At 44.0% G+C, this 57,671-nt stretch carries 33 protein-coding genes and 1 pseudogene (1 of these 34 running past the window's edge); 18 read left to right on the forward strand and 16 right to left on the reverse strand.

All coding sequences use genetic code 11. The annotated features are described in order from the left end of the window. Window positions 1-7 precede the first annotated feature (7 nt). From PJIAN_RS00005 to PJIAN_RS00025, 4 genes are all read right to left on the reverse strand, one after another. Window positions 8-490 (reverse strand): CYTH domain-containing protein, encoded by a 483-nt coding sequence (locus PJIAN_RS00005; RefSeq protein WP_068700987.1) that lies wholly within the window; start codon window positions 488-490, stop codon window positions 8-10. A 313-nt stretch (window positions 491-803) separates the two neighbouring features. Then, on the reverse strand, window positions 804-8,348 hold the full coding sequence (locus PJIAN_RS00010) for a DUF8202 domain-containing protein (protein WP_153802434.1): 7,545 nt from the start codon (window positions 8,346-8,348) through the stop codon (window positions 804-806). Window positions 8,349-8,950: 602 nt separating this feature from the next. Continuing rightward, window positions 8,951-13,030 (reverse strand): T9SS type A sorting domain-containing protein, encoded by a 4,080-nt coding sequence (locus PJIAN_RS00020; protein ID WP_068700990.1) that lies wholly within the window; start codon window positions 13,028-13,030, stop codon window positions 8,951-8,953. A gap of 220 nt (window positions 13,031-13,250) precedes the next feature. Further along, window positions 13,251-18,059: a right-handed parallel beta-helix repeat-containing protein gene (locus tag PJIAN_RS00025; protein ID WP_068700991.1), complete on the reverse strand. Its 4,809-nt coding sequence runs from the start codon at window positions 18,057-18,059 to the stop codon at window positions 13,251-13,253. Between the two features lie 702 nt (window positions 18,060-18,761). Here PJIAN_RS00025 and PJIAN_RS00030 point away from each other — a divergent pair. The 3 genes from PJIAN_RS00030 to rnr all read left to right on the forward strand — a co-directional run bounded on the left by PJIAN_RS00030 (window position 18,762) and on the right by rnr (window position 23,248). Continuing rightward, window positions 18,762-19,025 (forward strand): type B 50S ribosomal protein L31, encoded by a 264-nt coding sequence (locus tag PJIAN_RS00030; RefSeq protein WP_068700992.1) that lies wholly within the window; start codon window positions 18,762-18,764, stop codon window positions 19,023-19,025. Window positions 19,026-19,195: 170 nt separating this feature from the next. Then, a complete protein-coding gene (locus PJIAN_RS00035; RefSeq protein WP_084252185.1) occupies window positions 19,196-20,713 on the forward strand; it encodes a 4Fe-4S binding protein in 1,518 nt (505 codons plus the stop codon). Between the two features lie 288 nt (window positions 20,714-21,001). Then, complete coding sequence (gene rnr / locus PJIAN_RS00040) at window positions 21,002-23,248, forward strand: ribonuclease R (RefSeq protein ID WP_084252186.1); 2,247 nt, start codon at window positions 21,002-21,004, stop codon at window positions 23,246-23,248. Window positions 23,249-23,333: 85 nt separating this feature from the next. On the opposite strand, the gene PJIAN_RS00045 is transcribed toward rnr, so the two are convergent. Beyond that, on the reverse strand, window positions 23,334-24,197 hold the full coding sequence (locus PJIAN_RS00045) for a histidinol-phosphatase (protein ID WP_084252187.1): 864 nt from the start codon (window positions 24,195-24,197) through the stop codon (window positions 23,334-23,336). A gap of 338 nt (window positions 24,198-24,535) precedes the next feature. Between PJIAN_RS00045 and PJIAN_RS00050 the strand changes: the two are divergent. From PJIAN_RS00050 to rpe, 6 genes and pseudogenes are all read left to right on the forward strand, one after another. Next, a pseudogene (locus tag PJIAN_RS00050) lies at window positions 24,536-25,702 on the forward strand (THUMP domain-containing class I SAM-dependent RNA methyltransferase); the annotation flags it as partial. Window positions 25,703-25,784: 82 nt separating this feature from the next. Beyond that, the gene (locus tag PJIAN_RS00055) at window positions 25,785-27,581 is read left to right on the forward strand and encodes an AMP-dependent synthetase/ligase (RefSeq protein WP_068700996.1); all 1,797 of its coding nucleotides are present in this window, start codon (window positions 25,785-25,787) and stop codon (window positions 27,579-27,581) included. Between the two features lie 82 nt (window positions 27,582-27,663). Further along, window positions 27,664-28,758 carry a Nif3-like dinuclear metal center hexameric protein gene (locus tag PJIAN_RS00060; RefSeq protein WP_068700997.1) on the forward strand — a complete coding sequence of 365 codons (1,095 nt, stop codon included), beginning with the start codon at window positions 27,664-27,666 and terminating at the stop codon, window positions 28,756-28,758. 94 nt (window positions 28,759-28,852) lie between these two features. Continuing rightward, a complete protein-coding gene (locus PJIAN_RS00065) occupies window positions 28,853-29,623 on the forward strand; it encodes a zinc ribbon domain-containing protein (RefSeq protein ID WP_068700998.1) in 771 nt (256 codons plus the stop codon). A 99-nt stretch (window positions 29,624-29,722) separates the two neighbouring features. After that, entirely contained in the window at window positions 29,723-30,478 is a 756-nt protein-coding gene (locus PJIAN_RS00070) for a nitroreductase family protein (protein ID WP_068700999.1), read from the forward strand. A 165-nt stretch (window positions 30,479-30,643) separates the two neighbouring features. Continuing rightward, a complete protein-coding gene (gene rpe, locus PJIAN_RS00075; protein ID WP_068701000.1) occupies window positions 30,644-31,294 on the forward strand; it encodes a ribulose-phosphate 3-epimerase in 651 nt (216 codons plus the stop codon). A gap of 86 nt (window positions 31,295-31,380) precedes the next feature. On the opposite strand, the gene PJIAN_RS00080 is transcribed toward rpe, so the two are convergent. From PJIAN_RS00080 to PJIAN_RS00125, 10 genes are all read right to left on the reverse strand, one after another. Further along, entirely contained in the window at window positions 31,381-31,941 is a 561-nt protein-coding gene (locus PJIAN_RS00080; protein ID WP_068701001.1) for a ferredoxin domain-containing protein, read from the reverse strand. A gap of 16 nt (window positions 31,942-31,957) precedes the next feature. Beyond that, window positions 31,958-33,982, reverse strand: a complete 2,025-nt coding sequence (locus PJIAN_RS00085; RefSeq protein ID WP_068702625.1) for an alpha amylase C-terminal domain-containing protein — start codon at window positions 33,980-33,982, stop codon at window positions 31,958-31,960. 54 nt (window positions 33,983-34,036) lie between these two features. Next, the gene (locus tag PJIAN_RS00090) at window positions 34,037-34,483 is read right to left on the reverse strand and encodes a NanQ anomerase/TabA/YiaL family protein (RefSeq protein ID WP_068701002.1); all 447 of its coding nucleotides are present in this window, start codon (window positions 34,481-34,483) and stop codon (window positions 34,037-34,039) included. Between the two features lie 280 nt (window positions 34,484-34,763). Continuing rightward, window positions 34,764-35,444: a DUF2461 domain-containing protein gene (locus tag PJIAN_RS00095; RefSeq protein ID WP_068701003.1), complete on the reverse strand. Its 681-nt coding sequence runs from the start codon at window positions 35,442-35,444 to the stop codon at window positions 34,764-34,766. A 102-nt stretch (window positions 35,445-35,546) separates the two neighbouring features. Then, on the reverse strand, window positions 35,547-37,682 hold the full coding sequence (locus PJIAN_RS00100) for a TonB-dependent receptor (protein WP_068701004.1): 2,136 nt from the start codon (window positions 37,680-37,682) through the stop codon (window positions 35,547-35,549). Window positions 37,683-37,788: 106 nt separating this feature from the next. Then, complete coding sequence (locus PJIAN_RS00105) at window positions 37,789-39,045, reverse strand: sensor histidine kinase (protein WP_068701005.1); 1,257 nt, start codon at window positions 39,043-39,045, stop codon at window positions 37,789-37,791. Continuing rightward, the gene (locus PJIAN_RS00110; RefSeq protein WP_068701006.1) at window positions 39,042-39,725 is read right to left on the reverse strand and encodes a response regulator transcription factor; all 684 of its coding nucleotides are present in this window, start codon (window positions 39,723-39,725) and stop codon (window positions 39,042-39,044) included. Before PJIAN_RS00110 ends, PJIAN_RS00105 begins: the two co-directional genes overlap by 4 nt. A 118-nt stretch (window positions 39,726-39,843) precedes the next feature. Beyond that, a complete protein-coding gene (locus tag PJIAN_RS00115) occupies window positions 39,844-41,859 on the reverse strand; it encodes a TonB-dependent receptor (RefSeq protein ID WP_068701007.1) in 2,016 nt (671 codons plus the stop codon). Window positions 41,860-41,912: 53 nt separating this feature from the next. Further along, window positions 41,913-42,848 (reverse strand): polysaccharide deacetylase family protein, encoded by a 936-nt coding sequence (locus PJIAN_RS00120; protein WP_068701008.1) that lies wholly within the window; start codon window positions 42,846-42,848, stop codon window positions 41,913-41,915. Window positions 42,849-42,895: 47 nt separating this feature from the next. Then, entirely contained in the window at window positions 42,896-44,128 is a 1,233-nt protein-coding gene (locus PJIAN_RS00125) for a nucleoside recognition domain-containing protein (RefSeq protein WP_068701009.1), read from the reverse strand. 269 nt (window positions 44,129-44,397) lie between these two features. Here PJIAN_RS00125 and PJIAN_RS00130 point away from each other — a divergent pair, with 269 nt between their 5' ends. Continuing rightward, window positions 44,398-45,432, forward strand: a complete 1,035-nt coding sequence (locus PJIAN_RS00130; protein WP_068701010.1) for a dihydroorotate dehydrogenase-like protein — start codon at window positions 44,398-44,400, stop codon at window positions 45,430-45,432. A 98-nt stretch (window positions 45,433-45,530) separates the two neighbouring features. Here the strand turns inward: PJIAN_RS00130 and PJIAN_RS00135 are convergent, their stop codons facing one another. Continuing rightward, window positions 45,531-46,400 (reverse strand): DMT family transporter, encoded by an 870-nt coding sequence (locus PJIAN_RS00135; protein ID WP_068701011.1) that lies wholly within the window; start codon window positions 46,398-46,400, stop codon window positions 45,531-45,533. A 179-nt stretch (window positions 46,401-46,579) separates the two neighbouring features. On the opposite strand from PJIAN_RS00135, the gene PJIAN_RS00140 reads away from it, so the two are divergent. The 8 genes from PJIAN_RS00140 to glgP all read left to right on the forward strand — a co-directional run. Continuing rightward, window positions 46,580-47,737, forward strand: coding sequence for a glycoside hydrolase family 88/105 protein (locus PJIAN_RS00140; protein ID WP_068702627.1), 1,158 nt, complete (start codon window positions 46,580-46,582; stop codon window positions 47,735-47,737). A gap of 74 nt (window positions 47,738-47,811) precedes the next feature. After that, entirely contained in the window at window positions 47,812-48,291 is a 480-nt protein-coding gene (locus PJIAN_RS00145; RefSeq protein WP_084252267.1) for a lipocalin family protein, read from the forward strand. Window positions 48,292-48,390: 99 nt separating this feature from the next. Further along, entirely contained in the window at window positions 48,391-48,663 is a 273-nt protein-coding gene (rpsO, locus tag PJIAN_RS00150; RefSeq protein ID WP_068701013.1) for a 30S ribosomal protein S15, read from the forward strand. Window positions 48,664-48,871: 208 nt separating this feature from the next. Then, window positions 48,872-51,886, forward strand: a complete 3,015-nt coding sequence (locus PJIAN_RS00155; protein WP_068701014.1) for a tetratricopeptide repeat protein — start codon at window positions 48,872-48,874, stop codon at window positions 51,884-51,886. Window positions 51,887-51,920: 34 nt separating this feature from the next. Next, window positions 51,921-53,618, forward strand: a complete 1,698-nt coding sequence (locus PJIAN_RS00160; protein ID WP_068701015.1) for a TonB-dependent receptor — start codon at window positions 51,921-51,923, stop codon at window positions 53,616-53,618. A gap of 282 nt (window positions 53,619-53,900) precedes the next feature. Continuing rightward, the gene (locus PJIAN_RS00165; RefSeq protein ID WP_068701016.1) at window positions 53,901-54,617 is read left to right on the forward strand and encodes a tRNA1(Val) (adenine(37)-N6)-methyltransferase; all 717 of its coding nucleotides are present in this window, start codon (window positions 53,901-53,903) and stop codon (window positions 54,615-54,617) included. Window positions 54,618-54,762: 145 nt separating this feature from the next. Further along, window positions 54,763-56,394 (forward strand): glycosyltransferase, encoded by a 1,632-nt coding sequence (locus PJIAN_RS00170; RefSeq protein WP_068701017.1) that lies wholly within the window; start codon window positions 54,763-54,765, stop codon window positions 56,392-56,394. A gap of 287 nt (window positions 56,395-56,681) precedes the next feature. Then, on the forward strand, window positions 56,682-57,671 hold the start of the coding sequence (glgP, locus tag PJIAN_RS00175) for an alpha-glucan family phosphorylase (RefSeq protein WP_068701018.1). The gene runs 1,575 nt beyond the window's last position; the window shows 990 of its 2,565 coding nt (coding positions 1-990); its start codon is at window positions 56,682-56,684; its stop codon lies off the right edge, out of view.

The following is a 57,671-nucleotide window of genomic DNA, read 5'->3' on the forward strand; positions in this document are numbered from 1 at the left end:
AAATGTTTCAAAGGTTGCTCAATTTCCATTTTGCATAGGGATTTTTGGACAGATAAGAGTTGTAAAAACGCACATCTCCCGTCACTTCCCTACCCAACCATGATGGTTTTTCGAACAAAGTCTCCTCTGTTGGGAGCTCAATCTCGGCAATTATGAGCCCTGAATTGTACCCCATGAACTCATCGACCTCAAAAAAAAGGGAAGAATTCGGGATGACATGTCGTTTTTTTTCAATAATTCCGGGTTCGCAAAGCGACATTAGCTCCCGTGCTTCTTCAACCGGAATCTCTTTTTCCCATTCGTAGCGGCTCACCCCCGATTGGTTGTTCTTTCCTTTTATTGTTATGAACGATTTGTCATCTTTAATTCGGATACGAACTGTTCTTTCGGGAACAGATGAAAGATAGCCCTGCATTATATAGGTAGTGCTGGTTATAAAGGGATGGAAATCTCCATTGACTAAAAACTTCCGTTCAATTTCGAGAGGCATAGTATAGTTGTTTTAATGTAGGATGGCAAAGATATAAAAAAGCTGTTAGAGCATTGGACAATTGCTCTTACTAAGTTATACTATATAATAAGGAGTGACCGAAACAAATTCTCTGTCGCATAAAGAGAGGAAAGATGAAATATGTTGTCCCGTTTAGTGTATTAGTTGAACCGATATTGATTAAGCATTTTCCAATGGAGAGCAATTTTGCCAGAGTTGATATAGACACGAGTAATGCCATAAAAGAAGAAGAGCGGCATGTACTTTATCCAAATACATGCCGCTCTCGAACCTGACAAAATAAAATTCCGATTTATGGATTGATTACTTTCTTCGTAACTGCGCCCTTATTGGTTACAATCTTCACCAGATACACTCCGGGGATAGATGGCAAATCGATTGACGTTTCATAGCCGTTTAGCTCTTTTTGCTTGCAGAGCTGCCCGGTTGGAGTGTAAACAAGAAGTTGTTTCATTACATCAAGACCGTATACAGCAATGTTAGTCTGGCTTTGAATAAATGTAATTCTGCTGTCAGTATTTTCACCAAGCGAGCCTGTCTTCTTTCTGAACACTAAAGCAAAATTGGGAACCGATGTTGCATCTGCGACTGAAAATGTATATGAAGACAAATTCAAATTAGTTAATGATCCGGAGTCATCTTTTATATAAACGACCAAAGTGGAGTCTTTCTCCGGCAATGTAATCGTATAATCGCCTTTGTCGGGGACACTAATCTGCAGAGGAATTTCTATCGAATTGCCTGTAAAAGGAAGCATATTAATACCGAGCCCCAGAGAACTGCCTTCAGCAAAGGTATTCATTACTATATTCGATCCGTTTGACGATGCTGACCAGTTTGGTGAGTCTTCAATTTCAACCTGAGCTGCATGCGCATTTGGATGGAACAACACATATGTATTCCCCGATTTATTATTCCCGGAGGCATGCAGATGAAACAACATTGGCTTGGCTATGTCGGATGTTACCTGCTCAACATCTGAAAAACTTTTTACCTTTAGAGGATTCGGACTGGATGCCAGTTGTTTAAATTGAATATTTCCAATATTGGCTCCGTTTTTAATAAAACATCCGGCAAAAGGAGCAAGTCCCCTGGTGTAAAAGCTAACCAGAGGTATTATGTCATAAGTATCGATGTCTGTATCATAAGTATAGACCCCTCCTCCATATGCGTTCACTGACGGATCCGTAGTACCGCTGCTATTTAATGGCCAATAATTACTGGTACTATACTCAATGGTAGCAATTTGAGGGAATGGATTGGATATAAAGTTCCAGCCCCAATCAAACCATGACGTATTCGCGTTTGTATCATATTCCAAAGTTCTGCTAAACACATCTCCTTTTGGAAATGTAACTGGTCCGCCAGAAGGGAAGATTACGATATTGCCATAATAAGGATCGCCTTCCACAATTTTATTGTTCAGTTGAAGCGCATACCCTGTTCCGCGGTGCATTGTACTGTTGGTCGTGTTCAATCGTGTTGTCCATGCACTTTTATTAGCTCCATAATCCGCTCTGGTTTTTTCAGTGTAGGGTTCTATCCTTGCAGTGTTTTCAATTATGGCACCATCTATATTATTGACATTAACATCATAGGGGACGCCAAAGAATGTCCAGGCCTGACTACCGTCGGTTCTTAGCTTCTTGAACTTGCGGATATAAAGTGCTTTGTTTGCTGTCAAAGAGCTTGAAGCTGCACAGGTTATTATTGGCGATGTTGTGTTATCGTCATATATAGTAAGGATCGATGGAGTAATTGTCCCTGAAATATTAAGTGTTGTGCCGGGATTAAGAAGAACTTCCGCATTATTCAAATCTGAGAGCGTGGATGTTACCGGTCCATTGGGATATTTTGTGATGGTAGTGGTGGAGCTTACCAGACTAACCGTATATCCATCCCATTTCTGAAAAGCGCCTATATCGATAGATGTGCCATTTTTTCGGATATTTCCATTTGCATCCACTGTCGTTGTATTAGAACTTGCCAATCCTTTCCCCAGACATGGAGAAATCAGCAGGAGAGAATAGTCTCCGTTTGCTGGATCCTTGAAATTGGGAGAACGGTGATACAGCTCAAAGTTATGAGTCGTTACTGTATTCGCATTCCAGATATTGCTTGTATAGCCACTGGCATAATTAGAACCGGCGGCACTGTAAGTTATATTTGGAAGAGTACCGGTTACGTTGTCCGAATTTTTCCACAGAACAGTATTGGTTACTGTTGCAGAAGCCGAACCTGAATTGATTCCAACGCCGGCATTATTGGCAATGGTGGCATTGATTAGGTTTGCATAATCAGCCATTGCAACTCCGACACCTCCATTATCCGCCACTAATACGTTATACGCAGAAGCATTTTTTGATGAAGATGTGCCTGTTAATAAATTCAATCCTCCACCTGAGTTAGATCTGATTTTGCAATTTTGAATTGTTGCATTGGAAGGAATAGTTGCCGCATAAGCTCCGGAAGGTGCATTTTTTATGTAAAATCCGTCCCAGACAGTTGCATTTGTAAATGAAGCAGATTCTGGAGCCAACACCTGACTGTAGCTTCCATTCAGAATCGATGCACTACCGGTTAATCTCGAGGTTGTTGTTCCACTGGGATTACTGGTGGTACCATCATCAACAAATCCTCCCAATACACTGACTCCATTGCGCATTAAAAAACTCACAGACGCACTATTGTAAGTATATGTGTAGTTTGCATCGTTGCTATAGGAGCCTGCCGCTACATAAACCGGAAGTTTTGTTGTTAATTTATTAGAAGTCTCAATTGCCTTTTGGATAGTTGACATTGCATTGGACCAAGATGTACCAGTTTGGTTACCCTTACCTCCAACGCGAACATAAACTGCAGTACTATACACAGGATGTCCAATCGAAAAATAACAGGTTCCGTTTGGAAATGTGATACCTGATGTTGCATATAAGCTTCCTGATTGCAACGTAAGCAGATATTCAGTGGTTGTACTACTACTAAACGAGCCATCGGTACTGACTAATAATGTATACATACCTGAATCGCTTGTTGGAAATGATGATGAATTCAGGTCAATCTGAAAATTAAGAGGAACTGTAACGCTGGTATTCTGAACTTTCCATGTTCGGGTTACTGTAGAATAAGCACCCTTAGTTGTCCAACTTGAAATAGATCCATTATCGTCCCCCCAAATCATGTATTGTCCATTAGCCAAAACCTGAGGTTTCGCCGAGTTAGCATCTGTAAAGTTTCCTGAAGTTGTCATGACAATTCTGGATGCTGTTCCCAATGGCAAATTTGAACTTGCAGATATTTGTTGATTAAGGCCATAACCGCCCGTGCTTGTATTTTCGCTACCAAGTCCTGCAATATTGTTTTTATGATCAGATACAGAATATATTGTTGTCCCGCTACCGTTTGTATAATCATGTGCTATAGTAATACCATATTTAAGTGCCAAATAGGATTCAAAATTCTGCAGATTTGTTATTGGCAATACACTATTGGTTCCGTAAACCTCACTTATTCCACCCTCAAATTGTGCACTAGTCACTGCATTATAATGGTTACCTATACCTATTTTTTGTGGTGCATTTAAAATAGTATTATCTGAGGCTCCCGATACCGATGCTGAACCATCCACATACAAATAGATATTCCCTGTAATTGACTTTTGTCGGGTTACACTTACAATATGAGGAAGATTATTATTGTATGCACTTGTTGCAATTGGACTTGTCTGATCTGTATTAACACCCTTGAAGAAAGGTTTTCCATTATCTGTACTCAAATAATAATCATTATTCACACTACTCGTTTCGCAACCAATAAGAGTTGGATCAGCCCAGGCACTTCCTGTTTTATTTTGAGTAGAATTATAAACAACCACAAAGGTCATATCGTTAGTAATATTATTTTTTGCAGATAAAAAATATCCATTTCCTCCACTTGGGAAGTTAATTCCCGGATTGAAATTCCATCCTTGAACCTTATATAGAGGAGCTGTATTTTTTGCAGACGCATCATTCGATCCCTCCGACTGATCGACCCAGGTGTCCACAGGAGAGCCATCTGTTGTGGTGCCAGTTCCCGCATCAGCTTTCAGCCATATAGAAGATCCTTTTGCCTGTGCTATTACAAAATAAGCAGTAGTACCACTTCCCGTATATGTAGCATTAGATACGCTATAAGTATCAGGTACTCCTCCCATAGTGGAATATGAGCCATTTGAAGAAGAGGCTGCGGCAAGAGTATTTAAAGGCGTAATAGCTAATGGGCGGCTAACAGAAATACTGCTACCAGAAACACTGCTGCCTGTTGTCATTGACCAATATTCGGTGGAACTTATATTTACGACAGTACTACCATCAGCACTACCTCCACTACTCATTGAATATGCTTGTATCTGAGCGGTTGTCGTGGCAGTTGGAACTAATGAAAAAGGCAAATAGGCAGAACTACTTCCGATAGGGAAATTATAAGTCGAACCCGAAGTAACAGACCATTTAACAGGCCCATTAATATACGATGATACTGAACCTCCGGCAATTGCAGTAGTAGCTGTATTGGTGATAGTTAAGAGATTGCTTGTGGTGGTAGTTAAAACTCCGCTGGTCAAGGTAAGTGTATTATTTACAGTAGCAGCTCCCTGCAGCACTTTGGCACTGCCAGAGATTGTCATGCTTTGATAATTGGGTGATGCAAACACCTGCTGGGTACCAGCTCCTGTATATCCGTAATTGACTACGCTATTATTGCCATCTGTTGTAAGAGCACCTATGCTGTTGTTTTGTCCATTTAGATTAAGTGTATGCGGACTCAGATTAGCACTGGTCATAGTAATAGTTCCGCTACCTGATAAATTACCAGCAACCGTAACTATTTGTCCATTACCGGAAATATTACCATATTCCAGTCTTCCATTATTAATCAGTTGACCGCCGATAGTCATGGTATTTAACCCGCTCCAGGCTAAACGCAAACTTGAACCGGCATTAATTGCTAAATCTCCATTTATGACCAAATTGCCTGTCGCAACACAAGCCTGTCCCGAAGTACATGCTATCATTAAATTACCATAATCCGGAGACGAAGAGACCCCCCGGTATCCTCCATAAAATATGACCGTACTTGTCGGGTCTAAGGATATGTGAGCCTTAGTGAAATTTGTTGGAAAATCGGTTGTATTCCATTGGCCGCTACGACCAATAGTGAGGGTTGTTCCCGGATCCATGGTCATAGTACCTGTAGCGTTACCTGTTATTTGATATTGATCGTAATTTAACGTTGTACCGGATGTCAGGATGGAAAGATTTCCCGACACTGTCAAGTTACTGCTCAGAGTAACACCGGCAGGATTGGTTACCGTCAGGTTATTGGCATTGGTAAGTAAAGTCCCGGTAACTTGCGCCGATGTGCCGTTAAAAATATAATTAGCTGATGCGTTTAGATTCTTGGTTGTAGTGGAAGATGGAAGAGTCCCATTTACCCCATTCGTGTTTGCCGTAATTAAAGTTCCACCTGAATTTAGATTAAACTGGGTGGCTCCGGATGTACTTCCGGTATCAGTAATAGTAAAAGTTCCGGCATCAAGAGTGCCGTTGACTGTAATCTGTCCGTAAAAACCGGAAGAATTAGAACCATTTAAAGTTATGTTTGAAAGTAACTGAACATTACTCCCTGCATTAATCGTGTATGTTGTCCAGACTGCAGCATCAGAGGTCGGCATGTTCAACGTTTGATTGGTTCCGTTAAATATAAAGTTCCCATTAGGCGCTCCACTTCCGCTCGTCGTAATTGAATTTGAACCAGCCGTATTACTAAAATTACCACGAACAGAAACGTTTGAAGTGCCGGAAGTGCTTCTGTTAAAATCAAGAATACCTCCTGTTTGATTCCAATTTTTGGCAATATTAAGATTAATCGTATTTCCAACATTTGCTGATTCCGAAAAAGTACCGCCGCTTAATTTAAAATCTCCTGATATATTAATACTCTGATTGTCATTAGTGCCATTTTCTTCAATTGTTAATGAGCCATTTGTTTGTGTATAGTTTCCTCCAATATTCAGAACTTGGCCGTTTAAATTGAATAAACTGATCGAACCGCTATTTGTATTTGTTAATGTTAGGTTTTCTCCAATAGCAAACGTAGCACCACCCGCAACGCTCGTGTATATATCTCCTGATACTGTCTGAGCAGGACAATTCCATTCTACACTTCCTCCAATATTGGAAGGCAGTTTGACTATAGTGCTTGTAATTCCTGTAACCTTGAGCAATGAACCACTCTGCCAAGTCGCGGTAGGAATTGCTCCTCCGTTACGGGCATGTTCGTAAATTGAGCCACTATTAAATGAGATTGTACCTGTACCTTTTGTTAGTAATGCTGTATTGCTTACAGAAATGACACCATCAACAGTTACACTAACTGGGGTTAGAGAGCTTGTTCCATTTAATAACAAGGTTACACCGGAAGATACAGTAAGGGCATTTGCAGTAATAGCAGACCCGGCTGTTAGTGTTTTAGTATTACTACCTGATAATGTAAGATTATAGTAACTTACAGCTGCCATTGTTTGAGCAGCTCCGTTATAAACAACAGTTCCTGTATTGGAATTGAAAGTCCCGCTGTTCGTAAAATCCCCTCCTATTGAAAGCGTACCGGCATTGCAAATAAACGTACCAAAGCTATTCAAATTTCTTGCAACAGAAAGAGTATTGGAACCATTGATGGTAACAGAAGAGGATGGTGAAATTGCTAAATTATTACATACTGCACTTGTTCCAATTACAGGTTTATTAGTAACATTTGGAATAAAAGCATCATCTGAAGCCGTTGGTACGGTGCCTTTTGACCAGTTTGATGTAGTATTCCAGACCGTACTAGTTGCTCCTGTCCAATTATTCGCAGTGCTTAAAACACCTGTTGCTGGAACGAAATAGGCCGTATTTATGTAGATTGCAGGAGAACCGGTGCCACCATAAATCGATGATGGCTGTAAAGAGCCATTCAAATACAAGGCATTAGCCGTATGTATTAAACCGGCACCCAAATTAGCTGAAGCTCCGCTGTTTATCGATATATTATTGTTGATTACAGTTGAAGCGACGAAGGTTTTTGTTCCACTACCAGATAAAGTTAAATTGTAATAAGCATAAGCTCCTATAGCTTGGGCGTTTCCGTTGTAGTTTACAGTTCCACTTGAAAGAGCGGTGTATCCTCCAGCTACGGATGATATTGTACCGCCGCTAATAGTTCCTGTGCCAGCCATATTCAAAAAACCTGCATCAAAAAAAACTATTTGGTTTCTGTTAGATGAACCGTTCATGGTAATGTTGCCACTAATTGTCGCTGTTCCTGTTGATATACTTATATAAGAGTCTCTATTATCTCCCCCAGTATCTGCCATAGTCACAGAGCCCGCATTTAATGTTCCAGACCCAACAGCAATGTATTTGTTATTGCCAGACCCAGAACCTGCATTAATTGTAATAGAACCACTAACATCCAATTTACACGTTCCACTAATAGTCAAATAACTAGATTTATTACCGCTGGCGATTGACAATGATTTACAAGCTGCATTAACGTCAACATTGACATTGATCCCGTTATTAACCACAACATCCTCCGATGAAGTTGGAACAGCAGCTCCACCCCATGTGGCAGTGTTACTCCAGTTGCCGCTAACAGAAGCAGTTCTTGTTACTCCCTGCATAAACGAGACGACAAACAGCAGCATTACGGCTACTACAAACGCTCTTTTAGAAAATTTCAGTTTCCAGATGCAAGTAAAATTTCTTGTCGTTTTGATGTGTCCTTTCGTTATCGGTATGGTTATTCTCTTCATAGGAAAGTATTTTTCTCGCAAGGATTAAAGACTTTATGTTTTGAAATTTTTATGGTTGATCCGAAAACTGTACAATTCGGATATAAAACCCCATAAAACACAAAGTTATGAATAAAAGTAATTTATAGCTAATAATCTTTGATCTGTTAACTAAATTTTAATATATTCACATTTACATCAAAACACCTAAAAATGAGGTTGATATAAAAAATCACAAGCTTATATTTGTATGAAGTAACAATCTGTTGTTAAATAATAAGTAAGCATTCCATGCTGATGCTATTACAGTAAGGAGCCAGAAAGTGTTTTTAGTATTATTTACAGAGTTGAATAGATTGATATTTGGTTAAAAAGAATCGTAATTATTTATATTTTGGGACTGAAAAGCAAAAACCAGACATACAGACACATAATTTTAAACAAGTCACACATTCATTTAAAACATTCCAAATACACAATATGCCGGGTCGGGCTTATTTTCATCAGAAAAAGTCATCTTTACAGAAAGAAATTAGTGATAATGAACCGGAAGATTAATAAAGGCCGTCTATTCAAAACTGAAATAGACGGCCTTATAAAGTTGCGCATGCAATGCCTTTGACTTATTGGCAAACTATCTTTTTGTTTATTGCTCCTTGGTCTGTAATAACTTTCAAGATATAAGAACCGGCAGTCGGCAGATTGAACTGAAGCAAAGTTCCTCCATTGGAAAACGTTTGGATAAGTTGTCCCTGCATAGTGAAAACATAAACCCTATTGAGGTTCTGATTGCTTGAGATCATAACAGTTTCTTTATTCTGAGAGACAAGGACATCTGAATTTGACAAAGAACCGCTTTGACTTGCAGCAGCCTTGCTACGATCGAACAACAACGTGTAATTGAAAGTAGTTTCTTTGTCTGTTGTAATTGTATATGTTGCATTGTTAAGACTATGCTCCACTCCATTAGATTCGATGATCTTTACTAAGGTAGAGTCATCACCTTCCGGCAATGACAAAATGTAAGACCCGCCTTCCGGTAGTTTTACAGACATCGGCACTTCCATCCGAGTCCCAATAAATGGCATGGCGTTCACAGCTAAAGCGACGGGACTCCCGCTCGCGTTGGTTGTAATACCCAATGCGTTGGCATTGACATCTTCTAACGACGGGGTATCTTCATTATCAACTCCCTCCGGGTGGGTTCCGTTGGCGAAAATCACATAGGCAGTGTTTCGTCCGCTTTGGTTTGCTATTTGCAATCTGAATGTACTTGGCTTGACATCCGGCTGTTTGAACTGACTCACACGCATCGGAGAACTCAGTGACGACGTTTGCATTTGGCATTGCGTATTAACACTTGCTTTAATGAAAGCCGTGCTAAACGCAGAGAGTCCCCGTGCATTGAAATCGCTGAGCAAAATTACGTCATACATATTATATTCAGGCAAATACATATAAACAGGCGTATAATCGCTGTTTGATGGCCAGTTGCCGGGATTGTCCGCAAAAGTAGCCGTTTGATAAAATGGATTAGCAACAAAATTCCAACCTTCTTCGCCCCAGCCATGAGTCAAAACTGTTCTGGTTACCGGAATCGAAACAAGATTAGGTGCGTCAGTTATTACAGTTCCTTTTTGAGCAGGCACGATAAGCGTGTTGCAAACTACATTGTTTGGAACTTTTGAATTTACGGCCGCCATATAACCACGTCCGGAAACAAAGTAACTCAGAGATGTCTTATTCCAGTCTGTTCCCAGATAAGGTTTCCACGCATCTTTTGTCATTCCGGTAAGAGCGCGTGTAGCTTCTTCGTATTGCTCAATTCTGACACTGTTTTCTATTTTCATGCCATCCAGCTTATCGAGTTTGAACGACGTGAATGGAATACCGAACGGATTCCACATCAAAGTAGTCCCATTTGAACAATATTTTGTTAATGAGCGGACATATAAAATACTGTCAGCAGTCATTGTACCTTTTACAACAGGAGCTTTTATGTTGTTGTCCTGTAGCATTAACACTTTAGGCGTAGGGGCTGAGCCAGACGCATCAAGCATGGCTGAAGGCGTTACCAACACTTCTGATCCCGTCAGAGATGAGATGGTTGGGGTGATTAACGACGATCTGAAATAGGCAAATGAATTATTGCCCGTCACAACGATACCGTCGCTAGGCTGTTTTTGATATGCCCCCAGGTCAATAGTGGTGGTACTGCCGTAATAGTAACGATCTTTCCCCCTAACGTCTATTCCTATAGTATTTTGCGTAATATCTCCCATATCCAGACAAGGAGAAATAAGCAACAATTCATAGTTACATTTTCCCGGCTCCTTAAAATTGGGAGATCTGTGATACAGGTTTATGTTGCCATTACTGTTTCCAAATGTAATCCATTTGCCGCCCAAATCAGGCGCTCCGGATAATGCTGAATATTTGACTACTATTTTGGCCGTGTCGCCGGAAGCATAGAAATTGCTACTGTTCCCCCAAAGGATCGAATTCGTCACTATTGGTTTCAGAGTACCGCCGACTGCAATTGCCGGACCGCTGTTGTATACGATAGTAGCGTTAACCAACTTGGCAGTATCTGCCATAGCTACGGCAGCATTGGCTGCATTGTTATTGTTTGCCACCAGAATGTTTACCGCTTTTGACCGGTTTAATAAATTCAATGCAGCGTTATTATTCTTGAACACAGCATTTAACAACCATCCTTTCCCCGGAATTATTGCTGCATATCCGGAGGTTGAGCTGCCTGTCATATAAAAACCATCCCAGGTAGTGATTTTTTTATAATCGACAGAATCGGATGCCAAAACAGAACGGGTAGCACTTCCGTTCAGGACTGAATAACCGCTGGCAAAGCGCGTGTCCATACCCGCATAGCCGTTGTTTAGCGTGCTGTCTTCTTTAAAGCTTCCGTAAACGTCAACACCTCCACACATCCTGAAGTTTTCGCCGGTAGCATATGGATACGATGCATTGTAATTATAATTGCCGGCAGCAACACATACCAGAAATTTAGGCGTTTGCATTTTTGCTTTCTCAACAGCATATTGCACAGTCTTGAATGCTTTTGCCCATGTCTTGCCATCGTGGTACAGTCCGGTTCCATCGGTTCCATCATCTACTCCGCTATAGGATCTGACGAAATAGGCTTTTGTCTGATTTATATGAACAAAGAAAGGTTTAATCCGCCCTGCTCCATCGGTAGCCTGATAATTATAATTGCCGTTTAGGATAGGAATCATAGTTTCGACTCCACTGGAAGAATTAAAAGCCAAAGCGCCTTTGTCTCCGCTTCTTGGGTTACCATCCCAGGTTAAAGATGTGCTTATCGCAGGGGATGTTGTTAGGGGCGCCGTGATTGCATTCGCCACATTAACACTTTTATCCGGATCGGTGAAAAACTCGGGCGTGGCGGATAATGACGACCAGGCTTTCTGCTCTGCGGTCGGTGTCAGCGTGGGCACTGTGACGGCAGGCGAGCTGACTGCATATCCACTGCTCCCTGCCTTAAAGTTGGTCAGTTCGGGATAATAACCATTCGTAAAGGTCCAGACCCCGGTTCCGTAATCAGTATTGTCCAGATACCCGGATACAACAGAAGCGGTAGTAATTTCGCTGGTAGACAACCCGTAAAGGCTGTATTTTTGATTATCCTGTCCCGCTCCACGGCCTATACCTACGGTAGTTCCGGTTCCCTGTATATCAAAATAGCAATGGCTAAATGTGGGGTTCCCATTTGTAGAGCCGACAAAACCTCCGTTTTTAGTAAATCCGTATACACTTCCGGTTGCAAAGCAATTTATAACATTCGATTTATTGCTTACATTACCAACAAATGCGCCTCCATATCCGCCTGTTGTTGTATTATAATTATAGAATAAAACAGGTCCTGTAGCATAGCAGTTGATGATATCACCTGTAAATGACGGACTATCTCCGTCCATTGAGCCTATAAAGCCTCCGCAATATCCGGTGGACGTAACATACCCGGTTGAGTAACAATTGATGAATGTTGTAGCAGAAGAGCTGGTTTTGTAGATACTGCCCACAAATCCACCGGCCACGCTGGCAGCTCCCGGACTTAAAACGTTACAGGAAGAAAAACTGTTCTTCACCACCCCATCCTGCGAATAACCAATTAAACCACCCGCATAATTCACATTGGCCGTGACACTACCATTAACCGCTGAACAATTGGTAATGGAGATGTTGTCTCCCGTGCAACCAACCAGACTTCCCACATAAGATGCCCCTAAAACAGCGACACCGGATAAATAAGTGTTCGAGATGGACGCTTTATTTCCGATATAGCCGAATAAGCCGGCATAACTACTGCCAGAATTATTGATATTGAGGTTATAAATAGTGCGTGACTGACCATTAAAAGTGCCGGAAAAAGGACGGGTATTATTACCGATTGGCGTCCAGCTAAAGTTGCCAAGATTTAAGTCGTCTGCCAGAATAAAGGTAAAGCCGGCAAACGTAGTTCCTACATTTACCTGATCGGCGAGCCATGCAAGTTCTCTACATCGGGTAATCGTATAAGTACTTCCACTTAAGGCGGGAGCCGGTCCTCTTTGACTACCATTCCAGGTATCAAGAGCAAGGCAGTCAATATTGCAAAGAAAGATAGATAAAACTAACAATAAGCCTTGCAATTTATATTTTGTAGAAAAAGTAAAATTTCCCATAAATATTCAATTTAGAAAGTTGAATTACGTATTCTTTTGACGAGATTTAGAATACAATTAACTCAACAAAGATATAATGTGATTACCCTAAATATGTTACAAATAAGCTATTTAACATTTAAAAGAGCAAAAGAGCTACCCGGGTTAAACAATTCATAATTTCATTTTAACCCGGCCGACCCTTTTGCTAATTGAAAAAATTACTGTTTAATTTTTGCGTTTAATGCTTTACCACAATCCGGGAAAAAGTTCCTTTTTCTGTCGTCACTTTTACAAGATATGCTCCCGGGAATGGCAACTGAAACTGGAAATTGGTACCGCAATTTGCCATGGCACGAACTAATTGTTGGTTCATACGGAATAAATACACTCTGATAAGAGGATCTTTACTGGTAATAATCACTTTCCCATTGCTCTCGTAAATGTGTATTCCCCATTTTTCCAACAAATCTTCTTTGTCGTGGCTTTCGTCCTTTTTCTCAAAAATCAATTTGTAGCCAAACGAACCCGTAGAATCTATATTAACAGTATAATTTCCTTTGGAAATGTTGTGTGAGACATCTGCCGGATCAACAAGGTAAACCGTCTTAAACTTACTGCTTTCCTGCAAAGAGAACGTGTAGCTGCCTTGCTGTGAAATCGAGACACTTAAAGGAACTTCCATCGACGTACCTTTAAATGGCAACGTATTTACAGAGAGCGCAAGATCACTGCCTGCCGCATAAGTACTCATTTGAATACTATTTCCCGACAGACCACCCATTGTAGGCGCATCTTCGATGGCCGTAGCTTCTGTACGAGCGCTGTCATTGAAAATCACATATGCATTGTATTTCAAACCATTGCCTTCAAGATGGATTCTGAACACTTCTGGCTTCGTTTCGTTTGTTGTTGAAAATGGGAACGCTTTTGTCCGTAAAGGGGCAGTTCCATTACCGCTTGTACTGATTTCCGCAGTTGAAGCTGATGTTGCCGTGCTGTATGTTTGAATGAAAAATGTTCCATAAGCAGATAATCCATTATCTGTATAATACGAAGATACGGTAGGGATTACATCGTATGCATCCTGATCGGCAATGTAGAGCCAAATCGAGCCGGATGTATAGGGATTTGCATCCCACAATGGCACGGAACCGAATTTTGCCGTACGTGCAAATGGATTTGCAATCAGGTTCCATCCTTTGTCATACCAGGGACGTGATGTTTCGGTATAGCTGACAGGAGCCGTTAATGTTGATGCGGCATCCGAGATCGTTGTCCCTTTCTGTGCCGGAACAATAAGGGTAGTACTTACAGGTTTATCCGGCACTTTGGCATTTAGTGACGCGGCATATCCTCTTCCGGGAACGAACCATTTCAGACTTGGATCTGTCAGGTTGGTTCCCATATAGGGTTTCCATGCCGATTTGTTTGCTCCGTTAATAGCACGTATGGATTCGGTATATTGGTCGGCACGCACACTGTTTTCGACTTTTAATCCGTCAATACTGTCTAAACGAGCCGATGTAAATGGGAAGCCCATAAAAGTCCAGTAAGCAACCCCGTTCGACCTGTATTTTGTCAGTTTACGGAGATACAAAGTGGAGTCGGCTTTAATGCTTCCATTATAAATAATTGGAGCCGTGGTATTGTCGTCCTGAATAAAAAGTACTTTGGGCTTAACTGTTGTAGATCCTCCCAAATTAATGAACGAAACAGGTTTTACCAACACTTCCTGTCCCGTCAGATTGGAAAGGGTTGGCGTGCCGGAAGCTCTGAAATAAGAGAACGTATTGGTACCGCTATTTGCATAAACACCATCACCAGATTGCTTCTGGATGGCACCCATGTCAATTTTTCCACTGTAACTTCTGGGTTGCCCATATACGTCAATCGGCAGACTGTTGGCCGAAAGCAATCCTGCATCAAGACAGGGAGAAATGAGTTGGAGTTCATAATTACCCTTCCGTTTTTTGAAATTGGGAGACCTGTGAAACAAATTTATATTGCCTGTTCCATTTGCGAATGATATCCATTTGTTCAGCGGAATATCATTGGAGGCTGATGCTGTGGACAGAGCCGTATATGTAGCCGTTATTTTTGCTGTATCGGCAAGCGCATCGAAGTTTGCCTTATTTCCCCATATAATCGAATTAGTGAGCGTTGCAGAACCCGCCCCACCCGGAATAGCGATAGCATAGCCTCCATTGTTGGCTACTGTTGTGTTGGTAACTGCCGCATTTGTTCCTCTCAGAGTAACTGCTACACCTGCATTGTCGGTAATCAAAGCATTGGAAACAGAGGATTCAGCCCCTGCCGATAATGCATCTCCCATGTTGGAAATGATTTGGCAATTACGAAGCGTTGCGCTGTCAGGCAAGGAAACGGCGCTGCTACCTGCAAGTGTTCCACTTATGGTAAACCCGTCAATGATTGCCCCAGCCCATGTTGCACTACCGGTGCCGTTTACATACGTTTCTGTAGCTGCCGGATTGTAACTCACAATTGAGGTGGCAATTGGGCTTGACAGTCTTACCTTGTTTGTTATAAGATCCGTGCGTAGTGTGGGTTTGGTGAAAATTTCGTTGTAATTACCGGCAAATTCTGAGGCTTGCGCACCTGTAAATCCTCCTATAAGAGACAGATTAGTCCTTAATATAAAAGTTGCGGTTGCATCGGAGACATTAACTCCTGCCGCGTTTTTAGTTGGAATAAATCCGGCGCTGCTTTTTGCAACCCAAACCTGAGGGAAGTCATATTGATCATATTGGTCCAGTGCAAATTGCAAAGAAGCGTAAGGATATGTCCAGTTTCTGCCTCTGCACTTCTCATCCAGTTTATTACCTGCTGCATCATTTACGTAAAAAATTCGGGGCGTTACTTCATAGCAACCAATATCGGGAACTCCCGAGCCTGAATTTTTCCTGTACAAATCCCGGAGATCTGAAGCGGGAGGCGTTGGTGCCCCGCCAGGGTATCCTGATGGCACAACGGCAGTTCCCTTGTTGTACAAAGTTGAAAAATTTCCCTGCAATCTATAATCTGCACCAGGGTCTGATGTGCCTGGATTTACAAAATAGGGTGCATTTGCAGAACCACTATTGGTCGCCCCGAACAAAAACGAACCTGTACCTAATGCTCCGGCAGCAGTGTTAGCATTTTTCGGTGACACATAACCGGATTTGAATGTATTGTACGATTCTTTGAACGGAGGGTAAATTGAGCTGCTTGCTGCACTTGTAAGTCCATCCCACAGTGCGTTGTTGTAAACATAACACCTTATGGTTGTATAGTCACCGTTATCATCGGCAGCAGCTGACGCATATTTAATACGCAGGCCAGGGCCATCGGCTGATGAATTATTGGCAATGGCATTGTTGATGATATAACTTGGAGAGTAAGTACCTGTATTCATCTTGACCAAAGAAAGATTGATAGCACCACCTTTCTCGGCCATGTTGTCGTAAATCAAACAGTTGATTACTTTGGCATTCCCCCGAATCATTCGTATAGCTCCTCCCGAACAGTTACCGGAACCATCATAATATGCCTTATTGTGACGGACAATACAATTCAAAAGATTTCCGCCTCCAAGCATGAGAGCTCCGGCACCGTCATCCTTCGGACCACCGGCAATATTGTTTTCAATTATACAATGACTGACTGTGCTATTATTGAGCATAAACACCCCGGCACCACAACATTCATCATATTGGGTCGCAGTCGCCGAGGGGCGGATCATGTTTGCTCCGCTTATGGTAAAACCATCCCATGTTGTTGAATTTGCAAATCCAGTCAGAAGAGCAGCGTCATAATTAACGGCTCCACTGTTCCAGACTAATGAGTAAAGAGGTCCCAAAACCCGTTGTTTGTCTCCGCCATGAAGAACGGTAACATAATTAGGATCGTTTGATAGCAGAAGCCGGTCCTGAAATCCCGCACTATTATTGTCGGCAGTTCTGTATTCACGGAATCCGCCATACACATCAACGCCATCCCTCATCAGGAAATTATTTGACCATTCATACCACAAATACCCTGTAGAAGGTGTGTATGTCTGGTAACCGTCGGTCAGATCGTAAGCGGGATCATGGTAATAATCACCGGCCGCAACACAGACCATGCCCTTCGGCGTTTGGGCATTGGCAGTTTCAACGGCCTTTTGCACTGTTGCAAATGCCTGAGACCAGGAAAGCCCTGTATTGCTATTATTTCCGTTATATGCACGTACATAGTAAATTGGTCTTGTCTGAACAGCGACCGTAGTATAAGACTTGCATCCGGAGATATCTTGTACATAAACAGTATAAGTACCTATAGGCAGCCCGCTAAAAGTATTTCCCGACTGGTAAGTTATACCATCCAGACTATATGTATAGGATGTTCCGCCGGAAGCAGTAGCTGTGATAGCTCCTGTATTTCCTCCGGAATAGGTCGCTGTTGCAGATGCCGATACGGTTATCCAGGTCAGTGTGATTTGTCCATTAGCGCCCGAACCGCCTGCTTTGGAAGCGCCATTCGCATATTCGCCACCACCGCCACCGCCACCGGGAGAAACGCCTGCACCACCGACGGCATTTGAACCACCGGCTCCACCTGCTCCTCCGTTAGCCCCGATACCACCAGCACCTCCGGTTGAAGCACCTTTTATACCATCCCCACCTTTTGTATTTACTGTTCCTCCGGTAGCAGACCCGCCTGTTCCAAGGGATCCTGCATTTCCTTTACCACCGATTCCTCCATATGCAATCAGTCCAAAAGCAGATGAGTTGCCGCCATTCGTTCCATTCCATGTCGTAGAAGTAGTACCTCCTGCACCTCCAGCACCAACAACTATTGACTGTGTTCCGGAATAGCCGGTTATTACTCCGGAACAATAACCGCCTCCACCACCACCAGATCCCCCAGATCCATTTGATGTTGAGCCTCCACCACCGCCACCTGCTCCCCAAACTTCCACTTTGAGAGATGTAACTCCCGATGGCACAGTAAAACTACCACTGGTTGTGAATGTTTGTGAGGTTTGTGCAAAAGCAGTTGAACATAACATTAAAAAGAAAAAACAAACGCCCAAACACACAGACGCATATCTTCTTGTGCGGGTCATCTTATTCAGAGAACCCCTACCAAAAAAGTCAGGTTTTGTTTCTGTCTTTGAAACATTATCGGAGCTTACTTTTTGTGGAAAACGTAGTTTAGAACTTTGTTTACCGAAGATCTGGGACATGTTTTTTTGGTGCATAAGTATAGTGTTATATTCACGGATTATCAATATCATTATGGCGCTCCTGTTTTGCTTCAGAAAGAAGAGCGCTAAAATTGCAAACAGAATAAAAACTTGGTGAATTCTTCTCAGATCTGGTTGGTGAATAAGCCCATAAACTAAACAGGCAGGAATCTGCTTGAGCTATTCTGAAGAAAATGATGTAGCTGCTTTAAAGCGAAGCTCCACTTTAAATAGATTTTGCAAATGTATGTGATTCTTAATATGCAGACAAATTTAATAATATTAATACAACACACTGTATAGTTAATATAGATTAATATTTGCCGCAATTTACACACAAACTCAATAATTGTCAAAATCAAACCCAAAGAGATGGCGCTATAAGACGCCTTGTCGGAGGTATTCTGAAAAATTCGACAACTCATTTCGTCATCAACAAGATAAATTTATTTCTCAATTCCAAAATGAATCACTATCTTTGCGGGCTCAAAAGTAAAACTCAACTAAATTAATTATAACACAACAATGAAAGCAGGAATTCATCCGGAAAGCTATCGACCCGTAGCGTTCAGAGATATGTCGAATGGCGATACATTTATCACCCGCTCGACTATTGCTACGAAAGAAACCGTTGAAATTGACGGGGTAACTTATCCTTTGGTAAAGCTCGAAATCTCTAGTTCTTCACACCCGTTCTATACCGGCAAACAAAAGCTGGTGGACACAGCTGGTCGTGTGGACAAGTTTATGAACCGTTACCAAAAGCACTTGGAAAACAAGAAGAAATAAGTTCGTCACTTTCATATTTAAACCTTACAAAGCCGTTTCAATCCAATTTGGGTTGGTACGGCTTTTTTGTTGGCTGCCTTATACTTCTATTAATCGAAAAAAGGCTTTCACTTTGCGCTAATTTGCTAACTTTGCATCACATCTTAGTACTCTAAAAAACAATTATAGATATGAAGTGGTTGAAATGGACTCGTGTTATTCTGGCTATAGTTTTGACGATGCCGGTTTTTCTGTTATTCATCGATTTTTTTCACCTTTTGCCATACAATGCAGCAAAATTGGTGCACCTTCAGTTGGTGCCGGCGCTGTTGGGCGGATTTTGGGGCGCTGCAATTTTTGTAGTTCTGCTGACTCTGATTTTCGGACGCTTGTACTGCTCGGTTATCTGTCCGGCCGGGGTGTTGCAGGACCTGTTTAACCGACTAACGTCAAGAGGGGTGAAAAAGAACCGCGCAAAACGTTATTTCAAATACACGAAACCGAACAACTGGTTACGTTATTCCATCCTGGCACTTACCATACTTGCGTTTGTGGTTGGCAGCTCATTCCTTGTTATACTGCTCGATCCATATAGCAACGTGGGACGTATGATGGCTGATCTCGTGCGTCCGGCTTTGATTCCGCTCAATAACCTGATGGTGCCTGCGACCGCATCCGACAATAGCTTTTTTCACCACATCAATTCTCTTGGATTTGCATTGATTCCGGTCGCTATCGCATCGCTCTTTCTGATTACAATTGCCGTAATGTCGCTTTTGAGAGGGCGTTTATACTGCAACACCATCTGTCCCGTGGGAACCTTCCTTGGCCTATTTTCCCGTTTCGCTCCATTCAAAGTTACGGTAGACCATTCTGCATGTAATCACTGTGGAGTTTGCGCCCGGTCCTGCAAATCTCAATGTATCGATTCCAAAAACAGCGAAATTGATCATTCGCGCTGTGTTGATTGTTTCAATTGTCTTTCAACCTGTTCACAGAGCGCTCTTAGCTACAGATTCCAGCTACCCGCAAAAAAAACGGATATCGTTGTAGAAACCGCAAAAAACAGCTCCCGCCGAAACTTCCTGATTGCCGGAGCAACAGCTGTAGCCACCGCTCCCGTTGCCATTGCTCAAAACAAACTGGGCGTGAAGAAGATCGAACCGATTATGCCTCCGGGTGCAGGAACGCGCGATAACTTCAACACAAAATGTACCGCTTGTCACTTATGTGTGTCGGAGTGTCCCACACAGGTATTGCATCCTACAGCATTCGATTACGGTATCATGGGAATGATGCAACCGAAAATGGCTTTCGAAAAAGGTTTCTGCCAGCCCGATTGCACGCATTGCTCCAACGTTTGTCCCTCGGGCGCTCTTGTTCCATTAACCCGCGAGCAAAAACATATAACTCAGGTGGGCATTGCGCATTTCACCCAGACCAATTGTATCGTTTACAAAGAACATACCGATTGCGGCGCCTGTTCCGAACATTGCCCGACACAGGCGGTAAGCATGGTTGCCTATGTAGACGGACTGCGAATCCCGCATGTAGAATCGGCAATATGTGTAGGATGCGGCGGTTGCGAATATATTTGTCCGGCGACACCGAAAGCGATAGTGGTTCATGCCAACATCGACCAGAAAATAGCGAAGCCCATCCCCAAAGGGGAAGCCAAAGAACAAAAGGTAGAAAGTTTCGGCTTTTGACCTTTCCTGTGCATATAACGGTTTAGCCCAGTGCAAAACCGGCGTTCCAAAAGGATACAAACAAGTGATCGTAAAGAATGAAGTGACCCCAAAAGTTTTTTGCATGACTTTTGGGGTCACTTCATATTTTTTCTTGACCACCATTTTATGAGCCGCCGCACGCATGGATTTCTACATATTATAACGTACCTTTGAGTTATAAATTAATCACTACAGAAGCTTCTGAATTGTCACACAAACACGACTCAGTCCTGATTACTCAGGCATGGGATCATAACACATATAAGAATGAAGGATACAACTCCTAAACCCGAAGGCCGGATGCGAAAAGCAGACCTCAAACGCTCCGTCACCAATTTATTTAATCAGGAACCCAACCGTTCATTCAATTACAAACAGGTTTCTCATATACTTGGACTGACCAAGACTCCCCTGAAACAGATGGCCACCGAAATTCTGAGTGAACTTTCGGACAACGGCACCCTCATTGAAATTGAAAGAGGAAAATTCCGACTCAATATCAGAGGCGGAAATATCACCGGAACAATCGACCGTACATCACGTAAAACCTATCTGATACCTGACGACGGGGGTGCTCCTATTTTCATTTCGGAACGGAACCTCAACCGTGCAATGGACAAGGACTATGTGAAGGCATTTCTCTATGCCGGACGTAAAGGTCGTCAGCCCGAAGCCGAAGTGCTCGAAGTAATAAAACGCGCAAAAGAAAACTTCGTTGGAGTACTGGACATTACAGGATCATACGCATTTCTGGTGGTAGATAAAAAGTATTTATCCAACGATATTTTCATTCCGGCCGACAATCTAAAAGGAGGAAAAAACGGACAAAAAGCGTTGGTAAAATTGGTACGCTGGGACGAACGGGATAAGAATCCGGTAGGTGAAGTAATCGATATTCTCGGCGATCAGGGCGACAACAACACCGAAATGCACGCTATTCTGGCTGAATTTGGATTACCTTACAAATATCCCGAAAAAGTAGAAGCAGAGGCCGAAAAAATCGATGCCGGAATTACGGCAGAAGAGATTGCCAAACGTATCGATTGCCGCAACATCGTTACCTTCACCATCGACCCGCGCGATGCAAAGGACTTTGACGACGCCCTCTCCTTGCGCAAACTCGATAATGGATTCTGGGAAGTGGGAATACACATCGCCGACGTGACACATTATGTGAAACCGAAAACCATTATCAACGAAGAGGCCGAAAACCGTGCAACTTCCATCTATTTAGTCGATCGCACGATACCGATGTTGCCCGAAAAGCTCTCGAACGGTCTCTGTTCATTGCGACCCAACGAGGAAAAACTCACCTACTCTGTATTGGTGCAGATGGACGACGAGGCTAACATTCACGATTACAAAATCGGACGTACCGTTATCGAATCCGACCGACGCTTTACCTACGAAGAAGCTCAGCAGATTATAGAAACCGGGGAGGGTGATTACAAAGAAGAGATGTTGCAACTCGACAAGTTGGCAAAAATATTGCGAGAACGTCGCTTCAAATCCGGAGCCATCGCTTTCGACCGCGTAGAAGTGCGCTTCGAGATTGACGAAAAAGGCAAACCTACCAGCGTATTTTTCAAGGAGGCTAAAGATTCAAATAAGCTGGTGGAAGAGTTCATGCTGCTGGCCAACAAAACGGTGGCTACACACATTGGAAAACCCGGCAAAGGGCGCAAGGGTAAAACTTTCGTTTACCGTATCCACGATGAGCCGAACCCTGAAAAATTGCAGAATTTTGCCCAATTTATCCACCGTTTTGGCTACAAACTGAAGACTTCGGGCAAAAAGAGTGAAGTATCGTCGGCTGTCAACCACTTGCTGGACGAGGTTCAGGGCAAAAAAGAGCAAAATTTGATAGAAACCCTGGCAGTGCGTTCGATGGCAAAGGCCGTTTACAGCACCGAAAATATCGGTCACTACGGACTGGCGTTCGATTACTACACCCACTTCACATCGCCTATCCGCCGTTATCCCGACATGATGGTGCACCGCCTGTTGACCCGTTATGCCGAAGACAAACCGAGCGTAAGTGCTTCGGAATGGGAAGGGCGCTGCCAACACAGCAGCGATATGGAGCAACTGGCCGCTAATGCCGAACGCGCTTCCATCAAATACAAGCAGGTGGAATTTATGAGCGAACGACTCGGACAGGTATTCGACGGAGTGATCTCCGGCGTGAGCGAATGGGGCATCTACGTGGAACTGAACGAGAACAAGTGCGAGGGAATGATCCCAATTCGCGATCTGGACGACGATTACTATATTTTCGATGAAAAGAACTATTGCCTCGAAGGACATCGTTTCCGTAAAAAATTCCAGTTGGGCGACGCCATTACCGTTCAGGTAGCCCGTGCTAACCTCGACAAGAAGCAGCTCGACTTTGCACTGGTACGCGAAGGTGAAGAAAAACCGACCGTATCTCCATCTTACCCTTCTCAACGCAAAGAAAGCAAAAGCAAGGGCAAAAGTGGAGGAGCAAAAAAAGGAGGACGAAGGAGAAGGTAAAAGATTAAATATTCAACCATTAAGGCATTAAGAATATAAAGATAAATCTGAATATTCTTAATGCCTTAATGGTAATGTATTTAGTTTATACAAATGCAAATTGTCGCTTCCGCTCCCACTCTACCGGTTGCCACGAGCCATCGATCAGTTGATGAACAGTGGTGATGCCGGCGGCTTTCAGAGCATGGTAGGCAGGAGCAAAACCGTCGAGGAGATTGGTGGGATAATGACAATCGGAATTGACAGTCACCGGAATGCCAAGTTCATTGAGAAGAAGAAAGAACTGCACATCGGGGTAAGCAAACCCTTTTACCACCAATGATTTAGTATTGATTTCCACAATCATCTCCTTCTCTTTTATCAGCGTCAGCAAATCGCCCACCAAATTAAGATAGCGTGAGTCTCGAATAGAGAACTCCGGGCACCTCGAAGCGTTGAGGGCAATTTTATCCATGTGTCCTACAATCTGGAAGCCACCTTTTTCCACCATTGCTCGGCTTGCCTCAAAGAAACGATCGACTAACGCCCACACCTCACCATCATATCCGGTTTGCAGCCCGTGGTTGAACTTATCGAAACTGCCATCAATCGACATAAACGAGCCGTCGGGCAACCGATCGAGGTAATGCACCGAACCGATCAGATAATCCAGATCATCGACCGGGTAAAAGACGTCCTGTACTTCGAACACCCCATGAATGTAATCCATTTCCAGACCAAGACAGAGTTCGATTTGTCCGGCATATTTTTCCTTTAATCGCCGGAATTCAGCTTTGTATTCGGGCAAATCATCGGCACGCATGTTCCAGAACGTATCAAATGGTAGCGGAGCGTGCGACGAAAAGCCGTACCGTTTTAATCCTTTGGCAATGGCAAAATGCACGAACTCTTCCATCGAGCTGCGACCGTCGCAAAAATTGCAATGACTGTGATAATTGGACAGAAACATGAAGGAGATTTACGATTTCATTATTTACGATTTACAATTGAAATCTGCCGGGTTATAAGTCCGTATTATTCTTCACCTGCGTCAATTGCACGCAAAAAATAACGCAAATTCGTTGTTGCAAAATTAGCATTTTTACCGCATAGTGCCGAGAATCGGATTGCCCTCTCTCTTCGTAAAGAATTTTAATTCAGTCTGCTGATTTTAGGAATACTGCAAGACTTCTTGCAACCATATTGAACTACAGGACAACAAATACAGGCAAAAATAGCTACCTTTGCTCTTTAATGTGCAAGCTCTGATCTTGCATCGCAAAATGACTAAATCGTAAATAAAACAACGTGTTACCAAAAGAATTCGACATCATCGCAAAAACCTTCCAGGGACTGGAAGAAGTTCTGGCAAAAGAACTAACCGAACTTGGAGCTAATAATATTGAGCTGCAACGCCGTGCCGTAAAATGTACCGGCGACATCAAACTCCTTTATCAGGCAAATTTCCGTTTACGTACCGCATCGCGGATTTTAGTACCAATAGCCACCTTCAAAGCAAACAATCCTGACGAGGTTTACGAACAGGTAAAGCGACTCAACTGGTCGCAATACATGGATGTGAATACTTCATTCGTTATTGATTCCACGGTCTATTCAGACGATTTTCGTCACTCAAAGTTCGTATCCTACCGGGTCAAAGATGCTATCGCCGACTATTTTATGGAACGCTTCAAAAAAAGGCCTTCCGTACAGCTCACGAATCCTGACTTATACATCAACATTCATATAGCGCAAAATAACTGTACGCTTTCACTGGACAGTTCGGGAGAGTCGCTACACAAGCGCGGCTACCGGAGTGACCAAACCGAAGCGCCACTCAACGAAGCATTGGCCGCCGGAATGATTCTACTTTCGGGCTGGCAGGGAGAAACCGACTTCATCGACCCCATGTGCGGATCAGGAACTTTGCTTATCGAAGCCGCTCTTATTGCGCTGAACATTGCCCCCGGCATCTACCGAAACAGCTTTGCATTCGAAAAATGGAAAAACTTCGACGAAGAGCTTTTTGATAACATTTACAACGACGACAGTGCTGAACGGCCTTTTACCCACACTATTTATGGCTCTGACATGTCGATGCGCGCTATCCGCATTGCCGAAGCAAACGTAAAAAGCGCCGGTTTGTCTAAATATATCAAGCTTGAAGTAAAACCAATGCAAGACATCGAAGAGCCGAAAGAACCGTCATTGGTCCTTTTCAACCCGCCTTACGGAGAACGTTTGGTAACAGAAGACCTGATTGGTTTGTACGAAATGATCGGTCGCATCTTAAAACATAAATTCTCAGGCAACAAAGCATGGATTATTAGCTCCAACCTCGAATGTTTGGCTAAAATCGGATTGAAACCTTCCCAAAAGATCAATCTACTGAACGGAGCACTGCCCTGCGAATTCCGATATTACGAATTATTTTCCGGGAAGCGGGATAAATTCCTGCAAGACAGCACCGCCCGGTAACTGAACATTATTTCTGACCTGAAATCCGATTCCGAAAACCACTTTTTAATTGAAAAAATCACACTAACTACAATTAATCATGTCTATTCCCCATTTTTCCAATATCATATTCCGGCAGGCAGAAAAATATCAGGATCGCAACGTCTTCTTCACACGCAACGACGAAAATAAAACCTGGAATCCGATTACGTGGAAGTACTTTGCCGATCAGGTAACAAAAGCTACCCGTTCGCTGATTACTCTAAATACAAAACGAGGAGACCGAATAGGTATCTACACGCAAAATATGGCGGAGAGTTTCTATGTAGACTTTGCCAATTTTGGAATAGGAGCCATTTCCGTCCCGATGTTCGCTACATCATCTGTTTCTCAGATTGCATATATCATCAACGATGCCGGAATAGAGACCCTCTTTGTGGGAGAACAAACTCAATACGACAATGCTCTGAAAGCGGCAGACAATTGCCCGGGACTGGAACGAATCATTGTTTTCGACCCGAACGTAAATCTCCATAACAACGGATTAGCATTCTATTACAAAGATTTTATTGACCTCGGTAGTGCCAGACATGATAAAGAAATTGCCGAACGTCAGGCGCAAGCCTCTCCCGACGATATCGCCATTATCATGTACACTTCGGGTACCACCGGAGAACCCAAAGGCGTTATTCTCAATCACTCCAATTTTCTGGAAGCCATGCGCATTCACGATCTGGCGCTCCCCACTTTCAGCGAAAACGATCGTTCCATCGCATTCCTTCCTCTTTCTCACATCTTTGAAAGAGCGTGGTGCTACTATTGCCTCTACCGGGGAGCAGTCATCTACATCAACCTGCGACCACAGGAAATTCAAACCGCAATCCGCGAAGTGCGCCCCACAGTTATGTGCAGTGTCCCTCGTTTCTGGGAAAAAGTTTACATCGGTGTCAAAGAACAAATCAACTCTTTTAAGCCTTATATGAAAGGCATTGTCACATGGGCGCTGGCTTTGGGCGAAATCTACAACCTGAATTATCTGCGTCAGGAGAAAAAACCTCCATTGTTCCTGAAATTGAAATACAAACTGGTCGACAAGCTAATCTTCTCTAAAGTAAAGAAAACGGTTGGGATAGAAAACGCCAACTTCTTCCCGACTGCCGGAGCCGCACTCGAAGATGGCATCAATATCTTCCTGCGTAGTATGGGAATTCCCATTATAATCGGCTACGGACTAACAGAAAGTACCGCTACTGTATGTTGTTTCCGCCCCACCCGTTATGTCATCGGTTCCGCCGGGAAAATTATGGATGGACTGGAAGCCCGCATTGGCGAGGACAATGAAATACAATTGAAAGGTAAAACCATCACACAGGGCTACTACAAGAAACCTGAAGCCACGGAGGCTGCTTTCATCGACGGATGGTTCAGAACAGGTGATGCCGGAAAAATTGACAGTGAAGGCAACATTACGTTGGTGGAACGCATTAAAGATCTCTTCAAAACATCGAACGGAAAATACATTGCACCACAGCAAATTGAAATGAAGCTGGGGACAAGCAAATACGTCGATCAGGCAGCCGTGATAGGCGACCAACGCAACTATGTAACAGCTATCATAGTCCCGGCATTGCCTGAAGTTGAAAAACTGGCAGCGGAACGAAACATCCGCTATAACCTGATTGATGAATTACTGACACACCCAGATATTATTGCTTTCTACCAAAGTCTCATTGATTCGCTGCAACAAGAAATGGCATCGTATGAGAAAGTCAAAAAGTTCACGCTTATCAAAAAAGGGTTCACCATCGAATCGGGAGAAATGACCTCCACTCTGAAATTGCGCAGGGCCGTTATCATGCAAAACTACCGGAAGCTGATTGACGAAATGTACAAATAGAGAACCAAGAGCAAAGAATAAAGACCTGTATTTATTGAAACAGTCCAATTGTTAATTGTTAATCACTAACTATTAATCACTTATGATCGTTCAGGAAATTTGCACTGCTTTAGAAGATTTTGCTCCGCTGGCGTTACAGGAAAGCTACGACAATGCAGGTTTGCAGGTCGGAAAGCGCAGCGATACCATCAATGGAATTTTAATCTGCATCGACATTACTGAAGATGTAATAGATGAAGCCATCAGACACTGCTGCAACCTGATTATATCTCATCACCCACTCATCTTCAAAGGTCTAAAAAGGTTAACCGGTGACGACTATGTGCAACGCTGTGTAATCAAGGCCATTCAAAACAACATCGCCATCTATTCTGCCCACACAAATCTTGACAGTGTAGCAGAAGGGGTTAACGGACGCATTGCGCAAAAGATCGGACTGACCGACTACCGGATACTGGCTCCGGAAGAAGGAAAACTATTGAAGCTCATAACATTCGTTCCTTTTGCCGAAGCAGACAGAGTACGCGAGTCTCTTTTTGCTGCCGGAGCAGGACAAATCGGCAATTACGATTCATGCAGCTACAACAGCGAAGGTTTCGGAACGTTCAGAGCTGGTGAAAAGTGTAACCCTTTTGTAGGCAAAATCAACAAGCTTCACCACGAACCGGAAATTCGCCTCGAAGTGATCGTCCCGGCTCACCTCAGATTCGACGTTCAACAGGCGCTGATTTCAACTCATCCGTACGAAGAACCAGCTTTCGACTGGATTCCGCTGGCCAACGAATGGCAACAAACCGGAATGGGAATGATTGGTGAACTACCACAACCCGAAGACGAAACCGATTTTTTGAAACGACTGAAAACCACATTCAATGCCGGCACTATCCGGCATACACGCTTACGGGGGAAACAGGTGAAAAAAGTTGCTGTTTGCGGAGGCTCCGGAGCTTCATTACTAAGCACCGCCATTCGGGCAAAAGCAGATATTTTTGTCTCTGCCGACTTTAAGTACCACGATTTCTTCGGAGCCGAAAATCGTATTGTCGTGGCCGACATAGGTCATTATGAATCAGAGCAATTCACAAAAGAGATATTTTTTGAACAAATACAAAAAAAATTGCCTACATTTGCAGTCCGTTTCGCAGAGTGCGATACAAATCCTGTAAACTATTTGTAAGTAAGCACTTTCGGATTCCAAGCGAGTTCCGAACAGCAAGAAAATCAAGAAAAAACGGCACAATAAAACGTAAAATTGTAAATTCAACACCGTTATGGCTACAGAAGCAAAAAGCGAAAAAGAAATTTCAGTCGAAGAAAAATTGAAAGCTCTGTATGAATTGCAAACAGTTGCAACAGAAATCGACAAAATCAAGACTTTGCGTGGTGAATTACCCCTTGAAGTTCAGGATTTGGAAGACGAGATTGCAGGTTTGCAGACCCGTATAGACAACTACACCACTGAAGTTCAGGAACTTCAAAAACAAGCAGCTGCGCACAAAGCCGAAATAACCGAAGCCAAAGCGAAAATTGAAAAATATACAGAACAACAGGACAATGTTCGCAACAACCGCGAATATGATTTTCTGTCAAAAGAAATTGAATTCCAGACTTTGGAAATCGAATTGAGCGAAAAACGCATTCGCGACGCACAGGCAAATATCACTTTCAAAAACGAAGAAATTGCAAAAGCTACTGAACTTCTGAACGAAAGAAATATCGACCTTTCCCAGAAAAAGAGCGAACTCGACGAAATTGTTTCTGAAACCAAACAGGAAGAAGAAAAATTGCGCGAACGTGCAAAAGAAATCGAAGGAATGATCGAACCCCGTTTGCTGACAGCTTTCAAGCGTATTCGCAAGAACGTTCGCAACGGACTTTCTGTAGTTACCATTCAGCGTGATGCTTGTGGTGGTTGTTTCAATAAAATCCCTCCTCAACGACAAATGGAAATTCGCCTTCGCAAAAAAGTTATCGTATGCGAGTATTGCGGACGAATCTTAGTGGATCCTGAAATAGACACACCTTCAGAACCAATGGAATAAACGAATTTTATTCAACTTCAACATAACGCAAGCCTTGCATCCGTATATCTTTTTCAGATATCGATGTGAGGCTTTTGTTTTATTATTAATGTAACAACAATGCAAACAATAGAAGAAATATTTTTGAACAGAACCTCGGTAAGACGTTACGAACGCAAACCGATTGAATCCGAAAAACTGGAGTTCATCTACAAAGCCATTCAGAATACGCCAACCAGCTACAACGGCCAGCAATTTTCAGTTATCTCCATCACTGATCAGGACCTGAAAGTACAGCTTTACGAACTGATAGGACAGAAACAGATAAAAACCTCAGCCGTATTTATGGTATTTTGCGTGGATTTCTACAAGTTACAGCAATTTGCCGCAGCTACTGACACTGAATTCCCCCGTTTTCAGGATACTATGGACGGATTTATGGTAGGCGTCATCGACGCTGCTTTAGCCATGGAGAATGCTGTGATTGCTGCCGAATCGCTGGGATTAGGATCCTGCTGCATCGGCTATACCCGCACAGCAGCTCCGGCAGAGTTGGCAAAAATTCTGCAACTACCAGAAGGAGTTTGCGTTGTTTGCGGACTATCAATTGGATATCCGTCGGAAAAGCCCGACCTGAAACCAAAAATGCCCTTATCGCTGGTAATTCACGAAAACCACTACCGGACAGACGACATCAAGCCTGAGTTATTGGCATACAACGAAGAAGTGACAGCATACAACGCCGTACGTGCCGGTGATAAAACCACCAACGACTGGGGAAAACACATACTGGACTATCATCAAATCGCGATGAAGTATAACATTGAGAAATACACCTGGGATCAAGGATTTCATCTCAAAAAAGACAAAAAATAAGATAACACAACATACACATCTTTGGCTGCCGGGTTTTACATTTAGCAGCCAAATTTGTATCTTTGCACTATACAAATCCACATAACGAGAGATAAGCATTCATCGAAAGACTGAATAATCTACCCGGAAAACTATCGGATCTAAACCGCTTTAACAGACAAAATTGTGAAAACTCTAATAGCTCCATCTATCCTTTCGGTTGATTTCAACAACCTGCAACAATCAATCGACATTGTCAACCGCAGCGAAGCTGACTGGCTTCATCTTGACGTGATGGATGGCGTGTTCGTTCCTAATTTGTCATTTGGTTTTCCTGTGATCGATTCGGTTGCCAAAACCACTCAAAAGCCAATGGACGCTCACCTGATGGTGATAGAGCCTGACAAATACATTGACCGGTTGCGTAAACTTGGCGTAAGCCGCGTTACAGTGCATTACGAAGCTTGTCCTCATTTGCACAGAACAGTTCAGGCAATAAAAAAGGCCGGAATGAAGGCAGGAGTTTCTCTCAATCCACACACACCTGTCGCTCTTCTTGAAGAAATCATCAACGATTTGGATTTGGTGCTTATTATGAGTGTCAATCCCGGATACGGAGGTCAATCATTTATCGAAAATAGTTGTCCAAAGATTGAAAAATTGCGCCAGCTGATCGATACCAAAAAGGCTTCTGCGCTGATTCAGGTAGATGGTGGCGTAAATTTTGAAACCGGAAGACGACTAATCGATAGCGGAGCAAATGTATTGGTTGCCGGCAGTTTTGTCTTTTCGGCAAAAGACCCGATAGATACCATCAATAAACTAAAGAAACTCTGATTATTGTTTCTTTGAATTCATAAAAAAGCCACAATCAAATGCAATACATTTAATTGTGGCTTTTCAATTATCGATAAACTTAAAGATTAGATCTTTTGCTCCAATTGTTGCTCCCGTGGTTTTCGGTCGAAGAATGGATTCTTGGAAGAGGCGCTCACCGGGATGGCATATATCGAGTGACAATCGGCCAAATAGCCCATTTCTTTTATTGCAAACCCTACCGAAAACATTATTCGGGTATCCACCCTCAAATCGGCAGCTGTAGCCACGGCCGAACCGACTGCTATCCCAAGGTCAACCATATTGATTGCGCATGGCATGGCGTCGTTCTGCAATTTCTCGGCACAGGTCGGCACTCCGCAGTAACCGCAATTAAGGCCCTGAACCTGGGTACGGGTACCAATCAAAACAATCACATCGGCCTGAAGTATATTTTCCGAATCCCGTAGCATAAATTTCAGTCCGGTATCTTCGCCCTTTTGGCGCGTCAAAGCCGAAAGCCGCTGAATGTCTTCATCACCGGCCACCAAAGCTATTTCGACAATATCGACCCCCTTACCCTTTGGAGCAGTTCGGGCAGCCGTCATCATCTGTTTGGCTACCGAAATCAGGTACTCCTTACGGCTTTCCCGTTCATTGATCACCATATCAAGCAATTTTAATCTATGAAATAACAGGATCAGAGCCCTCTCGTTGCAACACAAGTGCAGAACGAGCAGGAATATAAAGCTTCAGCCATTCTTTATTATGCGATGCATGAACGGGATCGTACAACGACAAATGTTCTACCGTATCGTCGGACAACCCGAAGCCACCGAATTCTTTTGAATCTGTATCCAAGATAATTTTATATTTGCCCGGTTGAACTAGAATGCCGTAATCAGTATATGAATTTGTTGGATGAAAATTAAAGACAAACAACAGATTCCCTCTTTGATAAGCCAGCATCTGATCGTTACTTTTATCCCAAAGCTGAAAAATAGGAGCAAGGTTAAATCCGGGAACCGATCGGATAAGATCTATCATCGCCTTATCAAAATCGCCCAGATAGTGATACATCAACTTTGTATTATCGACGAGACTCCACTGGCGGCGGGCATATTTATGAGACCAGCCGTTTCCGGACCGCGGGAAATCAATCCACTCCGGATGGCCGAATTCATTACCCATAAAGTTAAGATATGCACCGTTTATTGTTGTCGCCGTAATGAGACGAATCATTTTATGCAATGCAATTCCCCGATCGACCTTAAAGGTAGTATCTCCTTTTTGCATATGCCAGTACATGTCAGAATCGATTAAACGGAAGATGATGGTTTTATCGCCCACCAGCGCCTGATCGTGGCTTTCGGCATAGCTTACGGTTTTTTCACCGAAACGACGGTTGGTTAATTCCCAGAAAATATGACCGGGCTTCCAGTCTTCATCCTTCTTTTCTTTTATCGTTTTAATCCAGAAATCGGGAATACCCATGGCCATTCGATAGTCAAAACCAATTCCCCCATCATGGAAAGATGCAGCCAGTTCGGGCATTCCGCTCATCTCTTCGGCAATAGTCACAGCGAAAGGATTCACCTGATGAATCACGCGATTAGCCAGCGTTAAATAACAAATAGCGTTGTCATCCTGATAGCCGTTATAATAGTCAGCATAATTTGAAAAAGATTCTCCCAAACCATGGCTATAATAAAGCATTGAAGTAACCCCATCGAAACGGAAACCATCGAAATGGTATTCTTCGAGCCAATATTTGCAATTGGACAGTAAGAAATGCAGCACTTCATTCTTCCCGTAATCAAAGCAAAGCGAATCCCATGCCGGATGTTCTCTCTTGGCATCTGCATAAAAATATTGATCGGGAGTGCCATCAAAACGCCCCAAGCCTTCAATTTCATTTTTTACGGCATGAGAGTGGACAATATCCATAATAACGCAAATGCCCAAGGAATGTGCCTCATCTATCAAAGCTTTCAGTTCTTCGGGAGTACCAAAACGCGAAGATGCCGCAAAGAAACTGGAGACATGATATCCGAACGATCCGTAGTAAGGATGTTCCTGTACGGCCATGATCTGAATACAATTGTATCCCATTTTGGCGATACGGGGCAAAATACTTTCGCGGAAAGAGTTGTATGTTGAAACTTTTTCGGCTTCTCCCGACATACCAATGTGACATTCGTATATCAGAAGCGGATCGGTTGTCGGCTTAAAGTCGGTTATTTTGAATTTATAGCGAAATTCAGGGCTCCATACCTGCGCACTAAACACCTTGGTTTCCTCATCCTGCACAACACGTTGCGCCCAGGCCGGAATGCGTTCCCCGCTACCTCCGTCCCATTGAACAATGAGTTTATAAAGATCACCATGCTTTACCGCTTTAGCCGGCAATTGAAGTTCCCAAACACCATTATCGGTTTTCTTCAACTGATATTCGGAGCTTTGTTTCCAACCATTAAAGTCGCCAACCATAAAAATAGCAGTAGCATTAGGAGCCCATTCCCGGAAGACCCAGCCCTGTTCAGTGCGATGCAAGCCGAAAAAGAGATGGCCGGTAGCAAAATCAGACAGATTTATTTTGCCGCCAGTCAGTTCCATTTCTTTATCAATAGCGTGCTGATGCCTGCCTTCCAAAGCTGAAGAATAAGGTTCAAGCCATGGATCATTTTCTATGATTTTCAGTTTCTGCATGGAATTATTTTTTGAACTCAACATTAAAATAGTTGTGTAACCATTAACAACGGACTACACCAACACTTTGATCACTAATTTACGGATAGCACCTTCACCAATACAAGGAGCATGGCCGTCGTGCGGAAAGAAAGCAACAAACTGACCCGGTTCCACTTTAACATAAGCCGAAGGTTTATCAGTAAAGAACGTAATATCTTTTGTTTCGTTATAGCCATCGGGAGAATTCTTGCAATCACCTACGGGAAGGAATCCCATCGTTTCAGGAGCTGTTAACGGCAACTGAATATCAATATATTTTGCATGAGTTTCGATGCGGGCTGCCTCCGGTGTTTTACCTGTAATATCTGACACTGAAATAAACAGTTTGTCTCCATCGAGAACAATTTTACCCGCCGGAGCCTGTGTTAAATCATTTTGTTTTACATATTCAAATGCCTGATGAAAAAGTGGGTGCAGAGCTTCATACTGAGCGCTGTCTGCCAAAGATGCTAAAATCATATTGTAGTTTTTGTTTCGTCATGACAAGCATGACAAATAAGGATTAATGACAATTCGTCTAAATTAACTGTGTTACAAAAATAGCATCTTTGAGTTACAACTGCAAGCCTTAAGAGAGCCAATAATATCAATTTTTCAATCAGGAATGTGTTTATATTTCAATTTGCAAATTCAACACCCTCACAAAACAGGCCCACAACAAAGAAACGACCCCATATTTTCAGATACAGCATCCAAAAACATGGGGTTATTTCCAAAATTAATGATAAATCCGGGATTCTTACCCCAAATTCAGCACCTCATCCACCGTAAAGTTCAAAAAGCGGTTTACCGGCTGGAGATACTTATAAAATTCGATTAATTGAGGCACAATTTCCGTCTGCGAATAGAATTCATCGGGAATATTTCGTCCGAAAGCATAGTGCTTATACTTGAGCAATTCGCCTTGCTCCCAATCTTTCGGGAACCCAAGCGGCACTTTTTTCAGTTTATCGTCTTCTCCATACATATCGGGAAATACAGAGGCAAAAGGCTTGCCCGTAATTTCGAGCCACTCGTCGATATTCTCGTAAATAGCCTGTCGCAAGGCTTTCAAAACAACAGCATCGGGCATATAAATACCCCCGCTGATAAATGAATTGCCTGGTTCGAGGTGCAAATAGTAGCCTGCCCGTGGACTTTTGCGCCCGCCTTTGGAAGCCATATAGGCTCCGAAGTGCGATTTGTAAGGCGTTTTATCAGGCGAAAACCGAGTATCGCGATAAAGACGGAAGATGCAATTTTTGGCATCCAACCCCTTGATTTCGGGATCGAAGGCAGATATTTCCTCAATAACATCCTGTGTCAGTTTCTCAAAATCTTTTTGCAACTCCTTGCAGTAATCCTTCTGCGAGGCAAACCACTCGCGGCTGTTATTATCCCTCAACTGTGTGAGAAATTGTAATATTTCGGCTGTTCTCATTGTTTCAGTGTTTAGTATTGAAAAACAAAGGTAGAAAAAAAACAATGAGAATGGAATGCATTGCTTTCTTTCCGTCGTCCAGAACAGCTCAGCAGAATCATACTACAGCTTCCAGGTCAACGATAAATTAAGAATGCGACCTTCAATCGGAGCCCAGAGTTGCCGCATCTGCGGGTTGTCAAAGGTGCCGTCGAAGATAGGTTCGTAGCGACTCTGACGAACATTCATCAGGTTCTCTCCATTGAGCACCGCCGTCAGATGGCCAGCGCTATATTTCAGCATGGCAGCCATAATATAGTAGGCCTTGGTAGGTTGATAGTCCTGATTGATTTGCCCGGCCACCAGCGAATTTTCAAGGCCCACACTCCAGTTCTTACTCAGTTCATACATCATCGTGTTCGACAGGTTATGCTGCGGTGTGCAGATGGGTTGCTGGTGTTCGGCGTTGTAGAGTTTGTTGACATGCGTGTAGACATAACTGAGATAAACCTCCCAATCGCCCACGGTCAGTCGCATGTAGGTTTGAGCGCCAAGTGTCCGAAGAGCTTTCGGCGCATTGTAAAGCGTCACGCCGGCAGTTCCGGGCAAACTGTCGACCGGAGAGTTGATAAACGAAGCAAAAAATGCCTGATTCAGGTTGATCGTCACATCGCCGATGCGTTTCTGAAAATTAACATCAGCATTCAGCCCGTGCGAGCGTTCCGGTTTCAGCCCCGACACCGAAGTCAGACGGTTCAAGTCCTGTTCCAGATCGATATAGTTGAGCGGATTAGGAGTCATATAACCCAATCCACCGTTGACACGCGCCGTCCACTCCTTGCTGAACTTGTACATCACCGAAAGGCGTGGTAACACAAACCAGCCGTATTTGTTCTGGTAATCGACCCGCACACCGCTTTCGATAGTGAGCGCCGGCACCGGATTGTAGGTATTTTGCACAAAACCGCCGAGGGTATTGTAGGAATAACCATTGAGAGGAATCAGAGCCGAACGGTTGTGAAACTGATCGCCATTAAAATTTGCTCCGATCACCCAGTTCATTTTATCGAACTGACGGAAATAAGAGAGCTCCGAATAATAAAGCAACTGGTTGGCCCGGAAATTATAATCGCGGGTGTCGATAGTTTGGTCGAGATTGCTGCCGCTCGCTTTGACAGTAATATTGCTGGTTGGCGACAGGTTGTTCACATATTTGGCCGTCACGCTATGCCGGTCCGACTGCGTACCCACGTGATAGTACGCCCCGTTGCCCGACGAAAGGTAGCGCATGTCCCCACCCTTTCGGTTGTCGAACGTTCCGGTATAATCCACGGTCAACGTGGAGCGTGGATCAAGGTAAAACTGGAATTTCGGATGAATCACCGTGCTGCGCACCCTTGACGATTCGCTCAGTCCGTCACCGTTCACATCCGTTGCCTGCCGCCAGGTCTGCCCGGCAAACAGCGTATATCCGAAAGTCTTGTACTTCTTCGCCATGTAGGCATTCAGGTTGGTCTCGTGCAACGACGTTTCGTTGATCGTAGCACTAAGCTCCTGCTGCGGCGTAGGGTCTTTGCTCACCAAATTGATGATACCGCCGATGGCATCACCGCCGTACAGGGTAGAACAAGAGCCTTTGATAATTTCGATCTGTTTCAGGTCGAGTGGCGGCACCTGCATTATACCGAAATTACCCGACAGTCCACCATAGAGCGGCAGTCCGTCTTTCAGCAACTGGGTGTAACGACCGTTCAGGCCCTGAATACGCGCATAGGTATTACCCGACGCGGCGCTCACTTCCTGCATCTGAATTCCGGCAATATCACCCAGCAGGCTCGAAATGTTGCCCGGCATAATCCCATTTTCCTCTTGCGTATCTTCCAGTCCCAACACCTCGATGCGGGTAGGAATGGCCTCGATGCGCGAGTTGGTACGCACCGATGTAACAGTTACCTCGTCGAGATGCTCCGATGCCGGTTGCAACAACACCTCCTGTAGACCGGGCTTGTCCACTTTGATTTCTGCTATTTCGTAGCCCACATATTGCACCTTGAGCAATGCCGGAAATGTGCCGGAAATATTCAGCGTCGCAACACCCTTTCCATCAGTTACAGCGCCCGTCGATGTATCTGACACCGTCACGGCCGCACCGATTAACGTTTCCTTCGTTTGCGCATCCTTCACGCTCACTGACACCTGTTGTTGTGCAAAAAGCGCGCACTGACACACCAGGCCAAACAGTAACAATAACTTCTTCATCTATTTGAACTATTTAGAAAATTTAATGCTGCAAAATTAGAATGCAACTTTGGAGAAAATTGGGAATTTCCGGGCAAAACATCCCTTTTCTCAAAAAACAGTGGAATTATCGCAAAGTGAGGGTTAAGCAATGTACGCCTTCCAGGCAAGTATAATCGATCGACAAAGAAGAGACTTTGCAAATTTCAGCCACAATAGACAAACCCAGTCCACTGGAATCCTTCGTGACGCCCTCTTTAGCAAAACGAGAAAACAGGTTCCGGGGATCTCCTTGCAATACTTTCCCCGTGTTTTTAAGAATCAGCTGCGAATCCTGTGACGTAACGCGGATAAATCCGTCATCAACATTATGCTTAATGGCATTTCCCAGCAGGTTGGTCACCAGCAGATCAGCTAGTAAAGGATTCATATTGACCACAAACGGAATTTGCAAATCACGCACCAGCTCGATATTGCGCATTGCCAGTAATTCAACCAGCTCGTCCAACCGCTCTGCAACCAAAGCGCTCAGATCAATGCTGCGTTTTTCCACAAACTGGTTGTTCTCTATTTTGGAAAGCAGGAGTAATGTCTGTCCCAGTTTCGACACCCGAGAGGCTGCGTCATAAGCCGTTTGGACCTGTTTGCGATGATCTTCGGATAAGCTCCGGTCGGTCAATAACGTTTCCAGCTTCGATTTCACTACAGCCAGCGGCGTCTGCATTTCGTGCGACGCGTTCTCAGAGAATTTTTTTAGGTTGGCATAATCATCCGTCATTTTCCGCATCATCTGGCTCAGCTCTTTGTTCATCTGATCGAACTCATCAATCGTCGACGATGGCAATCCCTTCTCCGTTATTTGATCCACTTTAAAATCCTTCAATTCTTTCAAGGTTCGATAAAAAGGATTCCAGATGGTAGCCGACAACTTACGGTTAAGGAAGTAAAGCGCCAGAATAATGAGAACAAACGTACCCAGCATAAACCAAAACGCTAACCCCACAAAATCGTCGGCCTCCAGATGTGACAACACCAGCGTAACCTTGTACGTTTTTCCATTTACCCTGTCCGGGAAAACCAGTTTGCGAGCCGGCACCATGCTTTTTTCGCTCGCGGCATAAATGGTGGTATCCGAAAATTGCCGTTCGACGTTTTGCCCGTTCGACGGCTGTATGTCAATTGTTTGATCGGGAGAGTGAAAAGGAAGAGCTATCTTGTTCTGATGCAACGAAGACTGCACGGTTTCTGCCCGGTTCGAGAGTATCTCGTCAATATTAAAATCGATTACCGCGGTGAGAATAAAGTAGAGTCCGCACCCGGCCACCACAAATACAAGCAGCAGCAAGGTAATAAATCGCCGGTTTATTTTTGTCTGGAGTTTCATGCTTTATCCGTTTGAAACATATAACCAATGCCATATACGTTTTTAAAGTAATCGACGCCCGTTTTTTCGAGCAACTTCCGACGTAAGTTTTTGATTTGCGAATAGACGAAATCGAAGGTATCGGCGGCATCAGCAAAATCGCCCCACAGGTGTTCGGCAATGGATTCTTTGGTCAACACCCGGTTGGCATTTGCCGCAAAAAAGGCCAGCAAATCAAACTCTTTTTTGGTAAGCGCAACCGCTTCGTTGTCAAAGAAGACCTGACGTGATTCGGGGAGTATTTTCAACCGTTCAATATTGACTTCAATTTTACCGTCATACTTTACCCGTCGCAAAATCGACTTGATGCGTGCATTCAGTTCTGCCAGATGAAACGGTTTGGCCAGATAGTCATCCGCACCCAATTCGAGACCGGCAACCTTATCGTCCAGTGAGTTTCGAGCCGAAATTACCAGTACGCCGGTAGTCGGTGCTATCTTTTTGATTTCACGGATCAGTTGCAGGCCGCTTCCGTCGGGCAATCCGATGTCGACCAGCACACAATCATACTCGTAGTCGGACACCTTATTCAAAGCCACATTGAGCCGGGTTGCCTGTTCGCACTGGTAACCTTCCTCTTCCAGAAAACTCACAATGGTTTCCCTCAGTCCGTCTTCATCTTCAACCACTAACAATTTCATTGCGATGCAAAGGTAAGATTCAATTTTGGAGAAAATTAGAAATTGCCGGAATTTCTACCCGCAAAAAAAGAAGCCCCTGTAAAAAACAGAGGCTTCCGAGTCTCACAAAGAGATATTATTATACGCCTACCGATACTCCGGCTTTGAACCAACGCCCGGGTTGTGGCAGGTTACCGAAGTCGAAATAGGTTGTGTTGAACAAATTGGTGGCCTCAGCAAAAATCCTGTAGTGCTTTTCTTTCCATTGCAACTTCAGATCGCATAGTAGATAGGCTTTGAACTGCGTTTCCTTATTCGTAGCCACATTCACGTAGGTTCCTGCCCGGTCATTGAGGCTTAGTTGCCATGCTGCCGACAACTTGCCGAAAAGGGGTTGAGAAATGCGCATCTTAGCCTGATGACGAAGATAATCGGTAGAATAAGACGAAATATACTGGCTGCTGCCCTTCGAGACATGCAGATAAGTATAATCGAGGTGGATGTTATCGATCCATCTCCAGACAGGACGGTAATCGATTGCCAGCTCACTGCCGAGCGAATTGACATCGGTCAGGTTTTCGCTATGCCACACCAACTCGTTGGGCAAACGCACCCAGTCGATGATATTGTGTCCGTAACGTTTGAAGCCGGCCACTCGAATTGTCCATCGGTCGGGAGTCCACAACAAATGCACATCCACATTAAAGGCATCTTCCGGTTTCAGATCAGGATTACCGTGCTGTGTTGTGCTCTGGTAATAGAGGTCGGTAAAGGTAGGCATCCGGTACGAGTTGTGCAGCCACGTACCCAGCGTCAGTTTGGGCGTAACGGCATAATCGACGTTACCTCCGGCATAAAAATGGAACCCGTAATCGTCGTTTCCGCTTCCCATGGCGCCAAGGCTGACTATCCATTGTTCCCACTCTTTCACCTGCTTCACCGACACGCTACCGATGCGACGTTCGGCCGACTTGGTAAATACCCTGGCATCCGAATAGGGATCGAAATGCGGAGTGTTGAGCGGCGTTCCCAGCGTGTTACTGAAGATATGTTCAGAGCGAAGGTCTCCAGCCAGTGAGGTCACCCCACCCCACCACGAGTAACTGGCCTGCGCCGAAATGCCCATCACGTCGGTTAGGTGATAGTTGGGCGAAACGTACCACGGTGGAGCAGGAACACCCTCGCGAAAGAGGGCGAACATGTCGTGATGGCGGCGATAATAGGCCGAGGTCATCAGCTTCCAGTGGCGGGTTTGTTTTTTATATTGCAACGAAGCAATCAGAGACCGGGTCTCTTCGTACTGGTCGAGATATTTCGGAGAGTAAAACGTGTTGGCTCCGAAATCTTTCGACTGCATGCCCAGTTGCAACGAAAACTGTCCGATGCGGTTGTCGATAAACCGCACATCGGTATATGCGTTGAAAATTTTAAAGTCAGAATCATGAGCAAAACCGTCACTGCGAGTACCGTTGACAGCTGCCGTTACGCGCCATGGGCCGGTATTAAGATAGCCCGAAGTGCTTCCCTGCCGGTAACCAAAGTCACCGCCGGAAATCTGCGCGTTGAATCCGTTATGGATAATTTGTTTGGTGACAATATTGATAGCGCCGCTGAAAGCGATAGCTCCTGCCGTCCAGGCACCCGGTCCGTAGAGAATCTCCACGCGTTCTATCAAGTTAATGTCTAAAGGCATGTCTAAATTGAAGTGTCCCGTTTGGGGATCGGTGAAGTTGACACCGTTGAGAAGGATGGCGGTTTGATCGAAGGTTCCGCCGCGAAGACTAATATCGGCCTGTACATTTTCAGTTCCGCGGGTACGCAGGTCGACTCCCTGAACGTAGCGCAACAGGCCCTGAACGTTTTGTACCGCCGCTTGCTCAATTTCCTTACGGGTAAGCACGGCAACCACTTTCACCAACTGTTGGGTTGTCGGTGGCAGATCGCTGTTAATTTGCACCTCTTCCAGCTGAAACACCGGATCAGGAGCTGTTTTTACATTTTCCTGTGCCACGGCTTTCTGATTGGCCGTTGTGAGCATAGCTGCGCCCAGCACACCGATTTTCACCGTAACACTTAAACTGTTGAACACTGCGTAAGGTGTTCTTGCCCATCGTCGAAAACAGGGCAGACACCGTTCTTTCTGCATTTTTTTCATTCGTAAATTATTAAGTTAAACAATACCACCGGATCTGTTTTCCGGCGTTTTTCCTACTCATTCAGCATTCTTTTTACATATTCGGGAGGCTCTGGCGCACCCATCAAAAAGTCGCCTCTTTTGTTGAGAGACAACGCCCAGCGGTCGAGCCACGAACTACCGAAAGTTCCATATACCGTCACCGGAATCTTATAAGCCGGATCTTTCAACACCTTGTCGATAGGCTGAAAATCGTATCCGTTTTTCCTGAAAATGGCGATGATGTCATTCATATATTCGGAGTTCAGCATACTGGCATGCAGCAAAATCACCTGATTCATTGTTCGTCCGAACAAACCTACCGATTCTTTTTCGAAGTGCTTTATATCCTGATCGATGTAAACAAGATAATCACTCACAATTTTCTTCATCAAAGCCGCATCTTTCTTTTGTTTGGCCTTATAATAAGCATAGGCAAACGCATAATCCTCACTGTCGATGGTGATGGGAGCCGTAGTATAACCGTGTTCCGTCAGGAAACTAGCCAGTGAGTCGGCGCGGGCTTTGGTTGTTCCCACGTGCAGATAAGGATGGCGAAAATACTTCTTCTTTTGTCCGTATTTTTTGAGCAACTCTTTGGAGATAATTTCTCCTTTCAGTATGTCGTGAGAAAAAGCCTTAAATGATTCGGTATTGTAATCGGGGTGAGAGAAGGTGTGGTTGCCAAGCATCAAACCGTTTCCCAGCCATTTGTCGAGAAGATGAATCTGGAACGACATTGGTTTGTTCACATAGTTGTAGAGCTTATTTTCGTTTACAAACCCGATAGCCGGCACCTTATTTTTCTTCAGAGAAACAATCAGGTTATCCATAATCCGTTGCTGAACGACCGTATCGTACGGGCCGTAATCAACCACCGGCAGGTCGTCTATAGAAATGCACACATGCTTTTTTTGCCCAAAAGCAATCACACTCACAAAAATCAACAGCAACAATAATCGGGATCTCATACTCTTTATTTTAGGAAGAGACAAAGATACAAAAGTCAAAAGTAATTTTATGCAAAAAAGAGGTAAGCAACAATAATTGCGGCAATAGCTCCGGCAAGGTCGGCAATGAGTCCCGCCGAGATGGCATAACGCGTTTTGGTTACACCCACCGAGCCAAAATAAAGAGCCACAATATAAAAGGTAGTATCGGCTGCGCCCTGAAAAATACAGGAGAGATGACCGGCAAACGAGTCGGGACCGTAGGTTTTCATGGTTTCAACCATCAGCGCCTTGGCACCGCTACCGCTCAACGGCTTCATAAAAGCATTGGGCAATGCAGCCACAAAATCGGTATTCAATCCCATCAGATGAAACAAACTTGCAATGCCGTTAATGATCATATCCATAGCACCCGAAGCACGAAAAGCTCCGATGGCCACCAACATTCCGACCAGATACGGAATCGTCTTGACGGCGGTTTCAAAACCCTGCTTGGCTCCTTCAATAAATGCTTCGTAAACGTTTACTTTCCGCACCAGTCCTCCGATAAGAAACGTAGCAATAATCAATAGCAAAAGAGAATTTCCTGTAATACTCGATGCAACCGACATTTGCTGACTATCGAGACGTGAGAAACCGAAAACAATCAATCCGATAATAAACGTAATAGCTCCCAACCACCCAATAACCGTACGATTGAGCAAATTGAGCCGCTGACGAATACCCACATATAAAATTGCCGTAAGAGTCGAAACGTAAGTAGCAATCAACACCGGCACCAGAATATCTGCCGGATTAACAGCACCCAAAATGGCACGCTGTGCAATAATATTGATCGGAAGAAGGGTGAGACCCGCCGTGTTCAATGCCAGAAACATAATCTGCGCATTCGAAGCAGTATCTTTGTTGGGGTTTAGTTCCTGCAGGCTTTGCATCGCTTTCAGCCCGATAGGCGTAGCTGCATTGTCGAGTCCCAGCATATTGGCTGAATAGTTCATCACCAACTGACCGCTGGCCGGATGCCCCTTGGGGATTTCGGGATATAGCTTCGAAAAGAATGGCCCCACAATGCGGGACACAAAACGGATGGCACCTGCCTTTTCCCCGATATTCATCAGCCCCAGCCACAAAGTCATCACGCCCGCCAAAGGCAGAGCGATGTCCATCACAGAGAACTTGGCCATCTCGAAAGTCGACTTCACCACCTTTTCAAAAATGACAAAATCGCCGGTAAAAATAAACTGAAGAGTAGCGACGAGAAACGCAATGAGGAAAAATCCAATCCAGATATAATTGAGCATGAGGAAATAATATTCTGATTACAATTCAACTCACAAACAAAGCTTTCCGATAGCAATTTATCGTCAAAATGAGCACTTTGCTTATACTCCTGCAAATGTAACGATTGTTTTTTGATGTAACAAGTCAAAGAACCAACCCACAAACACCCCTTTTTGTGATAAAAATTCTTCTCCCGGCAGTAACTCCCCCAAATTTTTGCAAAAGATGTTTGATATTGAATAAAATGTACGTATGTTTGTGATTATCAAAAACCTTAAAGCTACAAATTATGATAGATCTCTCAACGACTTATATGGGATTGCAACTGCGCAACCCGATTATTGCCGGCAGTTCCGGCCTGATGAACAATGTTGAATATCTGAAAGAACTCGAAGAAGCCGGAGCCGGGGCTGTCGTCCTCAAGTCGATTTTTGAGGAACAGATTCGCCACGAGTCAGAGAGTTTCCTGCAATCCGATCACGAAAAAGCGCGTGAATGGAAGACCACGTTTAACGAGGCCGTTCAGCAACACCCCTACGCATACGAAGAGGCGGAGGCTTATGTCAACAGCTTTGCAAAAGAACATACTCTGGATCGCTACCTCGCTTTTGTAGCAAAAGCCAAGCAGACCCTGAAGATTCCGGTCATTGCAAGTATTCACTGTGTTTCGCAATACGACTGGAGCTATTTTGCCAAACGCATTCAGGAAGCCGGAGCCGATGCCCTCGAACTGAATATCTACGTGCTTCCGTCGGACATCAAACGAAGCGGTGCCGAAAACGAACAGGTCTACTTTGATGTAGCTGAACAGGTAAAACAGCAGGTCACTATCCCGTTTTCACTCAAAATAGGGTACTATTTTTCGAGCGTGGTGCACACCATCACTAAGCTGAGCGAATCGGGTGCGTCCGGTCTTGTATTGTTCAACCGACCCTATCATCCCGACATTGATATCCGCGAGCTGGAAATCTCTACCGGACAGGTTTGTACCACTTTCGACGACTACCTGCACACCCTGCGCTGGGTGGCAATTTTGTCCGGAATGGTCAAATGCGATATCTGTGCTTCTACCGGCATTCACAGCTACGACGTTGTTATTAAGCAGATATTGGCGGGAGCTTCCGTCATTCAGATTGCTTCGGCGCTTTACAAACAAGGCCCCGACGTGATTCCCGGCATGTTGAAAGGCATAAAGACATGGATGGAAATCCACAATTTCGAAACCATCGACCAATTCAAGGGAATGTTCAGCCAGAAAAACATAGAGAATCCGGCTGCATTTGAAAGGGTACAGTTTATGAAACTCTATTCCAGAATAGAATAACATAGCTTAGCACACGGAATACACTGATTAGACGAATGAACACTGTACATTATGACCAGCTCATCTCCGTTAATTCTGTGTATTCTGTGTGCTATTTTTTATCTCTTTGTATTTACCAAATAAATACCCGTCAGGGCAATCAGCGCTCCGATCATTTCCCGGAGAGACATAAACTCACCCAATACCGGGATGGAGAAAATAGCTGTCAAAATAGACTGACTTAGCAGCGTCACCGAAGCTACTGTCGGCTTGATATAGGCCAGTGCAAAGTTGATAGCCAGCCAACCCAGCATTTGAGGCACAATACCCAAGGCTGCCAGCGCCCACCACGTCGGTGCCGAAAAGCCCCACATAGGCACCCGGGTAAATAAACACAACACACCGAGCGCCACCGTACTGGAAACCATCGACAGCATGGTAAAAGAGAAAGTATCCAGCGTATTACGCCCTTTTCGCGTTGTCAGCAAATAGGCTCCGTAAAACATACTGGCCGCAATGGAAAGAAAATTGCCGAACGAGAAATCCGTAGCCGCAAGTTTATCCAGTCCCACGACGATCGCCACACCAAAAATTGCAATGACAGTTCCGGTCCAGAATATGCGCCCCGGCCGCTCTTTCAGAATAAATACCGCTCCAAAACCCACCCAGACAGGAGCCATATTACCCAGTAACGTTGAGATGGATGCTTTCGTGAGCATGATGGAGGTATTCCACAAAGCAATATCGCAGGCGAAGAAGAGTCCGCACAATAACGCGATTTTCACTCCATGCCAGTCGGTTACCGGTTTACGAAACCGCAACCAGAGAGGCAAGATTGCCACCAGTCCGAAAGCCATGCGGTAAAATGCAGAGCCAAAACCGCTGATTCCTGCCAGTTTTACAAAGATGGCCGACCACGAAATGCAAAGCACGCCAAAAAACAGGAGAAAATAATTGAACCATGGACGGTGAGCGTGTTGTGAAAGCATGCGAAGGAATATATTTTTTCAGTTGCAGGATACAGATACAAAAATACGGGAATTTGCCGATATATTTGATCCCAGATGAACACTTCGTTTTATTTCCTTTTATCACAAAACAGAAACTAAACGAAAATTTATCTATTTTTGCGGGACTAATCACACAATCAATTCCCCACATTTCGACAATGAAGAAACTACTATTATTGACAGCCGTCATACTGTTTACTGTGCAGACCGGTTGGTCGCAAAAATGGTCGGTACGCTTTGCCGACTCTGAAATGAAACGCTTTCCGCAAGCCTGGCAACTCGACTACGGTACCCGACTCTACTTCGGTTATACGCAAGGCCTCGGCACGTTGGCATTCTACAAACTATGGAAAGCCACCGGCGACAAGAAATACTACAATTATGTGTATCAATGGCTCGACACCATTGTGAATGCGCAAGGTAAAATTCATCTCTACGAACCGAAAACCTATAATATCGACTTCATCAATTCAGGCAAAACATTGATGGCGATGTGGAAAGAGACAAAACTACCGAAGTTCAAAATAGCACTCGACAGCCTGCGCGGACAGATGAAAACCCACCCCCGCACCGACGAAGGGGTTTTCTTCCACAAAAAAATCTACCAACACCAGATCTGGCTGGACGGACTCTACATGGGCGATCCGTTTTTAGCCGAATATGCAGTCACGTTCAAAGAGCCGGCGCTGCTTGACGACGCCATCAACCAAATTCTGATCGGAGCCAAGCGCACTTATGACGCTAAAACCGGACTCTACTACCATGCCTACGACGAAAGTCGCCTGCAGCAATGGGCCGACAAGAAAACCGGTCATTCACCTAACTTCTGGGGCAGGAGCATCGGCTGGTTCTACATGGCGGTGGTCGACATCCTCGATTTCGTGCCCAAGAATCATCCAAAGCGTGCACAGCTCATAGCAATTGCCAAAGGCTTAGCCGACACACTGCCCAAATATCAGGACAAAGACGGCCTCTGGTATCAAGTAGTGGACCAACCGACACGCGAAGGCAATTACGCCGAAGCGTCGGCCTCCAGCATGTATATGTATGCCATTGCCAAAGCGGTCAACAAAGGATATATCGCTCCGAAATACAAAGCAGTTGCTCTGAAAGCTTTCAACGGCATTACCCGCAAGCTGATCAAAACCAACGCAGATGGAACGCTCTCGCTCACGCAATGTTGCGCGGTAGCAGGATTGGGAGGAAAGCCGTATCGTGATGGAAGTTACGAATATTACATCCACGAAAAAATCCGCGATAACGACGCAAAAGCTACCGGACCGTTTATCATGGGTTGCATCGAACTGGGCAAGTAGTTGTATATTTGTGCCGGTTAATAAAACAACTGACACATATGAAACCGATTATTTATCTTTCAATATTTTGCCTTATGACACTTTTCGGATGCAAATCGACAGCACCGTTGCACACAATTGAGCAACTCGACATAAAACAATATAGCGGAACCTGGTACGAAATTGCCCGCATTACCCATCGTTTTGAAAAAGGACTGGAAAAAGTTTCGGCCACTTACACCCTGCGCAACGACGGTAAAATCACGGTTTTGAATCAGGGGAGCAAAGGCTCCGACCCCGAGGTTATCAAAACTGCCAAAGGAGTTGCATGGGTACCCGATCCGTCAAAACCCGCACAACTGAAAGTGCAGTTTTTCTGGCCATTTGCAGGCAACTACTGGATTATCGATCTTGACGCCGACTATCAACATGCTTTGATCGGCGATCCGTCACGGAAATACCTGTGGATATTATCGCGCGCCAAAACAATGGATGCGGCAACTTACAACCGGCTAACCGACATTGCCGCAAAGGCCGGATTCGACATCAGCAAGCTCGATCGGGTTCGCCAATAATCAAGCTCCTGAAATTCAAAGAAAAGAATTTCAAAATTTGTTGCAGAAGCAAAAACAAAGTCGTAACTTTGCCCCGTCAAATTTTCAAAATATACATTCATGTCTTATTTAACAGCAGAAAAAAAACAAGAAATCTTTGGCAAGTACGGAAAGTCGAATACTGACACTGGGTCTCCTGAAGCTCAGATAGCATTATTTTCATACCGTATCAGCTCGTTGACCGAACACTTGAAGATCAACGCAAAAGATTATAGCACTGAAAGAGCTTTGGTTATGTTGGTAGGAAAACGTCGTCGTTTGCTCGACTACTTGAAGAGCAAAGATATCGAACGTTACCGTAGCATCATCAAAGAATTGGGTATCAGAAAATAAGTGCTACCTGAACGACTTAAAAAGCTATCTCTCGCAGATAGCTTTTTTCTTTTTAAAGAACCGGAATGACAATATATCTACGCCTTGTGCGTTAACCAACTGTCAACGGTTCGTTGTGCCAGCCTGCCAAACTTGACACTTTTTAATACTACCAGCAGGGATCGAACCATCAAAAATGCCTATTTTTGCTTGTAAATAAATATTCCCCATGAAGAAAATCACCTTGCTATGTGTAGGGTTTACATCCCTACTGAGCCTGCAAGCTCAACAGACATACACGTACAGTAACCCTGCACGCGCCTTCCAGGAGGGCAAAGAGCAATATCTGCAACAACAGTTCTCTGCCTCTGAGCATAGTCTGCAAACATATCTGCAAACAGCAGACCCTTCTGAAAAGAGTAAAATTCAGGAAGCAGAATACTTTATTGCCGCCAACGCATACGAACTGAGACAATCCGATGCCACAGATCTTCTGAAGGCTTATGTTGAAAAATATCAGGGCACATCCATGCTCGACAATGTAAAATTTCGCTTAGGAATCTTACTATTCGAACAAAAGCAATATACGGCAGCCATCAAGGAACTGGACAAAGTCAATATTAAAAAGCTGAACACTTCTGACGAGAACCTGTATCATTTTGCACTGGGATACTGCTACACCGCCGTCAATGAATTTACCAAGGCGCGAGATCAGTTCAAACCATTGATCGGCGTTGAAAAATATGACAAGACAGCCAACTACTATTACGGATACAGCGAATATGCGTTGGGCAACTACGACACTGCCCTGCCTTATTTCGAAACCATCCAGAATCAACCGGAATTTTCACCGCTGGCACCTTACTATATCATCCAGATTTATGCCAAACAGAAAGAGTACGACAAGGTAAAATCGTATGGTAAAACAATTCTGGAAATCAATTCCAACAACCCGAAAAACGGAGAAGTGCACCGCATCATGGGTGAATGCGCCTACCGCGATCAGGATTACAAACTGGCGGCTGCCGATTTCGCAAAAGCATTCACAACAGACAAACAACTTTCGCGCGCTTCGTTCTACATGTGGGGAATGTCGTGCATGCAATCCGGAGCCTACGATCAGGCGGTAATGCCATTAACAAAGGTAGCCGGCGAAACCGATGCACTCGGACAGAACGCTTATCTGGCTCTCGGAAATGCCTATACCAAGACAAACGACCGCCTGAAAGCTCAAATGGCTTATGCCAATGCCGGCAAACTGACTTTTGACAAGGGAGCTCAGGAAGAAGCGTTATACAATTATGCGCTTTCCACCTATGAATCAAACGCTCAGTTCGGAGAAACCGTAAAAGCCTTCGACAATTTCCTCAGCATTTTCCCGAATTCAAAGTATGCTGACGAAGTCAATAGCCGTCTTGCAACAGCATTGATTCAATCAAAAGATTATACTGCAGCCTTAAACGCCATCAACAAACTCAAAACCAGCAACGCTCAGGTTATTGCTGCGAAAGAAAACATCCTTTTCCATTTGGGTGTCCAACAATTTGACAAAAAAAATTACCCGGGAGCCATTGCCAACCTGACAGAAGCTTTGGCAGTTACATCACGCCGCCCTTCATTAGTGCAGATTTATTTCTGGAGAGGAGAAAGCTATTACCGTGCCGGAGAATATGCCAAGGCAGAAAGCGATTTCAACACCTATCAGGACGACCCGAGAAGCAGCCGGGATGCCAATTTCCATTTATCATACTATGATTTGGCCTATTGCAAATTCATTTCCCGCGACTACAAGCAGAGTTTGCTTGCATTCATGCGTTTTGCCGGAGGAGAACACGAAGCAATGTCGCCGACATACATCGATGCACTCATCCGTATCGGCGATTGCTATTACATGACCCGCGACTTCATCAACGCTCATAAATATTATGCGCAGGTGGTTGCCAAAGGAAAAGCCGGCAGCGATTATGCAGAATACCAGATTGCATTTATCTACGGCCTTCAGAAAAATTATCGCGGAAAAATCACCGAGTTGAACAAACTGATTGAAAATTTCCCGACTTCGAACTACGCCGCCAATGCCTACTATGAAATTGGACGGTCATATATCATCATCGAACAATACGACAAAGCGATAGAAACTTACAATGCGCTGATTAAGAAATATCCGAATAGTGAGTTCACCCGCAAAGCAGCACTGGAAATCGGGTTGGCATATTCCAATACCAGCAACAAGAAAGAAGCTTTAACAGCCTACAAACAGGTGGTAAACAGCTACCCCGGCAGCTCAGAAGCCAAAGTGGCCATGGAGAACATAGAAAATCTCTATGTAGACCAGTCGGATGCTGAAGGCTACGTAAGCTATCGGCGGTCATTGGGCAAAAGCACCGACATTACTTCAGTGATGGAAGATTCGCTGGTATACACCACAGCAGAAAAAGTGTACCTGAACGGCAAACTTCCCGAAGCAGCTACTCTGTTTTCCAATTATCTGTCCAAATATTGTCCTCAGGGCAACTATTGCATCAAAGCCACCTATTATCTGGCCGACAGTTACATGCAACAACAGAAAACAGATGAGGCTTTGTCCAACTATAAAAAACTGACAGAGATTCAGGGTAATCCATATATGGAACAAGCGTTGGCTCAATGTGCATCCATCACCTACGACAAAAAAGATTACGCCGCATCTCTCAATTATTTCAAAACGCTGGAAGCAACAACGTCCAACAAAGAATATCAGGAGGCAGCCAGTCTCGGAGTGCTCAGATGCAGCCATCTCACAAACGATTATGGAAGCACCATCAAGAGTGCGAACCGGATACTCAACAATAACCTGGCATCTTCTGACATGTCGACCGAAGCACGCTTCTACAGAGCAAAAGCTTATCTTGCAATCAACAAATCCGACAGTGCTTTCAACGATTTGACGGTGCTTTCGAAAAATGTGCGCACTGTTTTTGGAGCCGAAGCCAAATACGAACTGGCCAACTATTACTTCCAGAAACAAGACCTGAAAAAATCGGAAGCCGAAGTGATGAGCTTTATCAACCTGAACACGCCGCACCAGTATTGGCTGGCCAAAAGCTTTATCCTTTTATCGGATATCTATGTCAAACGGGGAGACAACTTCCAGGCCAAACAGTATCTGCTGACACTTCAGGACAACTATCACCAACAGGACGATATTTTATCGATTGTAAAACAGAAATTGCAGGATATTGAAAAGTCTGTAACTCCAAAATAAAAACCGTTCACGAATTATAAAAAACTCCGAAACAATGAAGAAAACAACCTGTTTTATCCTCACTGCCTTCGTGGCCGGATGCCAGATTATTGCCGCACAGAGCGGTAAAAACGACACGATAGCAAGACGCAATGTCGTTATTGAGCGTGATTACGTACCAACTATCAAAAATACCGACAAGCTGGATATTACCCCCATAATCACAGAACCGGAAATTAAAAAGACCGAAGCCGTTTATTCTGAAAAAATGAATTTACTAAAACCGGAATACGAAGTCAACAAATGGCCGGCAGCAGCAATTCATCTGGATCAGAACACCTATAAAAAAGGCTATGCCCTGTTAGGTTTTGGAATGTACGGGACGGTTTTGGGAGACGTATTCTACCCCATTGTGGATGACGGCACTCAATCGCTCACTTTCGACACTCATATTCACGGACTTTTCGGCAACACTCAACGTCAGTGGATCACTAACTTCGGACTGAATTATGTCACCCGCCTTGAAAATTTCGACCTAAATATGGGTGCCTATTTCAAGCGCAACGGATTTAACTACTACGGAACCAACGGCCAGTACTTCAACAGATACACCGCGAACTACAAAGACTCCACCAACAGTTTTATCAATTTTGGGCTGAAAGCAGGTATCAAATCGAAGGGTGATGCTGACGCCATTGCATACAAAGCCGATGTTCAGTACAACAACCTGACTCCCGGCACCGGTTTGGGCGAACAACTGGTTCATATCACCGGCAACATCGATTTACCGATCGGAGAACATCGCATCGGTTTGGCAATTGACGATTACAACATGTTTTATGCCAAATACCAGGGACAACAACTCTATCCGAGCCATTCGATTATTGGCGTAAACCCTTATTTTAATCTGAAAGGAGACGACTGGAGCGTTCGCTTAGGACTGAAAGATTATTTTTCAATCAACGGCAAAGGAAAAGCGTTCAGTCTGATGCCTGATGTTTCAGCACAAGTCAACCTGATCAAAACCGTGACACTTTATGCCGGTATTACTGGTGAATACTCCGTCAATTCGATGCAGAAGATTACTGACGAGAACTACTACATTGCTCCGACGTTACGGGTTGATGACTCATATGCTCCGATAGATGTATTCGGCGGCATCAAATTCTCACCTTTAGCAGGTCTTTTAATCAACGGTTCGGTTGATTACAAATCGTACAACAAACAATACTTTTACGCAAACCAGTACGAACCAATACCCGTTTTTGACCTGATATTAGCAAATACCAACTATCTATACAACTATGCAACAATATTGAGACCAACCTTCAACGTTCTATATGACAAAGCCAGTGTGGTAGCTGCCAAACTGAATGTTGCATACAACTGGAAAGATAGATTTTTGGCACATATCAATGCCACATACAACAACTGGGACACAAAAACACTCGCAAAAGCGTGGATGAAACCCTCCACAGAAATAGAAATTGGAGGCGAAGCCAAAATAACCCGCAATATTTTCGTGAATGCCAACTACTATTTTGCCGGGGGCAGATATGCATTTTTGTATGGCACAGAATCGGTAAAAATGAAAAATGTAAATGATCTTAGCCTCGGTGCTTCTTATTCATACAGCGACTGGCTGACCGCTTTCATTCGCCTGAACAACGTAATGGGAGCCAAATACCAAACATACTACGGGTATGATTCTCTTGGTCTGAACTGGCAAATCGGAGCAGCCGTTTCGTTCTGATACGAATTCACCATAAGGATGTCTCAAAAGACAATGTTGATATTGACAAACTTGTAAACTGAAAAGCTGTTTCATTTTTTTACCCCTAAAACCCCTTAAGGGGACTTTTGCGCCAATCAAAATAGCAGATTTATAGCCCCTTCAGGGGTTTGGGGTATAAGAACAAATATCTATTTTCAATTCGTAAGTTATTATACAATCAATATTCCTTTTGAGAAATCTTCGTCATTTCCATTAACTCGTTCTCTTCGCGCCCTCTCACCTTCTCACCTTCTGACACATATGCCGAATCCTTATTTCCAATTCAAACAATTTACCGTTTGGCACGACAAATGCGCCATGAAGGTAGGAACTGACGGTGTTTTGCTGGGAGCATGGGCTGCTGTTGAAGAGGCAAAAACGATTCTCGATGTGGGAACCGGAAGCGGACTGATTGCACTGATGGCGGCTCAACGAAATTCTGCTGCACACATCACGGCAATCGACATTGAGGAAACATCAACAATACAGGCCGAAGAAAATTTCAATCGGTCACCCTGGCAGGAACGACTTACGGTACATCATGCGTCACTCGAACAGTATGCACTAACTGCTAACACGACCTTTGATGCTATTATTTCCAATCCACCCTACTTCCATCAGTCATTACACTCCCCTGACAAAAAACGCACCCTCGCACGGCACACGGCTCATTTCACACAAGACACGCTGCTCGCTAACTGTTGCGAACTTCTTTCTGCCAATGGCTCTATATTTCTGATTTTGCCGGTTACCGAAGGAGAAATTCTCCTGACTAAAGCAATTGATTATCAACTATTCTGCACCCAGAAAACGCTGGTGTTTCCAACCACGTCATCCAATCCGAAACGGCTTTTAATTGCCTTAACCAAAACACAGCAACCGCTTTTGGAAGACACTATCACTATCGAATCCGGCATACGACATCACTACTCCGAAGATTTCGCCAGTATGTTACAGGCGTTTTATCTTAAATTATAAAATACATTCCCTAAGATAGCCTAAATAACGTTCAATAGCTTTACAAATACAATCGTTTGCGGGGTATAGAACGTTAACCTGCTTCGATTCAACTTGTCGGATTAAAAAAAAAAACTATCTTTGTAACGCAATAACGTATAATTTGATGAATAACAATTACATAACACCCGACTACGTTTTTGAAACGAGTTGGGAAGTATGCAATAAAGTAGGTGGAATATATACCGTTTTATCGACGCGGGCATCTGTTTTACAACAACGGCTGAAAGATAATCTAATATTTCTCGGACCCGATTTAGGTGCAGCTGCTCATCCTGATTTCACTGAAGACATTGCATTGTTTGCCGACTGGAAAGAAGAGCTTGCAAAATACAATGGCATAAAGGTTCGCGCTGGTAGATGGAATATTCCGGGCAGCCCGATTGCTTTGCTGGTCGATTTTTCAACGCTGCACCTGCAACGCAACAATCTTTACCGTCAGGTGTGGGAATGGTATGGCGTAGACTCTTTGAATGCTTATGGCGATTATCACGACTCTGCCATGTTCGGCTATGCTGTGGGAATTGTGATTGACAGTTATTTCCGCTATTACAAGCTGAAAGGCAAGAAAATCATCGCCCACTTCAACGAGTGGATGACAACTTTCGGATTATTCTTTCTAAAACGATATACTCCTGAGGTAGCTACTATTTTTACAACTCATGCCACTTCTATCGGGAGGTCAATTGCCGGGAATCACAAACCACTGTATGACTATCTGACTCATTATGACGGAGATCAGATGGCGGGTGAGCTAAACATGCAGGCAAAACATTCCGTTGAAAAACAAGCGGCACATTATGCCGATTGCTTCACTACCGTAAGTGACATTACGGCCCGTGAATGTACCCAATTGTTGGGCAAAGCTCCGGACGTGGTCACTCCGAATGGTTTTGAAGATGATTTTGTACCGACAGGAAAGCAGTTCAACATAAAAAAAGAGGAAGCTCGCAGCGCTTTGAAAAAAGTAGCCGAATGCCTTCTCACGTATCAGTTGCCGGAAGACACGCTGTTCGTTGCAACAGGCGGGCGCTATGAATTTTTGAACAAAGGCCTTGACGTTTTTATCGAATCGCTGAAACGTCTTGAATCCTCAGAATCGTTATCGCGCACAATTGTGGCATTTTTAATGGTTCCGGCCTATATTTCAGGACCACGGAAAGACCTGCAAAGTCATCTGAGCGGGAACGACAACATTCCGCATGGAAATCCGTTTGTCACCCATCAGTTGGTAGAACCGTGGCACGATCCGATTTTATCATCGATCAGCTGGTCGCACCTGACGAATGCACAAGAAACTAAAGTTAAGATTATATTTGTACCGTCATATCTTACCGGCGATGACGGCATTTTCAATAAAAGCTATTACGACTTGCTGATAGGAACAGACCTGACCGTATTCCCTTCGTACTACGAGCCGTGGGGATATACACCGCTGGAAAGTGCGGCATTTTCGGTGCCTACCATCACCACCAGCTTATCAGGGTTCGGCCAATGGGTCAACTACCATCAGCAGGACATCGATCAGGGAGTGGCCGTAATTCCCCGCAACGACTCCAACTACAATGAAGTTGTGAGTGAGCTTGTACAGCAAATCGAGCACTTTGCAGCACTGACGCCGGTACAGGTTCAATCGGCACGAAAGAAAGCGGCCACAATTGCAGAAAAAGCACTTTGGGAACACTTTATAGAATATTACGACAAAGCATATACAATTGCGTTAAGCAAAAAGAGATAATGTAATTACTGTTTTTAGGGGCTAAGCTTCATGTGCTCTTTTACTTTTTGTCTTGACACAAAAAGTAAGGCCTGCCGCAGGCAAAGAGTAAATTAAAACGATAAAAATATTTTATCACTTGACTCAAGCAGATGGCAATGCTTGCAAAATTAAAGAAACAATAATCATCGCATCTGTCTACAAGATGCTAATAGGCAAAAAGGCAACATTTAACAAACTTATATGTAACGACTTCCGACCAAACGGAACGAATTACATTGGGCATTTACAAATCAAATTATTCACGTATGAAACTACAAACATCAAAAGTGAACAACCCCAACTGGAACGAAATTACCGTTACCTCTCACGTTCCGGAAAAATTACAAAAGCTACTCGAGATTTCCCGTAACATATGGTGGGTGTGGAACTTTGAGGCGACAGAAATGTTTTCAAGCATCGACTCCAAGCTTTGGAACGAAAGCGAAGGAAACCCTATCGTAATGTTGGAAAGATTGAATTACGAAAAGTTGGAAGAGCTGGAAAATGATCAGGCGTTTATGCAGCGTCTGGAATCTGTTTATGCTTCATTTCAGGAATACATAAATACTCCTTTCGATACAAAAAAGCCATCCATAGCTTATTTCAGCATGGAGTACGGCCTTACCAATATCCTGAAGATTTATTCAGGCGGGTTGGGAATTCTGGCCGGCGACTACCTGAAAGAAGCCAGCGACTGCCGGGTAGATATGACAGCCATCGGCTTCCTCTATCGCTACGGATACTTTACGCAAAGCCTGTCGATGGACGGACAGCAATTGGCCATGTACGAACCGCAAAACTTCGGTTTGCTGCCAATTGAACCGGTAAAAGACGAGCACGGCAACCAGATACAGATTGAAGTTCCTTATCCGGGCCGCATTATCTATGCAAATCTCTGGAAAGTAATGGTGGGCCGCATTGCTCTCTACCTGCTCGACACCGACAACGACCGCAACAGCGAATATGACCGTCCCATCACCCACCAGCTTTATGGCGGCGACTGGGAAAACCGCCTGAAACAGGAATACCTGCTCGGCATCGGAGGTATTCTTACCCTGAACAAACTGGGCATCCAAAAACAGGTATACCACTGCAACGAAGGACATGCCGCCCTTATCAATGCACAACGTTTGGTAGATCTCATCCAGGGTAGCGGTTTATCATTCAACCAGGCCATGGAAGTTGTAAGATCTTCTTCTCTATACACGGTACACACACCTGTGCCGGCCGGCCACGACAGCTTCGACGAAGGACTG

Origin of the sequence: Paludibacter jiangxiensis (assembly GCF_001618385.1) — a bacterium.
Classification (GTDB): Bacteria; Bacteroidota; Bacteroidia; order Bacteroidales; family Paludibacteraceae; genus Microbacter; species Microbacter jiangxiensis.

What these genes read in the sequence shown, in the direction of transcription:
- rnr (WP_084252186.1), top strand. Translation starts at nt 21,002, where the DNA reads ATGAAGGATACAACTCCTAAACCCGAAGGCCGGATGCGAAAAGCAGAC.
- rpsO (WP_068701013.1), top strand. Translation starts at nt 48,391, where the DNA reads ATGTCTTATTTAACAGCAGAAAAAAAACAAGAAATCTTTGGCAAGTAC.
- PJIAN_RS00045 (WP_084252187.1), bottom strand. Translation starts at nt 24,197, where the DNA reads ATGTTTCTGTCCAATTATCACAGTCATTGCAATTTTTGCGACGGTCGC.
- PJIAN_RS00155 (WP_068701014.1), top strand. Translation starts at nt 48,872, where the DNA reads ATGAAGAAAATCACCTTGCTATGTGTAGGGTTTACATCCCTACTGAGC.
- PJIAN_RS00060 (WP_068700997.1), top strand. Translation starts at nt 27,664, where the DNA reads ATGATCGTTCAGGAAATTTGCACTGCTTTAGAAGATTTTGCTCCGCTG.
- PJIAN_RS00020 (WP_068700990.1), bottom strand. Translation starts at nt 13,030, where the DNA reads ATGGGAAATTTTACTTTTTCTACAAAATATAAATTGCAAGGCTTATTG.
- PJIAN_RS00090 (WP_068701002.1), bottom strand. Translation starts at nt 34,483, where the DNA reads ATGATTTTAGCATCTTTGGCAGACAGCGCTCAGTATGAAGCTCTGCAC.
- PJIAN_RS00080 (WP_068701001.1), bottom strand. Translation starts at nt 31,941, where the DNA reads ATGGTGATCAATGAACGGGAAAGCCGTAAGGAGTACCTGATTTCGGTA.
- PJIAN_RS00035 (WP_084252185.1), top strand. Translation starts at nt 19,196, where the DNA reads ATGAAGTGGTTGAAATGGACTCGTGTTATTCTGGCTATAGTTTTGACG.
- PJIAN_RS00070 (WP_068700999.1), top strand. Translation starts at nt 29,723, where the DNA reads ATGCAAACAATAGAAGAAATATTTTTGAACAGAACCTCGGTAAGACGT.
- PJIAN_RS00145 (WP_084252267.1), top strand. Translation starts at nt 47,812, where the DNA reads ATGACACTTTTCGGATGCAAATCGACAGCACCGTTGCACACAATTGAG.
- PJIAN_RS00130 (WP_068701010.1), top strand. Translation starts at nt 44,398, where the DNA reads ATGATAGATCTCTCAACGACTTATATGGGATTGCAACTGCGCAACCCG.
- PJIAN_RS00125 (WP_068701009.1), bottom strand. Translation starts at nt 44,128, where the DNA reads ATGCTCAATTATATCTGGATTGGATTTTTCCTCATTGCGTTTCTCGTC.
- PJIAN_RS00105 (WP_068701005.1), bottom strand. Translation starts at nt 39,045, where the DNA reads ATGAAACTCCAGACAAAAATAAACCGGCGATTTATTACCTTGCTGCTG.
- PJIAN_RS00010 (WP_153802434.1), bottom strand. Translation starts at nt 8,348, where the DNA reads ATGAAGAGAATAACCATACCGATAACGAAAGGACACATCAAAACGACA.
- PJIAN_RS00065 (WP_068700998.1), top strand. Translation starts at nt 28,853, where the DNA reads ATGGCTACAGAAGCAAAAAGCGAAAAAGAAATTTCAGTCGAAGAAAAA.
- PJIAN_RS00085 (WP_068702625.1), bottom strand. Translation starts at nt 33,982, where the DNA reads ATGCAGAAACTGAAAATCATAGAAAATGATCCATGGCTTGAACCTTAT.
- PJIAN_RS00025 (WP_068700991.1), bottom strand. Translation starts at nt 18,059, where the DNA reads ATGTTATGTTCAACTGCTTTTGCACAAACCTCACAAACATTCACAACC.
- PJIAN_RS00165 (WP_068701016.1), top strand. Translation starts at nt 53,901, where the DNA reads ATGCCGAATCCTTATTTCCAATTCAAACAATTTACCGTTTGGCACGAC.
- PJIAN_RS00120 (WP_068701008.1), bottom strand. Translation starts at nt 42,848, where the DNA reads ATGAGATCCCGATTATTGTTGCTGTTGATTTTTGTGAGTGTGATTGCT.
- PJIAN_RS00115 (WP_068701007.1), bottom strand. Translation starts at nt 41,859, where the DNA reads ATGAAAAAAATGCAGAAAGAACGGTGTCTGCCCTGTTTTCGACGATGG.
- PJIAN_RS00030 (WP_068700992.1), top strand. Translation starts at nt 18,762, where the DNA reads ATGAAAGCAGGAATTCATCCGGAAAGCTATCGACCCGTAGCGTTCAGA.
- PJIAN_RS00110 (WP_068701006.1), bottom strand. Translation starts at nt 39,725, where the DNA reads ATGAAATTGTTAGTGGTTGAAGATGAAGACGGACTGAGGGAAACCATT.
- PJIAN_RS00100 (WP_068701004.1), bottom strand. Translation starts at nt 37,682, where the DNA reads ATGAAGAAGTTATTGTTACTGTTTGGCCTGGTGTGTCAGTGCGCGCTT.
- PJIAN_RS00095 (WP_068701003.1), bottom strand. Translation starts at nt 35,444, where the DNA reads ATGAGAACAGCCGAAATATTACAATTTCTCACACAGTTGAGGGATAAT.
- PJIAN_RS00140 (WP_068702627.1), top strand. Translation starts at nt 46,580, where the DNA reads ATGAAGAAACTACTATTATTGACAGCCGTCATACTGTTTACTGTGCAG.
- PJIAN_RS00160 (WP_068701015.1), top strand. Translation starts at nt 51,921, where the DNA reads ATGAAGAAAACAACCTGTTTTATCCTCACTGCCTTCGTGGCCGGATGC.
- PJIAN_RS00005 (WP_068700987.1), bottom strand. Translation starts at nt 490, where the DNA reads ATGCCTCTCGAAATTGAACGGAAGTTTTTAGTCAATGGAGATTTCCAT.
- PJIAN_RS00135 (WP_068701011.1), bottom strand. Translation starts at nt 46,400, where the DNA reads ATGCTTTCACAACACGCTCACCGTCCATGGTTCAATTATTTTCTCCTG.
- PJIAN_RS00055 (WP_068700996.1), top strand. Translation starts at nt 25,785, where the DNA reads ATGTCTATTCCCCATTTTTCCAATATCATATTCCGGCAGGCAGAAAAA.
- PJIAN_RS00170 (WP_068701017.1), top strand. Translation starts at nt 54,763, where the DNA reads ATGAATAACAATTACATAACACCCGACTACGTTTTTGAAACGAGTTGG.